This is a genomic window from Exiguobacterium sp. UBA3968, assembly GCF_002385115.1.
Taxonomy (GTDB): domain Bacteria; phylum Bacillota; class Bacilli; order Exiguobacteriales; family Exiguobacteriaceae; genus Exiguobacterium_A.
The window spans coordinates 2,000,498-2,058,168 of record NZ_DGCW01000005.1 but is presented as its reverse complement, the minus strand read 5'-3'; the positions used below and the strand labels follow the sequence as shown (position 1 = coordinate 2,058,168).

Here is a 57,671-nt window from a genome sequence, read left to right as displayed (position 1 = left end):
GGTCGATAAGATCGTTGAAAATCCGAAGAAACTGAAAATCGTTCCGATCGTCGCTGGACAAACGCCACGCGTCTTACCGGACGTCGCTGCATCGATCATCAATAACGGTATTGCTGTTGACGCAGGACTAAATCCGATCAAGGACTCGATCGTCCATGAGAACGAGACAGCAAAACCATACATCAACATCATCGCGACACGGACGGAAGACAAGAACAAAAAAGAACTGAAAAAGATCGCGTCGCTTTACCAACAAAAAGATGTCGCGGCTTTCATCAAAAAAGAATATAAAGGTAGCTCGATCCCGACGTTCGTTCCACTAAGCGACATCGGCGAATAAATTCTAAAGGAGAGTGGATAGCATGACGACACCAGTACGCACGACATGGGTAGAGACGATTGAGCAGGACATCGAACAAAAACGGGAATCGTATCTTGAGACGAGCCACCGGATTCATGCGACGCCGGAAATCGGTAACGAGGAATTCTTTGCTTCGCGACTACATGCAGAGCGTTTGACGGCAGAAGGCTTTACAGTAGAACTCGGCGTCGCAGGGCACGAGACCGCGTTCTTCGCGAAGAAGTCAAGCGACCGACCTGGCGCGACAATTGCCTTTCTCGCTGAGTACGATGCGTTGCCGGGCATCGGACACGCATGCGGTCATAATATCATCGGAACGACGAGTGTCGCAGCGGCGATTGCGCTCAGCAAAGTGCTTGATGAAGTCGGTGGGAGTGTCGTCGTGCTTGGAACGCCAGCCGAAGAAGGTGGGCCGAACGGAAGTGCGAAAGGCAGTTTCGTCAAACACCAGTTGCTTGAAGGAATCGATGCGGCCTTGATGGTCCACCCGTCCGGACAAACGCGGATCACGGGGTCCTCGCTTGCGGTCGATCCGCTCGATTTTGCCTTTACGGGTCGTCCCGCGCACGCAGCGGCGACACCGGAAGAAGGTATCAACGCTCTCGACGCTGTCATTCAGCTCTTCAATGGAATCAACGCCTTACGTCAGCAGTTACCGGACGATGTCCGGATCCACGGGATCATCACGCATGGTGGCGATGCGCCGAACATCATTCCGGAATACGCAAAAGCACGTTTCTTCATTCGGGCGACGACACGGGAACGGCTGAATGCCGTCACGGAGAAAGTCAAAGCGGTCGCGCAAGGTGCGGCACTTGCGACCGGGGCGACGCTTGACGTCATCGCTTTCCAAAATGAAGTCGACAATCTTGTCTTCAACCGGACGTTTGATCGTCTCTTCCAAGAAGAAGCAGAGGCGCTTGGGCAAATCGTGCACCTCGACGAACGACCGGGTCTTGGATCGACGGACGCGGGTAACATCAGTCAAGTCATCCCGACAATCCATCCGTATATCAAGATTGGTCCGGACGATCTCGTCGCCCATACAGAAGCATTCAAAGAAGCAGCCCGTTCGGAAGCGGGGGATGAAGCGTTGATCGCAGGCGCTAAAATCCTCGCACGGACAGCACTTCGCGTCCTCGCTGATGAACGGACACGCGGAGCGATTGCCCAAGAATTCCACGACCGGAAGAACGGGTATTTGTAACCGGAACACAATGACTGGACGCACTGATATAAGGTGCTCCAGTCATTTTTAGTATCCAATAGATCACGAATTGGGGAGGGGTAACAGAAGTGGAACGAAATCATAAAAGAGCCAATACCGAAACATTTGCGCTTTGTTTTCTTGAAAAAGATATGCTAGGCTAAAGTTGTATAACTCAATAATCCAGTTCTTCGGGGTAGGGTGAAAATCCCAACCGGCGGTGATGCGATCGATCGATCGACGAGCCCGCGACCCGTGATGTACGCATCATGGCTGACTTGGTGAGATTCCAGGGCCGACGGTAAAGTCCGGATGGGAGAAGAACGAAACGACGCGATTCAAGCTGTTTTCTGAAAAAATGTTTTCAGGAGATGGTCTCTTTCTGCATGCGAAAAAGCAGAAGGCGAACCGTGTATTTCGTGAACCCTTCTATACAGACGCCCCTTTTTCAAGGGGCGTCTTTTTTATTTGAAAGGAGTGAACGCGATGTCACAGATGATGAGTTATGCCATGCAATTAGCACATATGTTAAACGGACAAACAAGTCCGAATCCAAGTGTCGGCTGTGTCATCGTCAAACAAGGACGCATCATCGGTTTTGGTGCGCACCGGTTTGCCGGTGGTCCGCACGCGGAAGTCGAAGCCTTGCGAATGGCAGGAGAGGCCGCCCGTGGTGCTGATCTCTACGTGACGCTTGAGCCATGCAACCATCATGGTAAGACACCACCATGTACGGAAGCGATTCTACAAGCCGGGATCAAACGGGTTTTCGTCGCAACGGAAGACAAACATGCGATTGTCGCTGGTTCAGGGATCAAACGGCTTCAAGACGCGGGAATCGAAGTCGAAGTCGGCTTGTTACGGCATGAAGCGGAAGTCCTCTACGAGACATTTTGGAAAACGATCGAACGGAAACGTCCGACCGTGACCGTCAAAATCGCTCAGACGATGAACGGGATCGCGGCAACGGGGGAACAGCGCTGGATCACGTCAGAAGAAGCACGCGCGAATGGTCGCGCCCTGCGTGGTCGCCATGATGCGATCCTCGTCGGAAGTGAAACGGTGCTCGTCGATGATCCAGCACTGACTTTACGCGCAGTGTCAGGTATCGAGCCGATTCGAGTAATCGTCGATCGCCGTGGTCGGGTGCCAGAGACCGCGCAAGTCTTTTGCGATGGAAAAAATCCAACGTACTGGCTGACGAGTGTTCCTCGGATAAGTCATGATCAAGTGACGGTGCTCGTCGGTGAATATGAGACGCCGGAAGCGATTCTTAAACGCTTATACGAACAAGACATCCGCAGCGTTTTGATTGAAGGTGGACCGACGATTCAAGCCACATTCTTTGAAGCAGATCTCGTCGACCAGATTGAAGTCTACCAAGCCCCGTCGATTTTTGAAGGGACTGCCTGGAACGGACGACATGATATCGAAGAACGTTTTCAAATCGATCAGATTGAAACGGTCGGACCGGATCTCCATCTGACGTACATCCGAAAGGAGGAAACGATATGTTCACCGGATTGATTGAGGAAGTCGGGACCTTAAAACGAAAGATTCCGCGACCGAATGGATTAGCACTTGAAATTGAAGCGCACCGGGTGCTCGAAGGAACGAAGATTGGTGACAGCATCGCCGTCGACGGGATTTGTTTGACGGTCACGTCAATGAGCCCAACCGGTTTTACGGCGGATGCTGTCCATGACACGATTCGTTCGACAGCACTCGGCACGTACCGGGTCGGAAACCCGTTGCAACTCGAACGGGCGATGCCGGCAGACGGTCGGTTCGGTGGACATTTCGTCAGTGGGCACATCGACGGGACGGCACGACTAATCAGTCGGCGACCGGACGGAGAAGCGATGGTGTATACGTTTGATGTCGGATCGTGGCAAAAGTATTGCATTCCAAAAGGATCAATCGCGATCAACGGCACGAGCCTGACCTTGCAACGCGTCACCTCGGAAACGATCTCGATTTCATTGATTCCGCATTCCCGTCAAGTGACGACGTTTGATCGATTGGCAAGCGGCGCAGTCGTCAATATCGAGTGTGACATGATGGCGAAACATCTCTATCATTTCACGCAACATGAGAAACAGACGGACTGGGCAGCATTCTTAGGAGGCGACATGTAATGAACGGATTCGACTTGATTGAAGATGCGATAGAAGATTTGAAGAACGGACGACCGATCATCGTCTGTGATGACGAGGATCGTGAGAATGAGGGCGATCTCGTCATGCTCGCAGAACACGCGACACCAGAAAACATCAACTTCATGATTACGTATGGAAAAGGACTCGTCTGTGTTCCGGTTAGTCCATATGTGGCAGAGCGATTACATCTCTCGCCGATGACGGACAATAATACGGACCCGCACGGTACGGCATTCACGCTCAGCATTGATCATGAAGAAGCGAAGACCGGCATCAGTGCCGAAGAGCGTTCGCTGACGATCCAGCGGATGCTGACGGATGGACCGGAACGTTTCAAACGACCGGGTCACATCTTCCCGTTGATCGCAAAAGAGGGCGGTGTTCGGGAACGACGCGGACATACGGAAGCAGGTGTTGACCTTGCCCGTCTTGCCGGTAGCGATGAGATTGCCGTCATTTGTGAAATCATCAAGGAAGATGGCACGATGGCACGGGTGGATGATTTGCTTCTCTATAAGGAAGAACACGACTTAAAACTGATCACGATCGAGGCACTCGTCGCGTATCTCGAGCGTCCATTGACGCGGGAAGCGGAAGTGTTGCTTCCGACGACATTCGGAGCTTTCCGGATGGTCGGCTATACGACGCAAGATAAGAAAGAACATGTCGCCGTCTTATCCGGTGAAGCGCACGATGGGATGCTCGTCCGTCTGCACTCGGAATGTCTGACAGGGGATGTCTTCGGTTCGAAACGTTGCGATTGTGGTCCACAACTCGATGCGGCACTTGAGCGAATCGAACGAGAAGGTGGAGCCGTCTTGTATCTACGTCAGGAAGGACGCGGCATCGGTCTGATGGCGAAGTTGAAAGCGTACGAGTTGCAGGAACAAGGACTCGATACAGTTGAAGCGAACCATGCACTCGGTTATCCGACAGACATGCGTGATTATACGGTCGCGGCCAACATGTTGCGTGATCTTGGCGTGACGAAGATCCGCTTGATGACGAACAATCCAGACAAACAACGGGTGCTCGAGCAAGAGGGGATTGAAGTCATCGAACGTGTTCCCCATCAAGTACCCGTTGAACCGGAAAATCAGCGTTATCTGAAAACAAAACAAACGAAACTCGGGCACTGGCTCGATATCCAAGGAGGACACACATCATGATTTATGAAGGTTTCTTAACGGGAGAAGGACTACGCGTCGCAATCGTCGCAGCACGTTTTAATGAATTGATCACATCAAAACTCGTCGGAGGAGCGAACGACGCGTTCCGTCGTCACGGTGTTGCGGCGGATGCTGTGGATACAGCATGGGTTCCTGGAGCATTTGAAATTCCACTCGTTGCGGAAAAGTTAGCGAAAAGCGGTAAGTATGATGCGGTCATCACACTGGGTGCCGTCATCCGCGGAGCAACATCACATTATGACTATGTCTGTAACGAAGTCGCGAAAGGTGTCGCGAGTGCGTCGCGTGATACAGGCGTACCCATCATCTTCGGTGTCCTGACGACGGATTCGATCGAGCAAGCGGTCGAACGTGCCGGTACGAAAGCTGGAAATAAAGGCTACGAAGCTGCCGTTTCCGCGATTGAGATGGCGAATCTTTTACGCACGATCTAACGAAATAAGGATAGGGTGACGGAAGTTTCCGTCATCCTATTTTTTTGTGGACATTTTGCAGGTGATAAATCAAATTTCAAAAAAAGAATAGTAGATTTGAAATATGAGGATTTGTTTTGAAGAAGAACGGTAATGAGGTAATAAAGAAACTTTGAAACATTTTCCAATGTTTTTCGTAAATCAGGGTAACGCGTATAAAGGAGGAAATGAATATGAAGAAAACAAGGTGGGTAGCAGCTGGGATCGTCGCAGCATCGATTGGACTAGCTGGATGTCAAGATGGGCAGACAGATTCGGGGAGTGGCAGTGGGTCTGGTTCGACGAAGTCGGGGGAACTCTCGAATACGGAATTACTGAATAAAGCGACAGCCGCTCAAAAAGATATTAAATCGTTCCACATGGAGGGGACAGTCAATTCAAAAGCAGGTGAGATGGCAGTAGATCAGAAGGTATCAGCCGATATCATCCAGAAGCCGCTTACGATGCATCAGACGATGACGATGAAAAATCCACAGGACGGTAAGGACATGTCGATCGAGAGCTATATCGTCGACGATAAGATGTATCTATCGCAAAACGGACAATGGCTCGTTCAAGATGTCTCGGAGCTAGGTGATATGGTTGAGGCGATGGAGTCATCGGCATCGACGGATCAAAATCTCAAGCTACTGAAAAAGTACAAAGACAACTGGACCGCCAAAAAAGAGGGTGACGTTTATCAAATCGACGTCAAACTAAAAGGGGACGACCTCAAAGCATTCATGAAGGATTCGCTCGAGCAGACAGGACAGATGGCACAGATGAAAGATGCGATGGACAGCATCGATTACAAGAAAATGAATTACACGATGACGTATGATGCGAAAACATTCTATCCGAAATCACTCGATATGGACATGGTGTTTGCGATTGAAAAAGATACCGAGTTCAATATGAAGAACGAGTCGACGTTCTCAAAATTCAATGAGATCAGCGAAATCAAATTACCTGCGGAAGCAAAAGATGCACAACCGCTCACAGGTGCAGCACAATAAACATCGAAGTCCCCTCTCTTCCATGAAGATGAGGGGACTATTTTGAGACTTGGAACTGACGAAGAACTTCTTTTAGTGCTTCCGTCTGTTTTTGACTGACGGAAATCTGTTCGTGCATATCGCGGAATGCTTGAGCGTCATCCTAGTATTGAATCGAGATAGCTTCGAATAAATCATTGTCATTGACGACTTTCGTATCGATGAAGGACAGCACCCCACCGGACGCGGCATTCAAATGTTCGATCGTCTTGAGTGGCAAGTTCGTAGGTTTTGCCTGCAGTTGGCGAATAGGACCGAAGATCGATTATAAAATCAAGATAATAAAGATTCCACTGAACACTCCAATGACAACGATCGTAGTGAACAGGAGGATGTGTGCTGTGTTAACGGTATCCGTGATCGTTGCTCCGTTATTCTTAGCCTATTGATTATTAAATTTCACGATTTCGTCAGTTGTTCCGAGACGGTGAAGTATGAATCACGACTATCTCCTTCATATTATTGAAATGAATAAGTATCAAAATAGTTTCATAAAAAAATAGTTTGACAATTATCAGTAAATTCTGAAAAAATGGTAAAGAACTACATATTTCATAAAGGGAGGTAACACGAATGGGAAATTCATTTAGTGACTGGATCAGTACGGTGTCCAATCTTGTTTGGGGACCACCGTTACTTATTCTGTTGGTCGGTACGGGGATTTACTTGACGATTCGCTTAGGATTCATTCAAATTACCAAACTACCGTATGCGCTGAAGCTCGCGTTTTCAAAGCATCAGGACGATAAGTCGGAAGGCGACATCAGTCACTTTCAAGCATTGATGACGGCACTGGCTGCGACCGTCGGTACGGGGAATATCGTTGGTGTCGCAACCGCCGTCGTCCTCGGCGGACCGGGTGCGATCGTTTGGATGTGGTTGTCCGGTCTATTCGGGATGGCGACGAAGTATGCGGAAGCAATCCTTGCCGTCAAGTACCGTGTCGTTGATGAAAATGGACAGATGGCAGGGGGGCCAATGTATTATCTCGAGCGTGGGCTGAAGCAGAAATGGCTGGGTGTCTTGTTTGCCGCATTCGCTTCAATCGCTGCGTTCGGGATCGGGAACGGGGTCCAGACGAATTCGGTCGCCCTCGCGATGAAATCAACGTTCGATGTGCCACTTTACGTGACGGGGATCGTATTGATGGTACTGACAGGCGTCGTCATTCTTGGTGGGGTCAAATCAATCGGAAAAGTTGTCAGTTTGTTTGTTCCGTTTATGATTTTCTTCTATGTTGGAAGTGGATTACTGATTCTCGTCATGAACTATGACTTGATTCCAGGTGCGATTTCGACGATCTTCAGCAGCACGTTCTCAAGCGAAGCAATTACGGGTGGCGCGATCGGGGCGGCGATTCGTTATGGTGTCGCGCGTGGTGTCTTCTCAAATGAAGCGGGTCTTGGTTCAGCACCGATTGCAGCCGCTGCAGCGAAAACGGACTTCCCAGGACGTCAAGCGCTCGTTTCGATGACGCAGGTGTTTTTAGATACATTGGTCGTCTGTTCGATCACAGGTTTGACGCTCGTCATGGGAGGACAACTTGATACGAAGTTACAAGGCGTTGAATTGACGACAGCAAGCTTCGAGGTCTTCCTCGGTCCTGCCGGAAAATACATCGTCACGATTGGACTCGTCATGTTTGCTTATTCGACTGTTCTTGGCTGGTCGTATTATGGCGAAAAATCAATCTATTATCTATTCGGTCAAAAATCGATCCTCCCATACCGTATCCTGTTCGTCTTAGTCGCCGGAGCGGGTGCGATGACGACGAACTTGAACATGGTCTGGGCGATTTCCGATGTCTTTAATGGATTGATGGCGATTCCGAACTTAATCGGTTTGATTGGATTGTCCGGTGTCGTCATTGCTGAGACACGACTGTTCCGCGAACAGTTGAGACGAGAAGAAGCGAATCGGAAAGTTTCGTAGAACATGCGAAAATGAAAGACTCGGAAGGAACTAGTGCTTAAAAATCATTTTTGAAAACGAATGACTTTGCCATCCTCGCTTTCCCTGACAAAAGAATGTACCATGCTTTCTTTTCCTGTAGGAGTCGAGGAATAGGCATTCACATTCTATATCTATTCAACGAAAGAGAAGATTGGTTTCTAGGGTATCCCTTGGAAACCAACCTTCTCTTTTTTGCGTGTGCTCCGTCTCATTCAATCACTTTTTACGATAAAGCATCAGTGATTCATAAGGTCGTAACGTTAAAGTGTACCCCTCTGTCTGCATCTGCTGATAATTATGAAGCAACACCGTATAGTCCGATCCGTCATGAGGTAACGTGAACGTCGTGTCCGTTCCGTAGAAATTCGAGACGACGAGTAATTCTTCTTCACTCGTTGCGCGTTCGTACGCCCAGAGTGATGGATCGTCCGGTGTCAACAGCCGGTATGAACCGTCCGTGAGCACGTCATACTGTTTGCGGAGTTGAATCAACCGCTTGTAATGATGATAGACTGAATCAGGGTCTGCGATAGCAGCCTCGACATTGATTTGATCGTACGTCGGCGAGACCGGGATCCATGGCTCACTTGTACTAAAGCCACCGTTTACGGCGTCTGACCAAGGCATCGGTGTCCGCGCGTTATCGCGTGATTTTTGACGGATCGCAGCGAGAATTGCTTCTTCCGATACACCGTTGGTCCGTGCTTCTTGATAGGCATTCAATGTCTCGACATCACGGTAGTCGGACAGATTCGTGAAGTCCGGATTCGGCATTCCGATCTCTTCTCCTTGGTAAATATACGGTGTACCTTGCAAGCCATGAAGCGTCGTCGCAAGCATCTTTGCACTCTCGACACGATACGCGACGTCGTCACCAAACCGGCTGACGACGCGGGGTTGGTCATGGTTACACCAAAAAATCGCGTTCCATGCTTGTCCGTTCATGCCAGTTTGCCAGTCGGAGAAAATTTGTTTCAACTGCTTGAAGTCAAACGGTGCAGCCGTCCATTTTTCACCGTTCGGATAATCGACCTTCAAGTGATGGAAATTGAACGTCATCTTCAGTTCTTGATTTTCGAGCGAAGAATATTGAAGACAATGTTCAAGCGACGTCGACGACATCTCACCGACCGTCAAGAGATCGTGTCCGGCAAAAACGGCTGCGTTCATCTCTTGCAAGTAGTCATGAATGTTTGGTCCGTCCGTATAGTATGCACGTCCGTCTCCCTCGGGATCATTGGGAAGCCCTGGCGTCTTCGAGATCAAGTTAATGACGTCGAGTCGGAAGCCGCTGACCCCTTTATCGCGCCAAAAGCGCATCATCGCGTAAACGTCTTCCCGGAGTCGGGGATTTTCCCAGTTCAGGTCCGCTTGCGTCTTGTCGAACAGGTGCAAGTAATACTTACCAGCTACCTCATCGAATGACCAAGCAGGACCGCCGAACTTCGATACCCAGTCGTTCGGTGTCTCGCGCCAAATGAAGTAGTCATGATAGGGACTGTCCGGATGACGTCCTTCTTCGAACCAAGCGTGTGACGTCGAGCAGTGATTGACGACGATATCCATCATGACCGACAGACCACGTCGTTTTGTTTCTGCGAGTAACGTCTCGAAATCATCCATCGTTCCATACGAGGGATCAATCGCGTAATAGTCACTGACATCATATCCATTATCGTTTTGCGGTGAGGCGTAGACCGGCGTCAACCACAGGTAATCGACACCAAGATCCGCCAGATAATCGAGTTTGGCCGTGACCCCGCGCAACGTACCGGTCGCTTTGCCCTCCGGACTATAAAAACTCTTCGGATAGATTTGATAAACGGCGGATTTGCGCCAATCGGTTGTCGTGATCATCAGATACACACCTTTCTGAAATTACGCCGCTTTGTTCAGTGCGGCTTTTTTTGCGCGTTTCGTTGAGACATAGTGGAACAGGAACGTACAGGCAATAGGAACGATAATTGCGATTACCATGCCGACAATGAACGATAGAATCGACCCGGGTACGATCGAGATGAAAGCAGGTAAGCCACCGACACCGATTGCAGGAGCAAGGACACCGCTGACTGCGATGAAGGCAGACGCGATTGCTGATCCGACGAGTGCCGCATAAAACGGATATTTGAATCGAAGATTAACCCCGAACATCGCTGGTTCCGTGATCCCAAAGTAAGCGGATAGGGCCGACGTCGACGCCATGTTCTTATCGTTGACGTTTTTCGCGAGGAAGAGCATCGCAAGCGTTGCTGAACCTTGGGCGATGTTCGAGATCGCGATCATCGGCCAGATAAACGTCGTTCCATTTTGTCCGATCAACTGTAAGTCGACGGCGATGAACATGTGATGCATGCCGGTGATGACGAGCGGTGCGTAGAGTGCACCGAATAATAAGGCACCGAGTAACGGAACGGCTTCGAACGTATTGACGACACCAATCGTGATCCAGTCACCGACTTGACGTGTGACCGGTCCGATGACGGCAAGGGCAAGGAAGCCCGTTAATGTGATCGTCGTAATCGGTACGACGAGTAATTGGATGGCGTTCGGTACGCGTTTTTTGAGCCAGCGTTCAATCGTGCTAAGGACATAAGCGGCTGCGAGCACCGGGAGAATTTGTCCTTGATAGCCGACTTTTTCGATTTCAAACAGACCGAGGATGTTGAACGTCGGAATTTCACCTTTTAAAGCGCTCTGTCCGTAATTCCAAGCGTTTAAGAGATCAGGGTGAACAAGCATTAGACCCATGACGATTCCGAGGATCTCACTTCCACCGAAGCGTTTCGTTGCCGACCAGCCGACGAGTGCCGGGAGGAAGACGAAAGCGGTATTTGCCATCATATTGATCAGGTCCCATAATCCTTGTAGATTCGGATAACGATCAATCATCGTCTTGCCACCGAATTCGATACCGAACAGATTATTGATCCCCATTAAGAGACCAGCGACGATGATCGCCGGGATGATGGGCATGAAGACGTCGGAAAAGACTTTGATCAACTTTTGGAACGGGTTCATTTTCGCCGCTCCTGACGATTTAACGTCCGCAATCGTTGTCGCCTGCAAACCAGTCAGTTGAATGAATTCAGCATAGACCCGGTCGACATCACCGGCACCAATGACGATTTGATAAACGCCTGCGTTCAAGAACGCGCCTTTGACGAGCGGAACTTCAAGTAAGGCTTCTTGGTCGACAAGCTCTTGATTTTTAAGCGTTAAGCGAAGACGGGTGACACAGTGAGCTGCCTGCTCAACGTTCTCCTTGCCTCCGATTTTCTCAATGATTTGCTCTGCAATCTGACGATAGTTTGGTTTCATCTCGATGCTCCTTTTTGGAAGTGACGTACTCGACCACTTTTGAAATGAAAACGTTTTCTTATCTGCGCACACTTATCTTAACTTATCTATATAAGTTGGTCAAGAACTTATATAGATAAGTTAAGATGTTAAAAAAAGAGAGAACCCGTCATGTACGGATTCCCTCATGGATCACCATCTATTCAACGCCGTGCGATATCGGTGAATTGAAATTTATCGAGGCGGTGACGTGATTCCGTTCGCTCGAAATGTTGGCCTTCATAGAAGTACGTATCGTTCGTGACGACGATGACGTGTGTCATGTCGTGAAGATCAAGTCGTTCTTGGTCTTCCCGTGTCGCAGGGCGCGCTTCAATCTTTCGTTTCGCATAGCTGATCTGCCGTCCGAGTGTCTCTTCAATGTAATGATAGATGGACCCTTTAGCAATGTCAGCGGTTAGGCCGGGCACAAGTGCGGTCACGAAATGATTAATGTCACGGATGACGCGTTCGCCATCAATCTGACGAATCCGCTCAATACGGGTTACGTCTGTTCCTTGTGCCACATGCAATAACGAAGCGAGCTCAGGAGAGGCGGAGAGCACTTCGCACGATAGCACATCCGTCTCGACAGCATGTCGACCCATCCGGCGATGCGCCTCCGAAAAGCTGACGATTCCGTTGAACTGAAACTCGATCGCTTCTTGTGATAGAACGAAGACACCCTTTCCTTGGTGTTTGCGGACGAAGCCTTTCTCTTGCAGCGCATCGATCGCTTTTCGGACCGTTCCACGACTCGCCTCGAATTCATGCATCAATTCTGTCTCAGAAGGTAATTTCATGTCAGCTGGAAGCGTTCCTTCTTGAATCCGTTGTGCGAGTTGATGATAAATGGTTAAGTATTTCGGCATACAATCCGTCCTTTGCACTCAAATAGTACTTTTAGTGTAGCATGGAACGAATACAGGCATCAAAATAGCTCCACCTATGGTCCGGGTACAACCGGAAAACAGATGGAGCGCAAAAGTGTGAAGGGTAGTTAACGAAGGGATGTCGAATACGTCGTACCCTTTTGGAGGACCGCTTGTTTTTCATCGAGTACGTCACTCGTCAAGAGTTCGATTGATGTGACCGGGCGTTCCAAGATGAATCCAAAGTTACCACTATGAGTTTCAGACGGAGCATATGTCTTTGCCAGGGATTCGAGATAGACATCGTCTTCAAGTGTCTTTTCCGCTTCGTCATCCAGTTTGAAATGAGCAACGGGATTAAAGGTGACGGGTGCGTCACTCGTGTTTGTGATCATGACACGTATCTTAATCAGATCAAAGGACTCATCGTGCGTATAACCATGGAAGAAATCGATCATGCCGTAGCTTGGACGGGCGTGAAAGACTTTGATTTCTTCGATCGTCATCTTGATTGGACCAATCTTCCGCGTTTCATTCACTGGTTTGAACTGTTTTAACGTCAGGTCGCCTTTGTCGTCCGTCACGGTTTGATCGATTTTCGTCAGCTGACGATCATCTGGAAGTTGTGGGTTCGGGACATAGGCGCTTGTTTTTTCAAGCAGTACCGGCTGCTCTTGTTTCGCAGACGATGGTTCTTTCGGTGTGTCTTGTGATGCGGAAGTGCTACAACCAGCGAGCACTGTCCCAAGCATCAAAGTAGCAAGGATCTGTTTCATGAGACGTCTCCTTATTTCTTCGCCTTCAACAGATCGAAGATGATTTTGGCGTGATCCGTGTTATCGACTTGACCAGCGAATCGGTCTTTCGCAGGACCGAACGCATAGACGGGTACGTCTTCACCCGTATGACCACCTGTCGTCCAGCCCGTATGCGAGCGTTCGTTGAAGATCTCTTCGATGGCATTATCGATGTCGAGTAATGTTTTCGATTCAGCAGCGCGAGAGACGCTGTCGATTTCTTGATCCGTCAAGGCGAGTTTGTCTTGGTCGATGTACTTCATTAACGTTTTCCGTACGTCCGCGCCTTCGACGATTTGCTGCGCCATGAAGTCAGGTGTCTTCTTCGCTGCTTTGATTGGCTCAGCGAACCAGTTGTAAATGCCATCTGCACCAATCGAGTAACCGCCAGTCGAGTGGTCGGCTGTTGCGACGACGAGTGTATGCTTATCCTTCTTCGCGAAAGCGATCGCGGCTTTAAAAGCACGTTCGAAATCTTCCATCTCACTCATCGCACCGACGATATCATTGTCGTGTCCTGCCCAGTCAATTTGACTGCCTTCGACCATCAGGAAGAATCCTTTTTTATTCGAATCAAGTCGCTTGATTGCGGCGTTCGTCATTTGAGCAAGTGACGGGACTGAGTTTTCGCGATCGATTCGTTTAGGTAATCCACCGTCTGCGAACAATCCGAGCACTTGTTTATTTTTATCCGCTTGCAGCTGATTGAGGTCAGTGACATAGCTATAGCCATCTTTCTTGAACGCTTTCGTCAAATCGACGTCTGGACGGACGAAGTTCGATTTCCCACCCCCGAGCATGACATCAATCTTATGTTTGCCGTTCACACGTTCTTTGAAATAGTCATCTGCAATCGCATTCATGTTTTTACGACTTTCGTCATGCGCACCGAATGAGGCAGGTGTTGCATGCGTGATTTCCGATGTCGCGACGAGTCCCGTTGACTTGCCACGTTCTTTGGCTGCTTCAAGGACGGTCTTGACTTCCGATTTATCATTATCGACCGCAATCGCTGCATTGTACGTCTTCACACCAGAGGACATCGCTGTCGCGGCAGAGGCGGAATCGGTGATATTCTCCTTCGCATCTTCCGGATATGTCATCTGTTGACCGACGAGATAGGGATCAAAGGCTGTTTTTTCAGCCGTCGTCGTCGAAGGATCGTTCTTTAAGTAACGGTGTGCAGACGTGTATGAGACACCCATGCCGTCACCAATCAGGAAGATGACGTTCCGGATTTCGGGTGAGTGAGTATGTTTGGCTTTCGCTTCGGCTTCCGGCATCGAAATCATCGTACTCAGGGAAAGGGTCGATAAGGCAAAAATCGGGATCAGACGTTTTAGTTTCATAGGGATTCCTCCTCGAAAGGTAATGGGTTATGGTGCTACGACCTACAAACACAACCTTACGCAGAAAATATGAAATCCATATGGACCGTCTGTAAAGGTTTGTGAAGAAACGATGACAAACGAATAGCCCTTCTGAAAAATCATCTCAGAAGGGCTACTTGTGTATAGATTAGCGACTCCATCCGATCATCCGACGGTAGGAACTGAACGTCGGCCATGCGAGAATGACGATCGCGAGCCAGTACAGGAACTGGTTCTCGGACGAAATCAGACCAATGATTCCTGCGAGCAGGATCGTCGTGTAGATCGAGAACGTGATGATCAGTGCTGGATGTAGTTTTGGGAAAATGGTGAACCGACCGAGTCGTTCGTTCGCTCCGCGGATATATAGGCGGCTACCAAAGAAGAGTAAGGCAATCGTCAAAGCTAAACAGAACAAGACGGGATATGTTAGATTCAGATCGACATTACTTTCGAAAAAGAGTGCGAAGGGTGTCGTGATCGTCATCAGGAAACTTGTTGGCTTGTCTAACTCCTCGTAGGTCACACCAAAACCGAGCAGGGCGACGGCGTAGATGCTGAAATACGTGAAGTAGTTCAAGAACAAGAAGAACGTGCCGAGTAACAGTTGTCCGATGATATCACCAGCGATTGTTCCGGCGAATAAGAAGATCGTCAAAATCGTCACATCAAATAGAAGGAAGAGACCAAAATCTTGGAAGAGTGACGACCACGTGACGTAATCAAACGGATTGATACCGCCGAACGCTTGCAGCAACAACCAGCTGACGAAGAAGCCGATGATCGGAAACACGATCAGTGTTACGACGCCAATCGCCCATTTGATCCAGAACAACCAGACCTTCGGAAACGGTAACGCGTGCAAAATCAGGCTGCGACCACTCCCGCGCTCGGAACCGAGCATCAGGATCGCGAAGACAGCAATGAGAATCGCTGCGAATCCGGCGAAAAAGGGACTGACGAGTACGGTGTTGAGTAGAGCAGGTTGCTGAGACGCCTCGTATTTCTCGAACTCATTGATGACGGTATAACTGCCGAACCCATAGCTGAAGATCGCAAGCAGAATGAAACAAGCGAGCGGCCAGATGCCTTGTTTGATATGATAACGGATCAATTGCTTAACCATGTCGTTTCCCTCCAAATGTCCCTAAGAAGTAATCTTCCATCTGCACTGGCAAAGCATCTTTTAACAAGGGGTTCGTCGTTTCAAGATACTGCGCGCCTGCATCGGATAAGACGAGCAATGTCACGACCCGACCTGTTTGGGATAAGACGTGAAGATCAGCGTGTGACAATTCCGGAACGTCCTCATAGACGACTTGCCATTTCTGCATGCTAGCTTTGGCGTCGTCGAGTGCCTTTGGTTCACGGACGAGATGCTTTTCGATCGTCATGACACGGTCAGCGAGTGAATCAAGCTCTTCGAGTTGGTGTGAGGCGATCAAGACGGCAGTTTGGCGCTCCGCAAGTAACGAGACGAGCTGCTTTAAGTAATCTCGTTTGTTGATTCGATCGAGTCCGTCTGTTGGTTCATCCAGTAAGAGGACCGGAGCATTCGTCGCGAACGCAAGTTGAAGAAGGAACAACTGGGCTTGTCCTTTGGATAATGACGTCACGCGACGTCCGCGATCGAGGTTTGACGAACGACAATAGTTTTCGATGTACGTTTTCTCGAAGTTCGGATAGAACGCATTGTAGAAGTTGATCAGTTCGCCGAGTGTCATCTGGCGATAGACGGAAACAGAATCCGGAACGAGGAAAAGGTGCTCGCGTGTCTTCGGGACGTGGTGGATCGACTCGCCATTCCATTCAACTTTTCCGCGCGTTGGCTCAAGAGCACCGACAAGTGTTTTCAGTAATGTCGTTTTTCCGGCACCATTACGCCCGATCAACGCAGTAATCGTTCCTGCTGGTAGAGTAAAGGATGCATTTTCATAAATCATGGTACGGTCAATTTGTTTCGTTAGATGAGAAACGGTCAACATGAGGAATCCTCCCTAATGTGTAAGATGAGTTGATAGAGTTCTTCGTTTGAAATGGAGAGTTCGTCGGCGACGGAACAAAGACGAATGAGTGGATCTTGAATGGCGGCTTTCTTGACTTCATGAAGTGGAATATCTGAGATGAAGGAGCCTTTGCCGCGCATCGTGACGATGAAGTTGCGGCTCTCGAGTTCCTGATAGGCGCGGGAGACAGTGTTCGGATTGACAAGGAGTGTACCAGCAAGTTCACGGACGGATGGCATCTGTTCGCCAGAGCGGAGTAGACCACGGGCAATCGAGCGGATGATTTGAGCGACCAGTTGTTCATAGATCGGTAACGGACTTTTTGGATCGACGGTGAACATTTCTTCACCTCCTTAAGTGTACTAGTTCAATTAATACACCAATTATAGGAATTCAAAACCTGTCTGTCAATGCCTCTTTTCAAGAAGACGATGACGCCATCGATCGCAATATTTGCTATACTGACGTCAGAAGAATCGCAGGAAGGATGACCCGAGATGTTGGATCGATTGAGTGCCTTAGAGGACCGTTATGAAAAACTGAATGATATGTTGGCTGATCCAGCCATCATTAATGATACGAATCAATTGCGCGAGGTCTCAAAAGAGCAATCGCAACTTGCACCGACCGTCGAGACCTATCGCGTCTATCGCGAGAAGATGGAAGCCTATCAAGAGGCACGCCAAATGTTGACGGATCCGGAGATGCGCGACCTTGCGAAGGAAGAAGTCGCGATGCTTGAGCCGGAGATCAAAGAGCTCGAAGCGAAACTGAAAGCCTTACTGCTACCGAAGGACCCGAATGACGACAAGAACGTCATCGTCGAAATCCGCGGCGCAGCGGGAGGAGACGAGGCAGCCTTATTTGCTGGTGATCTCTTTAAGATGTACTCGAAGTTTGCTGAGAAACAGAACTGGAAGATCGAAATCATCGACGCGAGCTATACGGAGCTTGGCGGTTATAAGGAAATTATCTTCATCGTCAAAGGAACGGGTGCCTACTCGAAGTTAAAATACGAGAACGGAGCACATCGTGTCCAACGTGTTCCGTCAACGGAATCCGGCGGACGGATCCATACATCGACCGCAACGGTCGCCGTGTTACCGGAAGCAGAAGACGTTGAAGTCGAGATCCACGATAAGGATGTCCGGGTCGACACGTTCACATCGAGTGGACCGGGCGGGCAGTCCGTTAATACGACGCAATCCGCTGTCCGTGTCACACACGTGCCGACGGGAATCGTCGCCAGTTGTCAGGACGAGAAGTCGCAGATCAAGAACAAGGAAAAAGCGATGAAGGTCTTGCGCGCACGTGTCTACGATAAGATTCAACGCGAGCAGCAGGCGGAGTATGATGAAAAACGGAAGTCGGCTGTCGGTACAGGTGACCGTTCAGAACGGATCCGGACGTATAATTTCGCACAAAACCGAGTGACGGACCACCGAATCGGTTTGACGATCCAGAAGCTCGACCGGATCCTCCAAGGAGAGATGGATGAGGTCATTGATACGCTCGTCATGGAGTATCAAGCACGGGCATCGGAGGCGGCAAACTGATGCGGATCGCAAAACGTTTAAATGAAGCAAAAACGATGATGGAACAAGCAGGACGCGAGGGTTCGAGTGCCGAATGGTTACTCATGCACGTCTTAGAAGTCGACCGGACGGGACTCCTCGTCCGTCTGTCAGATGAATTGACGCCGGAGCAGGATTTACGATTCAGTGAATACTTGCTCGCCCATGTTCACGGTGTGCCCGTGCAACATTTAATCGGCTATCAGCCGTTTTATGGACGGAACTTCAGCGTCACACCAGATGTCTTGATTCCGCGACCAGAAACGGAAGAGTTGATCGTCTTCGTGACGGAGCGCCTCAAACGTGAGTCGTTCACCGCGGGACAGATCGTCGACATCGGAACTGGTAGTGGGGCGATCGGAATCACACTCGCGCTCGAACTCGAGCAACCGGTCACGACCGTCGATATTTCACCAGCCGCGATTGCGGTCGCGAAGCAGAATCAAGCGACGCTTGGTGGGGACGTGACGTTTCTCGAAGGGGATCTACTGGCACCACTTGCGGACGATTCCGTGCGGGTGCTCGTCTCGAACCCTCCTTATATTGAGGAAGAAGAATTGCTCAGTGAGGTCGTATTCGACCATGAACCGCATCTCGCTCTGTTTGGTGGAAAAGACGGTCTCGTCTTTTACCGACGTCTCGTCGAGGAGAGCGGACGGGTTCTACGCGACGATTTCCGACTGATTGCGTTTGAAATTGGACACAATCAAGGACCAGAAGTGCAAATGATGTTAAAAGAACGTTATCCAAGTGCGGAAACGGGTATTTTAAAAGATATAAACGGTAAAGACCGTATCGTGTATGCGGAACGAAAGGATTGTACAGCGTGAAGACGGAAATGATTGATTTACAGACAATGGATGAAGCAGTTCGGTTATTGCAGGAAGGAGAGGTCGTGGCGATGCCGACCGAGACCGTCTATGGTCTCGCAGGGGACGCAACGAACGAAGCGGCTGTTCGGCGAATCTTCGCCGCGAAGGGTCGACCTTCCGACAATCCACTGATTGTACATGTCGCATCCGTAGAACAGGCACATCAGTTCGTCACGCACATTCCCGATGTTGCAACACGTTTGATGGAGGCGTTTTGGCCAGGAGCCTTGACGATCATCCTCGAATCGAACGGCACCGCATCCACACTCGTCACAGCAGGACTAGATACGATCGGATTACGGATGCCAGATCATCCGCTCGCGCTTCAATTGATTGAAGCGACAGGGCTGGGTCTCGCAGCACCGAGTGCCAACCGTTCTGGAAAACCTTCACCGACGTCATCTGCGCATGTCGCACATGACCTCTCGGGACGCATCGCTGCGATCGTCGATGGAGGGGAGACGGGCATCGGGGTCGAATCGACTGTCATCGATTGTACGATGACGCCACCGGCGATTTTACGACCGGGTGGCGTGACACGCGAACAAGTCGAGGCAATCATCGGTCCTGTCACACTCGATCCTGCCTTATCGATGAAAGATGTTACACCGAAGGCACCCGGGATGAAATATACCCATTATGCGCCGGAAGCGACACTGTCCGTCGTCGAAGGGGATCTTTCATTCTTACAGCAACTCATCGATGATGCACGACAAACCGGACACAAGACGGGCGTTCTCCTGTTCGATGGAGAGGATGTCGACGCAGATGTTCGCTGCTCCCTTGGTAATTCGATGGAGACGGCGGCACAACGTCTTTACGATTGTTTACGGCGATTTGATCAGACGACGGTGGATCAGATTTTTGTACGAGACCTATCAGAAGAAGGGGTGGGGCTTGCGGTCCGCAACCGCCTCCATAAAGCAGCAGGTGGTCGGGTCATTCGCCCTTGAAGAAGGAGGATACGGAGATGAGCACACGTCGCGTTTTATTCATCTGTACAGGAAATACATGCCGTAGCCCGATGGCGATGGCGTTACTACGCTCGAAAGTCGCTGATCAGGAATTCGATGTCCGTTCAGCAGGACTACGTTCGATGCAAGGATTCGATGCGTCCGAGAACGCACTACAAGTGTTACGCGAACGCGGCATCGAACTCGAGCACTATACGCAAGTCTTTGATGATGTACTCGGACGCTGGTCTGACATCATCTTGACGATGACGCGTCAGCACAAGCAGGAAGTCGGTGAACGCTATCCGGAACTGAAGGAACGGACGTTCACCTTGTACGAATATGTGACTGGGCTTGAACGGGATATCAACGATCCGTACGGCGGATCGATGAACGTCTATCGCCAAGTACGTAATGAACTCGAACCCCTCGTCAATCGTCTTGTGTTAAAATTAACGCAGAACGGAAACGGAAGAAAAACTCCGGACACACGGAAGCTTCCGAAAAAACAACCTAAACAAACGGGGGAATAGTAAAGATGAAAGTAGCAATCGGCGCGGATCATGGCGGTTTTAAGTTAAAGGCAGAAATCAACGATCTCTTACAAGAGCTCGGCATCGACTATACGGACTTCGGTACGCATTCGTCCGACTCGATCGATTATCCGGATGTCGCGATTCCAGTCGCGGAGGCCGTCGCGAACGGAGAATTTGACCGTGGCATCTTGATTTGTGGCACAGGCATTGGGATTGGTATCGCAGCGAACAAGGTCAAGGGCATCCGAGCAGCGCTCGTCCATGATACGTTCAGCGCGAAAGCGACGCGGCAGCACAACAACTCGAACATCTTGACGATGGGCGAACGCGTCATCGGTCCAGGATTAGCTCGTGAGATCGCACAGCTTTGGCTTGAGACGGAATTCGAAGGTGGACGTCATGAGAACCGCGTTTGCAAAATCTCGGATTATGAGGTGAAGTAATGGACGTGACACGCATCCAGCACGATTTAGAAGAAACACTGAACGCTCTGGATGAACGATTTTCCTTAAAAGGAAAATTGCTCGTGATCGGCTGTTCGACGAGTGAAGTGATTGGCAAACAAATCGGCAAGGCAGGTTCGCCAGAAGTGGCGGACGCCTTGTTCGATGTCTTCGATGCCTTTCGTCGATCGCATCAAGTCGATCTCGCCTTCCAAGGCTGTGAGCATATCAACCGAGCGCTGACACTTGAGCGGCAAACGGCCGAACGTCTCGGGCTTGATCCGGTGACGGTCGTTCCCGTTCCAGAAGCGGGTGGATCGATGGCGAGTGCTGCGTACCAGCGCTTCTCGGCACCTGTCGTCGTCGAAGCGATTCAGGCTGATGCCGGAATCGATATCGGTGATACATTCATCGGGATGCACTTGAAAGCTGTTGCGATTCCAGTGCGCTTGCCGCATAAGGAAATCGGTGAGGCACACGTGACGGCAGCCGTGACACGACCAAAATTAATCGGTGGGGCACGTGCTAAATACGAATAATTCATGCAAGGGGTTGCGCACCCCTTGCTTTTTTGATGTTGTTTTGGGGGATGCCGGGAAGGAAACATTCGTGTTAAGATAGGTTTATCGAAATGAAATGGGGGAATTCAGATGGAACAAACACCGCTTACGTATCTGAAACAACAAGATGAGGCACTCTTTTCGGCAATGCGCCAGGAACTAGGTCGTCAACGGGATAACATCGAATTGATCGCATCCGAGAACTTCGTCTCGCAAGCTGTCATGGAAGCACAAGGCAGCGTCTTAACGAACAAGTACGCAGAAGGTTACCCGGGTCGTCGTTATTATGGTGGCTGTGAGTATGTCGATCTCGCTGAGAATCTCGCACGCGACCGCGCGAAGGAAATCTTCGGGGCAGAGCACGCGAACGTGCAGCCGCACTCCGGTGCACAAGCGAACATGGCGGTCTACTTCACGATTCTCGAACAGGGCGATACGGTCCTCGGGATGAACCTATCGCACGGTGGCCATCTGACGCACGGTAGTCCCGTCAATTTCTCCGGTGTCCAGTACAACTTCGTGGAATACGGTGTCGATCAAGAGACAGAGATGATTGATTACGACGTCGTCGCGAAATTAGCAGAAGAGCACAAACCAAAATTAATCGTAGCGGGCGCATCGGCGTATCCGCGCGTCATCGACTTCAAGCGGTTCCGTGAAATCGCAGACAGCGTCGGTGCTTACTTGATGGTCGACATGGCACACATCGCTGGACTCGTCGCAGCAGGTCAACATCCGAATCCAGTCGAGCATGCACACTTCGTCACGACGACGACGCATAAGACGTTGCGTGGTCCACGTGGTGGGATGATTCTCTGTAAAGAAGAGCATGCGAAAGCGATTGATAAAGCAATCTTCCCAGGGATCCAAGGTGGTCCACTCATGCATGTCATCGCCGCGAAAGCTGTTGCATTTGGTGAAGCCCTTGCACCAGAGTTCAAGGACTACATCGGTCAAGTCGTCACGAACGCCAAAGTACTCGGTGAGGAATTGACGAATCGTGGACTCCGGATCGTTTCAGGCGGAACAGACAATCACTTGCTCCTCGTTGACTTGCAACCACTCGGTATCACAGGTAAACTCGCCGAGCATGCGCTTGACGAAGCTGGCATTACGGTCAACAAGAACACGATTCCGTTCGACCCAGCGAGCCCGTTCGTCACGAGCGGTATCCGGATCGGAACGGCAGCGATGACATCTCGCGGATTCAAGGAAGCTGAGATGAAAGAAATCGCAGAGTTGATCGAACTCGTCTTGAACCACCCAGAAGAAGCAGACGTTCTCGCACAAGCACGTGAGCGTGTCGTTGCTTTGACAGGTCGTTTCCCACTCTACCCAGAGCGCGGATGATCGTCATCCCCTTCATCCTTTTCATTTTGAGAAGGGGGAAGGGGATTTTTTTGTTTGTCTAAAAAAGGAGGAGTACGATGTATATTCTAGTCGCAGAAGATGATCCCCATATCCAAGCCCTTGTCGTGTCAACGTTACAAGCCGACGGGCATTCCATCCGAGCGACAGCAGACGGAAACGAAGCGCTCGCTTGGATCGAGAAGGTGACGTTCGAAGCAGCCGTACTTGATGTCCTGCTCCCCGGACAGACCGGTCTCGTCTTATGCGAGCGATTACGGCAACACGGGGACATCCCGATCTTGATGCTGACGGCACTCGGGGAGCTGACAGATAAACGGGACGGTTTCGCAGCAGGTGCCGATGATTACATCACAAAACCGTTTGATCCGGAAGAATTAGTATTTCGCCTCCACGCTGTGGCTCGGCGCTATCAAAAAGCGGCGCAACCTGTTTTGCATCTTGGAGATGTCACGATCGATAAACGTAGTCAGCTCGTGACGATTCAGTCGACCGAGTGGACACTCCCGCGACGTGAATTTGAATTGTTGCATCAGTTGGCGAGTTTCCCGGGACGGGTCTTCAGCCGCGAGGAATTGATCGAACACGTCTGGGGACTCGATTTCATGGGGGATGACCGGACGATTGATGTTCACATCAAACGCCTCCGTGGACGCTTAAAGGAAACGAATCAGGTGAAGATTGAGACGGTCCGCGGACTCGGATACCGGTTGGAGGTCGACGCATGAGATCCCTCTATACGAAAATCGTCGGACTCGTCTGCGTTGTCTTACTCGTGTCGGCACTACTGGCGCTCCTGATTAGTAATATTGCCTATTATTCCTTTTGGCAGGACAGCTACAGCCAAAAAGTCGAGGAAGCGGTCGAGACGGCGATCGATTATTATGAAACGCACGGGGACGGCAAGACGGAGTCGTTTTACCGGATGTTACAAGCGACCGGCTTTCAACTTTATGTGCGCACGGACGACGCAATCGAGCGTTACGGAAACCCGTTTCGTGATGAAGCGCTCTCGAATCGGGTCGTCGAGCAAGTGAAGAGTGGTCAACCGTATTACGGAATGCGTGAATATCCGTTCCATCTCTTCTTGCTCGGTCTGTTCGATAACGAAGTCATCAATACGTACGGCACGTCGGTCAAGACGGTGCAAGGCACGGACGCGATTTTCGTCCGACCGGACTTGAGTCGTCAGATCCGTGAGTTGCATCTGTTCGTCGGTCTGTTCCTTGGACTGCTTGTCGTGATCAGTTTCCTTTTGCTTGTCTTTTCAATCCGCTATCTCGTTCGTCCGATCCGGCGCCTGACAAAAGCGACGGAACAGATGGCAGACGGTGACTACGGAATCCGCGTCGGAACGAAGGCACGCGATGAAATTGGTGAGCTGTCCCGGCGGTTTGACGAAATGGCAACGGCAGTCGAAGCGTCTGATACGGAACGGCGCCGATTCGTTGCGAACGTCTCGCATGAATTCCAGTCGCCGCTGACGACGATTGCTGGTTACGCGGGACAACTCGATGTGACGGGAGAAGACGTCAGGAAACGGACGGTCATCCGTCAAGAGGCGGAGCGAATGTCGGAGCTGACGCGTCAACTGTTGATCTTAGCGAAGCTCGATGAAGGACGACGCTTCAAACGACAAGCACTTAATCTGCGGACGAATCTTGAGGCGACACTCACGACACTTGCCTTCCAGCTGGATGAGCAAGGAATCGCTGTCGCACTCGATGTTCCGATGGTGATACAAATACAAGCGGATGTCAGTGCGTTGGAACATGTCTTCCAAAATGTCATCCGAAACGCTGTCTCGGTCTCGAAAGACGGAGCGACGATCCAGATTCAAGCAGAGGAACAAGCGGATCAGATCATCATCCGAATCAAGGATGAAGGACCAGGCATGACTGATGAACAGATGAAACATGCCTTCGAACGCTTTTATCAAGGCGATGCATCCCGGACGACGCGCGGAACGGGTCTTGGTTTAGCGATTGTCAAAGAGACGATGCGTCAACTCGGCGGGGATGCGAGCTTGTCGTCCGCTTCATCGGGTCTAACCGTAACGTTAACTTTTTTACGCGCGTGACACCTGCGTTCATGTTCCGTTCATATTGCGGCTGTATCATCAATCCTGTAGCGAACATACAGGAGGGATCACATAATGAAACTAGGATGGAAAGAACTCGTCCGGATGAAAGGGCGATTCAGTTGGATGACGATTGTGACGATGTTGATCGTCTTATTGATCTTGATGATCACCGGTCTTGCAGATGGACTAGCTTATGACAATGGGGCAGCCGTCCGTAATCTGCCGGTCGAACAGTTTGCGCTAAGTAAAGATGCAGAAGGGCAGCTGACCCGTTCATTCTTACAGGCGGATGAGACACCAAAGGGCGCGGAAGCACTCGGTGTCCAGAACATGGTGCTTGAGAAGAAGAATAAAACGAAGGACGACGTAACGGTCTTTGCGTTACCACAGACTACGAAATATGGTCCCAAACAGCTGCAATCGTTGCAAAAAGGGGAGGTACTTGTTGATGCTGCGTATGCGGAGCAACGCGGAACGCGCGTCGGCGATACGATCACGGATTTTCGAACGAAGGAGACGTTCCAGATTGCCGGTACAGTGACGGACGGTCGTTATAGTCATGCACCCGTTCTCTGGATGACGGATGAATCGTGGCAAGCGTGGCAATCGAAAATGGGCACGTCATACGTATCGGCGTACATCGGTCAGTCGTTGCAAACGGATCAAGCGCTCTTTTCGAAACAAACGGTTGTCGAGAACGTTCCGGGTTATGCGGCAGAACAAAACTCCTTTCAGATGATGCGGGTCGCGCTCGTCGTCATCGGAGCATTGATTCTGACAGCCTTCTTCTATATTTTGACGATGCAGAAGATGAAACAGCTTGGTGTCTTAAAGGCCATCGGTATCCGGACACGAACGATGGGTGCGAGTCTGCTCGTTCAAGTCGTCATACTGACGAGTCTTGCCTTTGGTGTCAGCGTCGCCATCACCTATCTGACGAGTCGTTTCCTGCCGCCGGATCTTCCCTTCCGATTTGAATGGTCGACGAGTCTGATGTACGGCGGTATTCTACTCGTAACGGCGATCCTCGGTGCGCTCGTTCCGTTACGGATGGTCAAGAAACTCGAGGCGGCAGATGCGATGGGAGGAATGAACGGATGATTCGATTAGAACAGATTGAGCAAAGTTATGGTGAGATGACGGTGCTGCATGACATTAACTTACAAGCAGAAGCGGGTGAGTTGATTGCTCTCGTCGGACCGAGCGGTAGTGGGAAAAGTACACTGCTCCAGTTGCTTGGATTGTTACAGACACCAACGAATGGTGCCGTCTACTTTGATCATACGTGTGTTAGTGAAGCAGTGGACGAAGAACGCCGTCGCTTACGTCTCGAAGAAGTCGGATTCATCTTTCAAGAATCGCATCTCGTGCCGTTTTTGACGGCAGGTGAGCAACTGGAGCTAGTCGCGAAGGAAGCCGGTCGATCGGTTGATGCGACGGCGGCACTCGCTGTGTTCGGACTCGAGCACCGGAAAGACCATTTGCCGCACGCCTTATCGGGTGGGGAACGTCAACGTGTCGCAATTGCCCGGGCTTTCGTCAATGACCCACGACTTGTACTCGCGGATGAACCGACGGCGAGTCTCGATTACCCAAATGGACGCCGGGTGATGGAGTTATTGCAACAGCAAGCGCATGATGCGAACAAGACCGTCATCGTCATCACCCATGACGAACGGATGCTAGATGTCTGTGACCGGATTTGGCGAATTGAAGACGGACGGATTACGGAAGCGACAGCATCCCGGTCCTATTCTCATAGTTGAACGAGTTACCCTTTTGTTTTCGTGCCTCAGTGCATGTGAAAACAAAAGGGTTTTTTGCTGATTCGTCACGAAGATAGGGGAAACGGACCATTTGCGGAAGCGTTATCTTTGATATACTTAACCGTAGTAAAAAAAGATAAGGGTGGAAATAAATGTGAATTTAACAACCTTGATTCAAAGCGAATTACAAGCCATTCAGACTGAACGACTAACGGAATGGTTTACACATAAAAGCCACGAGCGCCGGGAATATCAACGGATGCTCGAAGATTTCAAAGCAATCGTCATCATGCAACAGGCCGGATTTTATGAACAAGCGGATGCTCGGTTTGAACAGTGGAAGACGTTACCGATGCCGGCAGAGGTTTATCGTTACCGCCTAGCGATCGCAGGAAAAGCAGGCGGGAAACGTCTTGTTCAGAAACGGCTAGCATCGTTTCCTATGACCGTTCAGAATCATCCACAGCTGAAAAACTGGAAGCGACTCGGAAAACTAAATCCGTGGTGGCTCGGTGGAGCTGTAGCTGTCGTTTGTCTCGGTCTAATCTGGACACAGTTGGACGATGAACCGGCAACACCGGTCGCGACGAAACAGACAGAGGTCGAGCAACAACTCGCAGCGCTGCAAACAGAAGTCGAACAGTTAAAAGAAAAAAACGAACAGTTGGCAAGTGAGCAAGAGAGAGAGAAAGCGATCAAGCCAGAGAAGAAGGAAACAAAAACGGAAACGCAGAAGCCGAAAGTGTCTGCGAAAGAAGCACTCGAGCAAGGGGTCGCTGCCGTTCAGGCGAAGGACTACAAGCGAGCAGACAGTGCCTTGACCGGATCCGTCTTGACGAACAAAGAGACGGCAGGCATGGCCCGCTTTTATAAGTTGATTGCGGCCGGAAAGTTGAAGAACACGACACAAGCGGATTACATCGCCTATCGGGAAGATTTTCCGAAGTCCGGTTACATAAGTGATGTCCTCTGGATGCAAGCCGTTTATGAACAAAAATATAAAAAAGGCGACTACCGAGCGACCTTACAAGAACTCGCGAAACAACCGGAAAATGAATGGTCTTATGCGGCAAAAGCGATTCTATCGGGTAAGAGTACGCTCGGGAACTGACGAAAAAACAGTTCCCAAGCAGTACGCTTATAGAGTACAATGCGAAAAGAGAATGGAGAGGAGATGCAAACAATGAGTAAAGTACATGTATTTGATCACCCATTGATTCAGCACAAGATGACGATCATGCGTAAAGTCGAAACAGGAACGAAACAATTCCGGGAACTTGTCGACGAGGTGGCTTCATTGATGGCATATGAAATCACACGTGACCTTCCACTCACAGATGTCGCGATCGAGACACCGGTCACGAAGACGACGCAGAAGATGATCGAAGGCAAGAAACTCGGGATCGTCCCGATTCTCCGCGCCGGTCTCGGTATGGTCGACGGCATGCTCCGCATGATGCCGAACGTCAAAGTCGGTCACATCGGTTTGTACCGTGATCCGGAGACACTCGAGCCAACGGAATACTACCTCAAGCTCCCAACAGACGTCGCAGAACGTGATTTCGTCGTCGTTGACCCGATGCTTGCGACAGGTGGTTCGGCGGCAGACGCCATCTCCTCCTTAAAGAAACAAGGGGCGAAGAGCATCAAGCTCGCATGTCTCTGTGCAGCACCTGAAGGCGTTAAACGCGTTCAAGAAGAACACCCAGACGTCGACATCTATCTCGCGGCACTCGACGAGAAGTTGAACGACCACGGATACATCGTCCCAGGACTCGGTGATGCAGGAGACCGTCTCTTCGGAACGAAGTAAAAAGACAGCAAGATATACGAAAAGACCGCAGACGATGATGATCTGCGGTCTTTTCGTTGCTATTTCGTAAACTGCGCAAGATTGCTGAAATATGCTTTAATGAAAAAAGGAAAAAAGGAGGAAGTCACCATGCCGATTACAGTCATGCCGATTTTTGGGACACGACCGGAAGCCATCAAGATGGCACCGCTCGTCAACGCCCTAAAGCAACACCCTGCTTTTGATGTTCATGTTACGATCACTGCCCAACACCGCGAGATGCTCGATCAAGTGCTCGATCTGTTTGAGATCGAACCGGATCATGATTTGAATATCATGAAGCAACGTCAAACACTCGTCGACATTACGACGCGTGGTCTTGAAGGACTTGATGCCATCATGAAGGACATCAAACCGGATCTCGTCCTCGTCCATGGGGACACGACGACGACGTTCGTTGGAAGCCTGGCTGCCTATTACAATCAGATCGCGGTCGGTCACGTCGAGGCGGGACTGCGGACCTATAATAAGTATTCACCCTTCCCGGAAGAGGTCAATCGTCAGTTGACGTCGACGCTCGCGGACTTACATTTCGCTCCGACAGCGCAAGCGGCAGCGAATCTCGCATCCGAAAATCGTCACGCCGGTGTCTACGTCACAGGGAACACGGCGATCGATGCCCTGCAAACGACCGTCCAATCGGATTACGTCCACCCGATGCTCGAGACGGTCGGGGACCGGAAGTTGATCTTGATGACAGCGCACCGTCGTGAGAACCAAGGCGAGAAAATGCACCAAATGTTCCGGGCGATTCGTCGCCTCGTCGATGCGTTCCCGGAGACGCACGTCGTCTATCCGGTCCACCTCAATCCAGTCGTTCAAGAAGCAGCGAAGAAGGTTTTTGAAGGGCATGATCGGATTTCGTTGATTGCTCCACTCGACGTCTTCGATTTTCATAACTTCGCGAGCCGTGCCCATTTGATCTTAACTGACTCGGGTGGCGTACAAGAAGAAGCACCATCACTCGGTGTTCCTGTTCTTGTCTTACGCGATACGACGGAACGTCCGGAAGGGATTACTGCCGGAACGTTGAAGCTTGCCGGAACGGAAGAAGAGACGATCTATCAGATGGCAACAGAACTCTTGACGAACAAAACACTTTATCAGGAGATGGCGCATGCTTCAAACCCGTATGGAGACGGTCACGCGTCCGAACGCATCGTCCAAGCGATCCTGCATCACTTCGGTCAAGGAGAAGCACCGGCACCGTTACTCACGCAATAAAAAACGATCATCCTCGAATCGCTTGCATTCACTTGCTTTCCTCAGGCGAGACGTGAGCCGCGCCTCCTTCGTCTTTAGACGAGGAGTCGGATCTCACTTGTCTCTGACAGCACGAAAACTCGTGCTTTTTCCTGTAGGAGTCGCGTGATGTGAGCGATTCTTTGTTATGTCTTGAATTTCGTGTAATCGCAATAGTTGATTTAGGAGGATAATATCTTTAAATCTTACCATTTTCACTAAAATCAGCCCATTTGTTTAGAAAATGTAAAACCAGATGACCTTGAAACTGGAAGGGAAGCGATGACGATTCAAGCTGTGACGTAGCGCACGATTAAAAAAATGGAAATCGCTGAAATGTATTGTTACAAACAGATGTCAGAGCTGTTTTTATGTCCTGATTCGGAAGCGTTTTCAATTGTGAACGAAAAATGTTTTTTCACAAAATCGACACAAATCAATTTTAGAGGTCTTGTTTCGGTTTAACGGGCACGATATAACGTTACTGTTCAACGGTTTTGTTCACCATATGAACAATCTCTTTAACCGTTGATAGCACTACATATTTTCTTCACATCTTCGTGAAATGACTTGCATGTAAGACATCTGTGAAAACCTTATCAATCGTTGATATGTATAGGTTTTTCGGCTCTGTTTTTATTGTGAATTCATTTGACTATGAAAGCTGCTTCATTGTATTCTTGACTAGTATGAAAATCCGCAAATTGTGGGAAAGAAAAAGAACTCACAATTGGGAAAAAAGGGGGTCGTCTCTAGTGCGCCAAAGTGGGCTCGCAAAGAGTATGGTCATGGCCTCGCAAATTTCGACGGCACTGGCTGCACCGATCGTCATTGGCTTTTTGGTTGGGAACTATGGGGAACAACAACAATGGTGGGAAAAAATGGGTGCGACGTTCGCCGTGTTCATCGGGATTTTCATCGGCATTCTTTGCATGATCGCCATGATCAGGCACTTGTTAGGGGAGAAGACATGAACATCATCCTTCAAGATGCGTTGTATCGTGCGTACTTACGATGGTTTGGACTCTTTTACGGGATCCTGGCTGTCCTGCTGCTCATCGGACGCCCGAGTGAACCGGTCATTTATGGACTGGCGCTTGGTGGGACTGGCAGCTTTCTGATCTTGACGCTTCAACGACTCAGCGTCGATCGGATGTATCGTGTAATCGAGACGGGGCGTAAGCCGATGTCTCGTGGGACCGTTTCACGCATGGCGGTCGCGGTACTTTGTGTGATGATCGGTTTGAAATATCAAACTGAATTGTCATTAACTGCGGTGGTAATAGGCCTTCTCGCCGGCCACGTCATACAATTTTGTGAGTTCTTGACTCACGAACTCAAGCGGGAAAAGAGGTGAATAGTCAAATGAACCACGAAATGCCACTTTACGAAATCCCACTCTGGGGTGACTTCGTTCTGTACGGTAGCTGGACGAACTTGATCACAGTATTGATTGCTGCTGCTCTCGTCTTCTTGATTGCCGTGGCCGGTACGCGACGTCTTGTGATGAAGCCAACCGGTGCTCAAAACGTGATGGAGATGTTCCTCGAATTCGTTCGCGGTATCATCAGCAGCACGATGGACTGGAAAACAGGGGGTCGCTTCCTTACGTTCGGAATGACATTATTCCTGTTCATCCTTGTATCCAACATCATGGGTCTCCCATTCAACGTCGTGACGGGACACTACATTTGGTTCAACTCACCAACTGCAGATCCTTACGTGACACTGGCACTTTCATCTATGGTAGTGGTCATGAGCCATTACTACGGTGTGAAGATGCGAGGCTTCGGTGCTTATGCGAAAACATTCATGACGCCGATGTTTATCATTACCATCATCGAGGAGTTTGCAAACACGTTGACGCTCGGTCTTCGTCTTTACGGAAACATCTTCGCTGGTGAAATCATGATCGGAATCATTCTTTCGATCGGTATCGTCTCTGGTACGAACGATTTCCAATTCCTCGGACCAATCGGCGCGATCATCTCGGGTATCCCGATGTTGATCTGGCAAGGATTCTCACTCTTCATCGGTGGTATCCAAGCGTACATCTTCCTTATCCTGACGATGGTTTACATCGGACATAAGGCAGCGCACGACCATTAATTCGAAGGTAAAGCATCCGCTTTTCCGATAACAGCACGACAAATCAATGAACATACTCTAGGGAGGCAATTTATCATGAATCTTATTGCAACAGCGATCATCATCGGACTCGGCGCACTCGGCGCAGGTATCGGTAACGGTCTTATCGTAAACGGTACAGTATTAGGTCAAGCACGTCAGCCAGAACTCAAAAACGAACTTCGTCAAACAATGTTCATCGGTATCGGTCTTGTTGAGGCACTTCCAATCATCGGTGTAGCGGTCGGTTTCCTTCTTCTCAACTCTTAATCCACGATTAACGAGAACGGACTACATAGGGCGCTATTCGTTCAACGTTTGAGTGAACCGTCACGGGAGCTTAGGCTCCCTTATGTAGATATTGAAGTTGAACCAACCACGAGGGGAGTGTAATCGAATGAATCTAACGTATCTTGCGGCTGAAGGAGTAGCGGAATCAAATCAACCTCTTATCGCCAACATGATCGTCACGATCGTCGTTTTCCTCTTGCTCCTCATCCTCTTGAAGAAATTCGCATGGGGCCCGCTCGTCAACATGATGAAAGCGCGGGAAGAGCATGTGGCTAGCGAGATCAACTCGGCTGAAAAGAGTCGTAAAGACGCTGAAGTCTACGTAGAACAACAACGCGAAGAATTAAACAAGGCGCGTACGGAAGCACGCGACCTTTTAGAAGCATCACGCCGTCAGGCAGAAGCAGAGCAAGCACGTGCGATGGAGCAGGCACGTCTTGAATCCGAAATGAGTAAGGAAGAAGCTCGCCGTGCGATCGAACGTGAACGCGCTGAAGCACAAGCTGCTTTGAAGAACGATGTCGCTCTTCAAGCAATCGCTGCAGCACGCCACGTCATGAAAACACAGCTTGCGACGGACGAAGCCGCTCAAAAGGCACTCGTCGATCAATTCCTTGCTGATACTAAGGGCGCGAACTAATGCGTGATCACGTAGCGGGACGCTACGCAAAAGCGCTCTTCGATCTTGCGCTTGAGCACCAGGTGCTCGAGCAAGCAGAAGCTGATGTGCGGACGCTCGGCGAAGTGCTCCACGCAACACCAGAGCTCGCTTCGGTTTTAGATAACCCATCGATTTCTGCTGAAGAGCTCAAGCAAGTTCTTCAAACAAGCTTCACTGGCTTCAACTCGATCGTCTTGAACACGTTGCTCGTCATGGTCGAAAACGACCGGGCGGCAGAAATCGTCACGTTACCGGAACACTTCATTGCATTGTTGAATGAACACCGCAATGTCGCGACGGCAATCGTCACGAGTGCATACAAATTGTCAGACGAGGAACTCACGAAAGTGAAAGAGACGTTTGGCCAAAAATCAGGTAAAACGCTTGAAGTCGAGAACGTCGTCGACACGAGTGTCATCGGAGGACTTCGCGTTCAAATCGGTTACACGACATATGACGGTACGATCGAAACTAAACTAACGCGCCTTGAGCGTGAGCTGTTAAAAGCGTAAGAAAATAGGGGTGAAACGCATGAGCATTAGAGCTGAAGAAATCAGCGCCCTGCTTAAAGCGCGTATCGCGCAGTACGGTTCTACGATGGAAGTGAACGAGACAGGTACGGTCATCCAAATCGGTGATGGTATCGCTCGTGCACACGGACTCGACAACGTCATGTCGGGAGAGCTCGTAGAATTCGCTAACGGCACAATGGGCTTGGCGCAAAACTTAGAAGAAGGCAACGTCGGTATCATCATCCTCGGTGACTACCTTGAAATCAAAGAAGGCGACTCTGTTCGCCGTACGGGCCGCATCATGGAAGTACCAACTGGAGACGCACTTCTCGGACGTGTCGTCAACCCACTCGGTATGCCAATCGATGGTCTTGGTCCAATCGAAACAGAACACTACAACCCGATCGAGCGTAAGGCGTCTGGCGTCATGGCGCGTAAATCGGTACACGAACCACTTCAGACAGGAATCAAGGCAATCGATGCCCTCGTTCCAATCGGTCGTGGACAGCGTGAGTTGATCATCGGTGACCGTCAGACGGGTAAGACGTCGATCGCAATCGATACGATCATCAACCAAAAAGAAGAAAACATGATCTGTATCTACGTCGCAATCGGACAAAAAGAATCAACAGTCCGTGGCGTCGTCGAGACGCTCCGTAAAAACGGTGCCCTCGATTACACGATCGTCGTTTCGGCAGCGGCTTCACAGCCGGCTCCACTTCTTTACCTCGCACCATTCGCAGGTGTCGCGATGGGTGAACACTTCATGGACCAAGGCAAACACGTTCTTGTCATCTATGATGATCTTTCAAAACAAGCAGCTGCTTACCGTGAGCTTTCGCTTCTCTTGAAACGCCCACCAGGCCGCGAAGCTTACCCAGGGGATGTCTTCTACCTCCACTCACGCCTTCTTGAGCGTGCGGCGAAGTTGAACGACGAGCTTGGCGCAGGTAGCTTGACTGCCCTTCCGTTCATCGAAACACAAGCGTCGGATATCTCAGCTTATATCCCGACGAACGTTATTTCGATCACGGATGGTCAAATCTTCCTTCAATCGGATCTCTTCTTCTCAGGTGTCCGTCCCGCGATCAACCCGGGTCTCTCGGTATCGCGTGTAGGTGGTTCGGCTCAAGTAAAAGCGATGAAGAAGGTAGCGGGTACGCTCCGTCTTGACCTCGCATCTTACCGTGAGCTTGAAGCATTCGCTCAGTTCGGATCTGACCTTGATAAAGCGACTCAGTCGAAGCTTAACCGTGGTGAGCGGACAGTTGAAGTCTTGAAACAAGACTTGAACCAACCACTTACTGTCGATAAGCAAGTCATCATCATCTATGCCTTGACTCGTGGTCACCTTGATGATGTTGCTGTAACGGATATTCGTCGTTTTGAAAAGGAACTCAACCTCTGGCTCGATCAAAACCGCAAACAACTTTGCGATGAGATCCGTAAGACAGGTAACCTTCCAGCAGACGAAGAGATCGTAGCAGCAATCTCAGAATTTAAGAAAACGTTCCAAGCGACGGTTTAATCCGGCGGAACGCTCTTGATACTAACAAGGTGGTGAATCGAAATGGCATCGTTGCGCGAGATACAAACGCGGATCAACTCGACGAAAAGTACGAAACAGATCACGAAAGCGATGAACATGGTTTCGGCGTCGAAACTGAACCGCGCTCAAGCACATAGCGCGAAGTTCCAACCTTACATGCTGAAAATGCAAGAGGTACTCGGAACCATTGCGAATGGCACGACAGGTGCGAGCCATCCGATGCTCGAGAAACGTCCCGTCAAAAAGACAGGATATATCGTCATCACATCGGATCGCGGCTTAGCTGGTGCATATAACGCCAACGTGCTGCGTGAAGTCTACCGGGAAATCAAAGAAAAGCATACTACGGACAGTTACGTTCTCTTCGTGGTCGGTAAAGTCGGTGTCCAGTTCTTCCGTTCACGCGGAATCACGGTCACGGATGCGATCACAGGCTTGAACGATTCTCCTTCGTATGTCGACGTCGCTGAAATCGTGAAGCGCACAGTGAGTGCGTTCACGGTCGGCGAAATCGACGAGCTCAAGCTGTGCTACAACCACTTCTTATCTGTCATCAGCCAGGAAGTGAAAGTCGAAACCCTTCTCCCACTCGGAGAAATCGAAGCTTCGTCTTCGACGACTTATGAGTACGAGCCAAGCGAGGAACAAATCCTTGCTGAACTCCTCCCGCGTTACGCGGAGAGCTTGATCTTCGGTGCGCTTCTTGACGCGAAAGTAGCAGAACATGCGTCACGTATGACAGCAATGCAAAGTGCGACAGATAACGCAGATGACTTGATCGGTCGATTGACTCTCGTCTACAACCGAGCTCGACAAGCTGCGATCACGCAAGAAATCACAGAGATCGTCAGTGGGGCTGCTGCGCAGCAGTAATCCCGACTGGCGTAACGATAGGTAGGAGGAAACACGATGAACGAACTCGGTTTAAAAGGCCGCGTCGTCGCGGTCATGGGACCTGTCATCGACGTTAAGTTCGAAGGACACTTACCGAACATCTACAACGCGCTTCGTATTCAATATACGCCGCAAACTGTAGAAGAAGTGGCTATCGACTTGACGCTTGAGGTCGCCCTGCACCTTGGTGACGACGTCGTCCGTACCATTGCGATGGACTCTACGGATGGAGTACGCCGTGGAATGGAAGTACTCGATACGAATGCTCCAATCTCGGTACCCGTCGGAGAAGCGACACTTGGTCGCGTCTTCAACGTACTCGGTAACCCAATTGATGAAAAAGAAATCGCTGCTGACGTGGAACGTCTTCCAATCCACAAAAAAGCACCGACTTTCGATAACCTTTCAACGAAAGTTGAAATCCTCGAGACTGGAATCAAAGTCGTCGACTTGCTCGCTCCTTACATCAAGGGTGGTAAGATCGGTCTCTTCGGTGGTGCCGGTGTAGGTAAGACCGTCCTCATCCAGGAATTGATCAACAACATCGCGCAAGAGCACAGCGGTATCTCGGTATTCGCAGGTGTTGGTGAGCGGACGCGTGAAGGAAATGACTTGTTCCACGAGATGACGGATTCAGGCGTTATCAAACAAACAGCGATGGTCTTCGGTCAGATGAACGAACCACCGGGTGCACGTCTCCGTGTTGCCTTGACTGGTTTGACGATGGCAGAATACTTCCGTGATGAGCAAGGACAAGACGTTCTTCTCTTCGTTGATAACATCTTCCGTTACACACAAGCGGGTTCTGAGGTATCGGCCCTTCTCGGTCGTATGCCATCTGCCGTTGGTTACCAGCCGACACTCGCAACAGAGATGGGTATGCTCCAAGAGCGAATCACATCAACAAACAAAGGTTCGGTTACATCGATCCAAGCGGTTTATGTACCAGCCGATGACTATACTGACCCGGCTCCTGCAACGACGTTTGCTCACTTAGATGCAACGACGAACCTTGAGCGCCGTCTCTCTGAGATGGGGATCTATCCTGCCGTGGATCCACTTGCATCGACATCGCGCGCCCTTTCACCGGAAATCGTCGGCGAAGAGCACTACGGTGTTGCACGTCAAGTTCAGGAAACACTTCAGCGTTATAAAGAACTTCAAGATATCATCGCGATCCTCGGTATGGACGAGTTGTCAGAAGACGACAAATTGACTGTACACCGTGCGCGTCGTATCCAGTTCTTCTTGTCGCAGAACTTCCACGTAGCTGAGCAGTTCACAGGACAAAAAGGATCGTACGTCCCAGTTAAGGACACGATCCGCGGCTTCAAAGAAATCCTCGAAGGTAAACACGATGATCTAACGGAAGAAGCATTCCGTCTCGTCGGTCCGATCGAAGATGCGATTGAAAAAGCGAAGGCGCTTGTCTAAGTGACAAAGCATAAGGGGGACTTGAGATGAACACACTTCATGTCAATATCGTCACCCCGGATGGCGAAGTGTATGATGGCGATATCCGTATGGTCGTTGCGAAGACGATTTCTGGTGAGATCGGGGTTCTCCCGCACCACGTCCCACTCGTGACACCACTCGATATCAGCATCTTGAAGTTGCGCCACGAAGATGGCGGACGCACGTTGATCGCTATCAGCGGTGGCTTTATGGAAGTGCGCCAGGATACTGTAACGGTTCTTGCGGAAACTGCGGAGCAAGCAGACAAGGTCGACTATGACCGTGCTGCAGCTGCGAAGGTTCGTGCAGAACGTCGTCTCCAGGACACGAAATTATCAGAACTCGAATTCAAGCGTGCTGAACTTTCACTGAAACGAGCAGTTAACCGTCTCAGCTTGAAAGACTACGGTCGCGATTGATTCGACCAAAGACCCGAATTCCTTTGCGGAATCGGGTCTTTTTTTGTACGATACGTCAATGATTTTTCTAAAGACAAACGTTTTCGCAAGAGGGAGAACGATACAGGTTTAAAACGCCGTAAAAATGTAAAAGTACATTATATGCCTCGTCTTCACAATTTCTTCAACATTTTTTCTTTGGAAGACTAAATTTATCTTCAATAAATATATTTTATACGCTAAAATTAATTCAGCGTGTTCTTTTTTGTTTGCGCAATCATTCATTTTATGAAATCATAGTAAAGTTGGAGAAACTATGAAGAAGAGGTGCAACGAAAGTGACATCTATTGGTGTGAGTGCGTTAGTTAGTATGCTGGTCTACATCGTAGCGATTCTACTCGCTTGGTGGTCCTTATTACCAGTCAAATGGGAGAAAATCCTGCAACATCCTAAAGGACCGCATGCGGTAGCCTTGCGAACGATTCTAGCCATTGCGCTCGGATCGATCGTCGCTCGCTTTTTATTGGATTATGCCGGTTTTGCACAGCGTCTTCAGTTTTTAATTGGGTGAACTTGTAACTGCATTGTAAACCCTGAAATGGTAATTTGTTTTAACATGGAACAGGACACTGCTCTTTCAATGAAGGAACACAGTCATTTAGCAATCATCTAACATTACAATCGAAACGTCGTATTGGCTTTGGAGTAAGAGATCAACTATAGGGAAGTTTCTTTTCTAACATTCGTTGAATTCCAACTATGATCCTCACCAATCACGAATTGAACATACTAGAACAGAAACGAAGCAGAGGAGTAGGGAGAATGGAAAAAATCGTTGTCCGTGGCGGACGTAAATTAGCTGGAACAGTCAAAGTAGAAGGTGCAAAGAACGCGGTCTTAAAAACACTCGTCGCGACATTGCTTGCATCAGAGGGCCAATCGGTTCTTCAAAACGTACCACGTCTAGCAGACGTCTATACAATCAATAACGTCTTACGCAACTTGAATGCGGAAGTCGAGTTCGACGCTGAAGCAAATACGGTGACGGTCAATGCCGAACCGAATCTTAAAGATGAAGCGCCACTCGAATACGTCCGTAAGATGCGGGCTTCGATCCTCGTCATGGGTCCATTACTTGCACGTCTCGGTCGCGCACGTGTTGCGATGCCAGGTGGCTGTGCGATTGGTTCACGTCCAATCGATCTTCACCTAAAAGGTTTCGAAGCGATGGGCGCGAAGACGATCATCGGAAACGGATTCGTTGAAGCACATGTCGACGGTCGTCTCAAAGGTGCGAAAATCTACCTCGACTTCCCATCAGTCGGTGCGACAGAAAACATCATGATGGCTGCGACACTCGCAGAAGGAACGACAGTCATCGAGAACGTCGCAAAAGAACCAGAAATCGTTGATCTTGCGAACTTCTTGAACGCAATGGGCGCAAAAGTCCGCGGTGCAGGTACAGAAACGATCCGCATCGAAGGCGTCGAGAAGTTACATGGTGCAACACACTACGTCATTCCGGACCGGATTGAAGCAGGTACGTTCATGATCGCAGCAGCAATCACAGAAGGTGACGTCGAAGTCATCGGTGCAGAGCGCGAACACCTTCGTCCACTCATCTCGAAGATGGAAGAAATGGGCGTTAAGATCACGGATACAGAAGAAGGTCTCCGTGTCGTTGGTCCAGCGAAACTCGAAGCAGTCGACGTCAAGACGATGCCACACCCAGGGTTCCCGACAGACGTTCAAGCACAAATGATGGCGCTTGTTCTCAAAGCAGGTGGCACATCGGTCATCACGGAAACTGTTTTCGAGAACCGCTTCATGCACGTCGAAGAATTCCGTCGCATGAACGCTGACATTAAAATCGAAGGTCGTTCATCGATCATCAATGGTGGCGTTCAATTACAAGGTGCAGAAGTGCTCTCAACAGACCTTCGCTCAGGTGCGGCACTCGTCACAGCAGGATTGATCGCTGAAGGCGAAACGCGCGTTGGCGCACTTCACCACATCGACCGTGGATACGTCGACTTCCACTTGAAGTTACAAGCACTTGGTGCAGACGTAGAACGTGTGACAGAAGAAGCAGCAGTTGTTGAAGAAACAGCTGCAACAAAACTTTAAGCACTCATTCAAGAGCATTCTCTCGATTTCGGGGGAATGCTCTTTTTGTCTTCTTTTTAAAAAGATGACAATGAAATCAGAAAAGCCGAAAAAGAAAGTCGTTTCACGATGGGGCATATGCTAGAATTGAAAGGTATGTATACATAAATGGGTTAGACGTCCAAACGACGTTCTATATTTTGGAAGAATAGCCAGTGGGTAAAGGAGAGCACACGAGATGTTTTCAAGAGATATCGGAATCGACTTAGGGACGGCGAATGTCGTCATTCATGTAAAAGGTAGAGGCATTGTCCTCGATGAGCCATCGGTCGTCGCGATCGATAAGGCGACAGGCAAGATTCATGCGGTAGGGACAGAAGCACACTTGATGGTGGGCCGAACACCGGGAAACATTGTGGCCATTCGACCGCTTCAAGACGGCGTCATTGCTGATTTCGAAATGACAGAAGCGATGCTACGCCATTTCATCGATAAGATTGAGGTCCGTAAGATGTTCGGTGGAGTCCGCATGTTGATTTGTACACCAGCAAGCATCACGACGGTCGAAGCAAAAGCGATTCGCCAAGCTGGTGAAAAATCAGGCGCGAAGACGGTCTTCCTCGAAGTCGAGCCGAAGGTCGCAGCAGTCGGTGCCGGTATGGACATTTGGATGCCAGCAGGGCACATGGTCATTGATATCGGTGGCGGAACGACGGATGTTGCCGTCCTTTCAATGGGTGATATCGTTTGTGGTGAAACGATCAAAGTCGCAGGTGACCGGTTTGATCACGACATCATCCGCTCGATCAAGGATACGCATAAGTTGATCATCGGGGAACGAACAGCGCAAGCCGTCAAGACGACGGTCGCGACGGTCTCAGAAGACGGACGTCGTGAACAGATGGATATTCGCGGACGTAATCTCGTGACAGGCTTACCGCACAACATTACGGTGACATCAGAAGAGATGCATGATGCACTTGCAGAAGCAGCGATGGAGATCGTCGAAGCAACGAAGCGTGTGCTCGAGAAGACACCACCAGAGCTTGCAGCAGACATCATCGACCGTGGCATCATCCTGACGGGTGGGGGCGCACTTCTTGACGGAATCGACCAGTTACTTGCAAAAGAACTCGGCCTACCGGTTCTGATTGCAGAAGATCCGATGTTATGTGTCGCACGCGGTACAGGGATCATGCTCGACAATCTTGGGAAGTAAGAGCGTGTCAGCGTAAAGGATACGATTTTTCGTAAAAATTCATTCCTATAACGACCGTCTTGTCCTTCTCGCTTTCCACAGGCGGGAGGTAAGCCGCGACAGCGCGCATTTCATGCGAGTTGTCGGGTCTTACCTATCCCTGACGAAAGTGCTGCTTGCACTTTCTTTTCCTGCAGGAGTCGAGAATGGACAAGTTCGTTCGATATGAATCAAACCAATAGGGAGTCCGGTTTCCGAAGTACGTATCGGAAACTGGACTCCCCTTGTTTTAAACATAATGCTTAGTCCATAATGTCATGGTACTAAATGATTATGTGCCTCCTTGTGCTTCATCCGACTCCTACAGGAAAAAGCGCAAATTTTTGCGCTGTCAGAGACAAACAAGACCCAGGTTCACTGTTATACGAACAGTGAAGACTGGCTTGTGTCTCGCCTGAGGAAAGCGGATGAAAAGCAAAGGGGCATAAAGATGACTTACTGCGTACTACGCATGAAAGCCTGGTACGCTTCAAAATCGTGATAGACAATGGCACTTGGTGGCAACGAACTTGCCATCGTCTGATTAACGAGCTGATTTAGCTGCGTCCGTGTTTTGCCGTAGAACGTAATGTCTGGTGTTTCCGGAAGCTCCGTGAATTCGATCGCATACGATAAACGATATCCGTTACTCGCCGCATACAATGCATCCGTCATCGTGATGGCGCCAAGTCCGTTGCCGCCACCGTAAACGGTCCGGTAACTCATCAATGTGACTTCGTCAGCGAGATCCATCGCCCATTCGCTGATGGAACGCCCACCTGCATCCTGTACGGTATGGAACCAGAACGGGAGGAACAGTTGCAGCGGTAATCCTTCAGCGGATGCTTTTTCGCGGAAGGCGAGTAAGATGCGTTCGTAGGAGGCGATGACTCCTGGCTGGTCCGTCTCCCATTCCGGTAAGGCGTACGGTTCGAGATCGACACTGATGCCGTCCGGATGACTGATCGTCTCCTGTTGATAGGTCGAGATCCAGGCTAACGGATCCTCGACGTTCGGTCGAGCCGTCGTTCCTTCGTTTGTAATCCAGCGCGGCTGTCCGAATAGGAAGTAGACTTCGATGCCGACAGCATGCGCTTTTTCAACGAACGTTCGGTAGAGAGTACGGTCACCCTCGACAGCGACATGCAGATAGACACGTTTCATCTGTCTGTTTGCCAGCTGATTGATCTTCGTTGAAATGGAGTTGGCCTCTGGGATGGACCAGATGACCGTGTGACGAGTGACGGAAACGGCAGCTGAACTCTTGAGTGGTAGTCCGAATTGAAGCAACGATAGGCAGACTACGCTAATCAAAAAGCGTTTCATTTCAATTTCACTCCTTCGTGTGGATTACCTTACTATCGGTCGTTGCGCATTCACTTATATGCATCAAAGGTCCTGTTCTACACTTTGACAGTTCAAATCCTAGACATTTCACATTGTGAAGTGTATATTGAAAGTTGTTATATTGAAACGAATTGCCAAATAAAAGGAAGTGATGCCACAATGCCATTGTGGAAAAGAAATTTAGTAGTCGTCTGGTTCGGTAGTTTTTTGACTGCCGCCGCTCTTAGTCTCGTTTTACCGTTTTTGCCCTTATTCATTGAAGAGCTCGGTGTCGACGGCCGACAAGATATTACGACGTGGTCCGGGATCGCCTTTGGTGCTACCTTCCTCGTCGCTGCGATCGTCTCACCGATTTGGGGACGTCTTGCCGATCGAAAAGGGCGTAAGCTCATGCTACTCCGAGCAAGTCTTGGTATGTCGATCGTCATGTTCTTAATCAGTTTCGTTCAAGACGTGTATCAACTCGTATTCCTGCGTCTTGTCATGGGAGCCGTATCCGGATTCATCTCAGCCGGGATTACAATGGTTGCTTCCCAAACCCCAAAAGAGAAAAGTGGCTGGGCGCTCGGCACCCTGTCGACCGGTGGGATTGCCGGTGGATTGCTAGGACCTCTCATTGGAGGATTCCTCGCCGACGTTGTTGGGCTTCGACCCGTTTTTCTCTTTACGAGCGTTCCGCTCTTCATTACCTTCCTCGTGACCTACTTCTTCGTCAAAGAAGAATTCGTCCCACTGGAAGTCAAAAAGATGGCGTCTGCGAAAGAAATCATCCAGTCACTTCGCCATCCGGAACTCATTTTAAGCCTCTTCTTGACGACGTTCCTGATTCAGTTCGCGGCACAATCAATTAGTCCAATTCTGTCGCTGTACGTGCGGGAACTCAGTCCCGGTACCGAACGACTCGCCTTGTTATCTGGAATTGTTGCTTCGGCACCAGGGATTGCGGCACTGATCGCTGCACAACGACTGGGTCGTCTATCCGATAAGATTGGCGCTGAGCGTGTCTTATTCTTTGCGTTACTCGTCTTTGCAGCTTTCTTGATTCCGCAAGCATTCGTCACGGATACAAGTCAATTGATCGTCTTACGGATGGGGATCGGTTTTGCGACAGCAGCACTGCTGCCATCTGTCCAAACCTTGTTACGGAAGAATACGCCAGCGAATGCATCGGGACGGATCTTTGGATATAACCAGTCCGCGCAGTTCATGGGGAACTTCCTCGGACCACTCGCAGGTGGACAGATTGCCGGTCACTTTGGTTTTGAAGCGCTGTTCCTCTTTACTGGCTTGATCGTCATCACGAATGCGGTGCTAGAGCGAACACAAACGGCTGTTTTAAAGAAAAATCCGAATAACTAATGAGAAGCTTCCATTTCCTAGACTGTGTTTGGGGAACGGAAGCTTTTTTTCATAGGATTCACCTTAAGTATCTTTAAATTATTATCTAAAGTATAACAAAATTTGTCAATTTTCAATATGTAAACTATGGAAAAGCGAATTATGTAATTGAGGTAGGTCTTTCGATGCATCTCTGTTGGATATTACCGTTTTGTTCAAAAAAGCTCATAATTCCTCTTCGGTCGACCGATATACTGAAAGGAAAGAATTGAACATGAAGTCAATGAGGAGATGGAACGCATGCTACGAGGAATGTACACGGCGTCGAATGCGATGCAGGCATTACAACGTCAACAGGAAATGCTCAGTAACAACTTGGCGAATGCGCGGACGCCGGGCTTCCGCGCTGATCAAGCGTCACTCCGGACGTTTCCAGAGATGCTGATCCAGCAAACAGCAAACAATGAACGGACGGGTGTGCGAGGAGTCGCGACGGTCGGGAAACTCGCGACCGGTGTCTTCATGCAGGCAGCGACCCCGAACTTCACGCAAGGTTCGATCACTGAGACAGGCAATGCGACCGATCTACAAATCAGTTCACTTGAAGGAGCACCGCTCTTCACGATTCGTCACCGGGATCCGTTGACAGAAGAGGAAGAGACGCTTTATACGACGAACGGACAGTTTGCCGTCGGACAAGACGGTCTACTCCGGACGACAGAGAATGATCTCGTTCTTGATACGAACGGGCAACCACTCGACGTCGTCAATGAGGACTTCAAAGTTGACGCGGACGGAGCCGTCACGGATGGAAATGGTCAAGCGATCGGCAATCTCGGTCTCGTCGTAACGGATCAACCGGAGACGCTCGAACGGACAGGGAATGGTCTATTCCGGTCAACCAATCCATTGAATGCCGGAAACGTCCGAGTCGATCAAGGTGTACTCGAACTCGGAAATGTCGAGATTGAACAGACGATGGCGGAGATGAATGCTGGTCTGCGTCAGTTCGAAGCCAATCAAAAAGTCATTCAAGCGTACGACCGGACAGCGGAAAAAGCTGTTTCCGAAATCGGACGCGTTCGCTAATAGGAGGATATGATGCAATCAATCTATACATCCGCAAGTACGATGGGACAATTACAAAAACAGCTTGATACGACCGGGCAAAACCTTGCCAATGTGGATACGAACGGCTATAAACGGCGGGATGCTCAGTTCAATGAACTGCTCGTCCGTAACATCAATAACCAAGCGACAGGCTTCACACCAGGTCCCTTGACGACGCCAGAGGGTCTTCGACTCGGCGTTGGTGGTTATGTCGCGAACGAAGCGACACGTTTTGGCGTCGGAACATTCCGGACGACGGATCGAAAACTCGATGCGGCACTCGGAAACCCGCACCATTTCTTCGGTGTCATCGATACGGATGGCGTGACGAAGTTTACGCGGGACGGAAACTTCCAGTTGTCGCCGCAAGAGAACGGACAAGTTCTGTTGACGGACGATGCCGGGCGCTCCGTCATCAACCAGGCGAATGATCCAATCGTCTTACCGGCGAACGCGACCGAGATTGAACTGAACAAGGACGGCAACATCACCGGCATCTTAAACGGGGATCGTCGTGTCCTCGCTCGAGTGGGTGTCGCGGACATCCCGAACTACGGAGAGCTGACGGAAGTCGGGGGTGGCTTGTTCACAGCAACCGGACAATACCAGAACGCGACAGGGAATCCGTTGACGGTCGGTCGGCTTGAGACATCGAACGTCGATATGGCGCTTGAGATGACGAACTTGACGCAACTCCAGCGGGCGTATCAGTTTAACTCGAAAGCGTTGATGACGAGTGATCAGATGATGGGGATCGTCACGTCACTGAAATAAAACATCACAAAAGGGTGATGCTTCTCGCAAGAGAGGTATCACCCTTTTCATTATTTTTCCTGTAACGCAAGATAGATCGCAGCCATGTCCGCGTCGCCGTAAGCGGGTTTCGCATTAGTGTAGCTAGCGTCCGTTGCTTGCGCAAGGGGTAGCTCAAGCTTTTGTCGTCTCGCTTCTGCCGTGATGAGTCCAAGATCCTTTGCCATCAAGCGGAGCGGGAAAGCAGACGGGAAGTCGTTCTTCCGGTACATGTCACGTTTACCGCTGAAGAGGGGAGTGTTCATCCCGGAAGCACTGATCATCTGGATCAGCTTCTCTTTTTCGAGCCCGGCACCTTCTCCAAGCAGTAATGTCTCCGCGACCCCTTGACCGACGACTGCGAGCAATAAATTGATGGCGAGCTTCGCCGCACTGCCTGAGCCATGTGGTCCAAAATGAATCGTTTCCTTGCCAAGTAGCTCAAGATACGGCTGACAAGTCGCGACGACGTTCGCGTCACCACCGGCAAGCAGGACGAGCTGACCGTTTTCTGCGACCGGAACGGAGCCCGAGACAGGCGATTCCAGATACGTGCCGTCATTCTTTTCGACGAGACGAGCCATCTCCTTCGTTTCTTCTGGGGAGATTGTACTTAAGTTAACGATTGTCTTACCTGTGAGGTTCTCTTGGATACTTTCGAGAACGGACGCGACGGCAGGTCCGTCCGCTAACATGACGAAGAGAATGTCGCTCTGACGTACCACGTCCTGTATTTCTTTGACAGCTGTTGCTCCTAATTCTGTCAACGGAGCAGTCTTTTCATACGTCCGATTATAGACGAGCAAATCATGACCGCCATCAATTAAACGTTTTGCCATCGGTACACCCATATGTCCTAAGCCAATCCATCCGAGTTGCATGTCGATTCCTCCTTATCATGATGCGCTTTTGACTATACCCCGCGCTTCGCCAAATCTAACGAAAAAAAGACCGTCCACATGATGTGAACGGTCGCGTGATTAATCTTCATACGTGAGGATGGTCGAGATGACGGCGATCGGGAAACGAATCGTAAAGGTCGATCCGACACCGACGACGGATTCGACGTCAATCGTTCCGTTGTGGTGCTTGACGATCTCCTTACAGATCGATAGACCAAGACCGGTTCCGCCAATTTTGCGTGTCTCGGAGTTATCGACACGGTAGAATTTATCGAACAATTTTGGAAGGGCGTCTTGCGGAATCCCGATGCCTTCATCTTGGATACGGATTTGAGCGAAACCAAGTTCATTTGTAATCCGTATCAAGACTGTACCACCGCTCGGCGAGTACTTGACGGCGTTGCTGAGCAGGTTGTTCAGCAACTGTTTCATCTTTTCCGCATCCCCGTCAATCATGATCGGTCCACGAGCCTCAAAATCAATCGTATGCGTCTCATGCGAGACATCATAGAACTCGATCAAGTCCTGGGCGAGTTCGACGACATCAAACGTCGTCATCTCATATCGGTGTTCACTCGACTCCATGCGCTGGACGTCGAGGAAGTCGTTGACGAGTGTCGTCAGGCGACCAGTCTCGGAGTGGATCGTCTGGAGGTACTTCCGTTGCCGTTCCTCCTCGAACCGTTTGTTGAGCATCAGCTCCGTGAAGCCATAGATCGAAGAGAGCGGTGTCCGTAACTCATGCGAGACGGTCGAGACGAACTCTTCCTTCATCCGCTCGGCTTCCGTTTCTTTCGTCACGTCGCGGAGAACGAGCATCGTACCGACCCACATACCGTCTACCTCGATCTTCTCCGCGTAGATCTGGATGTAAGTACTATGCTTGCGGATCGAGACAATCAAGCTGTCTTTCGGTAAATCGAGTTCGACGATCTGTTCAATGTAACGTTCGAACGCTGCCGGTTCGTCAATGATGTCAGCGAGTGCCTGCATCGCTTGTTCGAAGGCAGAGCGTTCTTCGTCTTCGAACGTTGTCGGGACTTCCGGAAACAACGTCATGAGGGGTTCGTTGACGAGCAACTCATCCGTCTCATGTTCGATGTAGACGACAGCTTCCCGAATCGAGTTCAACAGTTGCGTCGTCTTGTTCTTCTCGCGGATCATTTCCTCATAGATCCCCATCCGTAGGAGGGAGAGCGACAATTGATGCGAGAACGACAAGATGTCGCTCATCTGCTCGGTCGTGAAGGCATCACGATAACGAACGAGATAGATGCAGGCGATCATATGCTCTTTTGACGGATCAAGGACCGGAACCGCGACTTCATACATATAGTACGGGTACGGAAGCGGGCTTTCGTGCGCTACCTGTTTCGATGAGTGCACAGGACGCTTCAGAAGACGTGCCCGGTGCAGGAGTGACTGATCATCAGAGACGAGACGACCGACCATCTCTTCTGTCATCCCGTAATCGATCGTCGAGCGGACTTCCTGTTGATCGAGGAACAAGAGGGCACCGATTTCAGAATGCGTGATGGAGACGAGTTTCTCGATGATTTCCGGATAAGCCGTCAACGTCTCACGAGAAGCAAGCGTCTCAGTCAGTTCGTTACGATACTTAAGGTGTTGTTCACTCCGAAGCGTGATATCAAGTGCTTCCTCGAGTTCTTCCTGCTGCGCTTGCAATTCTTCTTGCTGCGCGACGAGTTCTTCCTGTTGCGCTTGGAGTTCTTCGTTCTTCGCGAGCATATGGACTTTATTGTCCGCGATCGAAGCCGCCATCTGATTGAACGATGCCGTTAGCGTATGCAGTTCATCCTTGCGTTTTGGTAACGGAATTGCTTGGATGTCTTCCCCTGATGCAAGTAGAGCACTGTCGTGGGATAGCGTATTGACCTGTTTCGTGACGCGACTGATGAACGGACGCACGAGAGATAAGAGGACGAGAATCAAGACGACGAGATTCGACAGCCAGATGAACTGCGCGACACGCATCTCGCTTAAGAGATCGTTTTTCGCGTCCACTTCTTTCTTTTCGATCAACGTCAGATAATCTGAAAGCAACGTATCAATCCGTGTCATGTCGACGTCTGCTTCTGATAAGCTGACCGATCCGCGTAACGTCCCATTTTTGGTGAACAAGTCTTTCCCGTTGGAAAGAGCAGCGAGCGTGTCAGGAGTCACAAAGTCTTCATTGATCTTCCCGTCCTTTTTTCCTTCGACGTATTCGTTGAGAAGTGGAAGCGATGTGCCGAAATAATCGTCATAAATGCGACGAGTCGCTGTCGCATATTCTTTCCCTTGCTCATAAATTGCATACTTTTCGAACCACGTCGTCAGACGATTGATTTCCTGCTGATTCGTCTTCACCTGATCAAGTGTTTCCTGTGAACCAGTCAATAAGTAAGATTTGACGTTACTTTGCGCGACGGTCCATTCGTTCGCGAGTGCATTCGCATTCGTCCGCCGTTCACGTAAATCATCAAATGTTGCATTGGCTTGATCGATCTTCTGTTCCGTATAGAAATAGACGATCGCAGACGTGATGCTAAGAGCGACGAACACCATATAGAAGGCGAACATCAATTGACGACCGATGGTACGATTAATCCATTTCACTGGGGTATCCTCCGTATTCTGTTTTACATGTATGAAAAAGATTGCTTAAATGCCGAATATATTCATCTTACGTAGTTTTAAAGGTCTCGGCAAATTTGAATCTGCAAAAACCACTAAAACAAATATATCATATATTTGTTAATTGATATTAAATGATACATTTTTTAAGAATAAGGATTAAGAAGCAATGTTTTAAGGAAAAACCATAGAAGATATTGAACTTCATCATTTTAAGTAGGGAAGTGGTCAGATGCAAAAAATGTTTGAAAACAAATGGTATCGATTCGCATGGTGGGTCATGACATTGCTCATCATCGTCTGGATTGGCGATCATGTTACGTTCCTGTTCCGACCGATCGCAATTCTGCTTCAAATGGTCGTACCACCCCTTGCAATCGCCGGGATTCTCTATTACGTCCTGTTGCCAATCGTCGAGTTGCTCGAGAAAAAGATGAAGCGGCGACCTGCTGTCTTAATCGTGCTCGTCGGTTTAATCGGTATTTTAACGACACTCGGCTTCATCTTTGGTCCGATGTTGTCGGAGCAGGTCACGCAGTTCGTCAATTCGATACCGACGCTTGCGACACAGTTCCAGCGTCAATTGATTGACGTCCGGGACCAACTCGAAAACAGTGCAGCCTTTTCACGCTTCCTATCAGGACCAGATAACTTGTTCAATAAGTTCTCAGGGAACATCTCGGAATATGCATCGACGTTCCTGAAGAACATCGGTACAGGTGTCGGTGGGTTCGTCAGTGTCCTGACGACAGCGGTCGTGACGATCATCATCATTCCGATCATGTTGATCTATATGCTGCTTGACGGTGATAAGCTTAAAGGCAATCTCGTTAAGCTAATGCCGTATGAGTACCATAAGGAAACGCAAAAAATCCTCGGGGACGTCCACGTGACGATCATGAGCTACATCCGCGGGCAAGTCATCGTCAGTATCGGTGTCGGGGTCATCGCCTATATCGGATATCTCATCATCGGAATTGATTATGCGTTGTTACTCGCCTTGTTTGCGACACTGACGAACATCATTCCGTTTCTCGGTCCGGTCCTCGGTGTCATTCCAGCACTGATCGTCGGGTTCATCCAGGATCCAATCCTTGCGATTTATGCGATCATCGTCATGACGGTCGCGCAACAGATCGATTCGCACATCATGTCACCACTCGTGCAAGGGAAGACACTCGATGTCCATCCGTTGACGATCATCATCGTCTTGCTCGTCGCGGGGAACATCGCTGGTTTCTTCGGAGTCTTGCTCGGTGTACCGTTCTACGCTGTCATGAAGGTCGTCATTCTAAACATCCGTCGTCTCTATCACCTCCGATCGCAGAAGAAGATGGTCATTACGGAGGAAGAAAAGACGTTCGATACGATCATTACGGAGCGCGATTGAGTTTTGAAATTCATGTAAAAGTGCGTCATACTGAAAAGGTAGCTAAGAGAAGGGGGCAAGAATCAGATGGATTCACGTCATACCGAAGAACAAGCCGATCTACTGGCGTTGCAAAAATTTCAACACAACTTCGAGAACAGTTTGAAGTCGAGCATCATTTATCTCTTGCGTGATGGCGCATTGACAATCGGGGAACTCGAGCAACGGATTGATCAGTCGCACGGGCAAATCCTCGAGCAACTGCAGGAGCTGATTGAAGACGGACTCGTCATCCAGCAGATGTCTGAGAAAGTGCACGGACTGGCCTATTATTTGACGGCACCGGCAGAAGACCTTGTCCGACAATTCACGGAATCGATCCGGTGGAGTAAACAGCACATCCGATATTAAACAGCAGGATTCTAGACCTCCGAGCAGCTGCTCAGAGGTCTTTTTTACGTTTTTTGAAGCGATCCTCCTATAAAAATGACATACGAGTAAAGAACCAGATCAAAACAAGGCGATGCATGTCTTCTTCAATGCTTCTGAACGAGTGAACGAACTTGAAGTGTAGTAGATAAAAGTAAAGCAGGAACCAAATCATCCGTTGGTTCCTGCTCTGCTATCATTTTTGGACGGCGCTGAACGCATCCTCTGATTCGATTCCGGCTTTACTGACTGCCGTGATGACGAAACGACCTGTTGCATCTTTAGGGAGCGGGAATGCTTTACGCTCGATTGATTCCGTTGTACCGAGTTTTTTGCGTTTTCCGTCCTTCTCTTGATAGATGTTGTATTTGACGACATCCTCATCTGTTGAGGCATACCAGTTGATGAATCCACCACTGACACGGATGTTCGTCGCTGGTTTTGGTGGTGTCTTGACGGGATCTGATGCCTTTTCGTCTAATTCCGTGAAAACGACGAGGCGGTTATCATACGTTCCTTGATTCTCATCGTATGTTCCGATACACGTGATTAAGTTCAAATTCCGCGTATCAGCTGGACCAAAGATTTTCTTCAGTGGTGCTTTTAAGTGATCGTACTGGATGAGCTCTTTGACACGAAAGACGAGCTTACGCCCGGAAGCGTCCGTCACTTCGACCGGATCGCCCTTTTTTAGTTCATGCAGTTTATAGAAGATGGCAGGACCGGTCTTCGTATCGGTATGTCCGTCAATGACGGCGTTCCCGACATCACCTGGACGCGGACCGAACTTATACCAACCGGCTTGTTGTTCGTTTTTAGGTGTCGCCATCGCGCCATCTTGATCGAGTCCGACTTGTTCGACCTTCGTCTTGATGTCATGTTTCGGAATGAAGAGTTGTTTTGGGAGCTCGACCTCCGTAGTCGAGAGATCCTTGAACTCCTTCTTAAAGATTTCTGACGGCTTGAGCGGATCTTCCTTCGTCTCGGAAGAGGCCGCGGATTCTGTTTTAGGATCACCTTGCGTGATGTTCGATGTGTCCGGCTTTGATTGACCGAACAAGAGGAACAGCAATGTTCCGACTGATGCGACCATCAAAAGAATGCTCGCCGGTAATAACCAACGTTTCATGTGCGCGTAGCTCCTTTCCGAGAGAAGGGGTTCCCTCTATGTAAAAAACAGGATAGCGGATCGCTATCCTGTTATTGAGTATACCCAATTTCTTAGGCGTTTTGACGTTTACGTGCGAGGACAAGACCAACTGCTCCAAGTGCAAGACCGAATACTGCGATCGCACCAGTTGTTGTAGCTGTGTTGTTGCTATCGCTCATACCACCGTTACCTGTGTTCGGCATTGATCCTGGAGTACCATCCATGAACTTCTCTGGTGATTGTTTGACGATGGCATCACCGAGGTTAGCTCCTACGCCGTACATGTAAGCGTAAGACTCACGGAATGTGTCGACAGAACCTTTGTAGTCGCCTTCCACATACTGCATGAATGTATCTTGGACGTACGTCTCGTGACCGGATACGGCTTCTTGTGCTGCTTTTGTTGGAAGGTTTTCTTCTGTAGCTGCACCAAGGAATGCACCGAAGTCGTTCGAGAACATTTTGAGCATGTCTTGCGCGTCACCCATCAATTTCTTATCATCATTGACGGCTGCTGTGACAAGGTTCGCTTGGGCTTCGATGTGATTTTTCGTCCAAACTTGTTCGAATTGATCGGCACCGGCTTGACCGTAGATCGATTTGATGGCTGCTTTGAAGTCAGCTGTGTGCATATCTTCAGCCCAGTTTGCCGCATCGTAATCTTTCGCTTGGTCAACGCCAGCTGTCATGCTGAGGTTTGCAAGAGCAACGTGTTCAGCTGCGAGGCTGTTGAGTGTTGAACGAAGATCAGCTGCTTTTGAGTCAGCTTTCGTGTTGTCGAATTTCTCAGGCATCTGTGTTGTGATTGCGACAGAGAGTGCTTTAGAGATATCATACATGCGGCTGTATCCTTCGCGGAACGTGTTGTACGATCCTTCGTAGTCACCCGCTGCGTATTGTTGGAAAGTCTTGTAGACGTCTGCTTCGTGCGCACGGAGAACTTCTTCAGCTGCTGCTTTCGGGAGTTTACCTTCCGTTGCTGTATCGAGGAAGCTTGAGAGATCTTGCACGAACTCTTCTGTTTCTTTCTTCGAAGCGTTGATACCGTCTTGGTCGTCCGCTTTTACGGCTTTGACGAGGTCTGTCGTATATTTGTTGTGAGCAACGAAGATTTTCTCGAATTGTTTCGCGCCTTCGTCACCGTAGACAGAAGCGATTGCTGGTGTCATGTCGAGTGCGTTTTGTTTAAGTGCTGCTTCGTAGTACTGTGCGTCTTTTGAACCGTCATATTGTTTCTTCATGTCCATAACAGCAAGAACGAAGTGCTCAGAGAGTAATTGATCGAGTGTGGCACGAAGGTCAGCGGCTTTCGTTTTGACCGTGACGTTTTTCGGTGCATCTTGTTTCATGTCTTCTCCGCCACCGGAAGCGAATGCTGCCGTTCCTGGTAGTACGAGTGCTGCTGCCATTGCTGATGCTGCGAATTTTTTCGTGTGTTTCATCTGAAATCATTCCTCTCATTTTTTGGTTTATTTGGTAGGTGTTTCTTGCCTGTTCTGAATAGCTTACGCATCACTGGTCGATTTGGATTGCATGAAGTTTTATTTTTTTCAAAAGACTGTTGAAGTGATGTTTCATGCCATCCGGTGGACCGTTGCTGCGTCGTTCTGGAAAGCTTACGCCGAGCAGTTCATTTTGGATTTAAAAAAATCATAAAAACCCGCAGATCGTGGGAAACTGTTTTTCTGCTTCCTTATATACACAAACTAAAATTTTTTAGAGAAATTGCCTGTCTGGTCGTGTTACACTAATTGCGGAACACGTTTTGTAGCGAATTTGGAACTATTTAATACCAGGTACTAATATGCTATACTGTTCTCAGACTGAATCAATGAAAGGTGATCAAGATGGTACAAAACCAAACAGGCACGGATCAGCCAACGCGTGAACGCCTGAAGAAGCAACAGCCTTCGAACCAGGAAACCGGCAATCCGGAGCACAAATCAGAGCGACGTTTTCGTGCGTACTCGACACGCCGAGTTCCGATCATCGTACGCGTACTGATCGTTCTCATTCTCATCGTCGTAGCACTGATCGTCGGTGCAATGGTGGGTTATGCGACGTTTGGTGGTGGCGAGGCAATGGATGTGTTAAAGCTCGACACATGGACCCGCATCACCGATTTTTGGATGAAATCTTAATTTTAATCAGTGATGGGAGCTGTCGAATATGTATACAATCGAACAAATCAAGGAAGTCATTCCGCACCGGTATCCGTTTTTACTCGTTGACCGCATTTTAGAAGTCGAAGAGGGAAAACGTGCCGTTGGAATCAAGAACGTGACGGCGAACGAAGAATTCTTCAATGGCCATTTCCCAGAATACAATGTCATGCCTGGCGTCTTGATCGTCGAAGCACTCGCACAAGTCGGTGCCTTCGCTGTGCTGAAGATGGAAGAAAACCAAGGGAAGCTTGCCTTCTTCGCAGGAATTGAAGGATGTCGCTTCAAACGTCAAGTCGTTCCCGGGGATCAGCTCCGCCTCGAAGTCGAATTGACGAAGGTCCGTGGACCAATCGGTAAAGGTCGTGCCACAGCCACAGTCGATGGGGAAGTCGCCTGTGTCGCTGAACTGACGTTTGCTATGAAGTGAAGCCAACATGAAACGCTGGCTGATCCCTCTTGCGATTTCCTTACTTGTCATTCCGGGTTGTCAGCGCGCGGAACAAGCGAAGACCGCTTCCCCGACGGTCATCGTAGATCCCGTTAAGCGTGCGGGGCAGACCGAGAACATTTCCGCACAGGTCACGCTGACGGAAAATGACCGGATGCGTCTCGTCATCCGGACAGCAAATGACATTCGGCTCGATGACCAACAGGTCGATATCCGCCTCGATGTCGCCAATCAATCGATTCCGTTTCCGTTCGTCTCCTTCCAAGCAAAGAAGATGGGGGAAATCCGGACCTATACGTCCGATACGACGATTGAAAAAGAAGTCTTCGATGACCAGCGTCTTCCGGTCCTCATCATTGATGCAGGAGCAGGGCGTGGGATCGAGATTCCGCTTGAGATCGTTAAATAAGACAGCAGGGTGAGCATTTTGCTCCAAATGCTGTCTTATTTTTGTTTTGTTTCAAGTCATCAGGGTAATCAAAACCTATACAAAGGAGGAATCAATATGGATCACGCAGTACAGCAACGACTGACGGATTGTATTCTCGCCTGTAATCATTGTTTTGATGCCTGCCTGAACGAGGAACATGTCGGACATATGTCAGATTGTATTCGACTCGACCGCGATTGTGCCGATATCTGTAGCTTATTGCTGCAAGCGATCGCTCGAAACAGCGCAAATGTCGCGGTCCTTGCGAAGGCTTGCCAAGAAATCTGTGAAGCATGTGCGACTGAATGTAGCAAACACGATCATGACCACTGCCAAGCTTGTGCGAAAGCTTGTACGAAATGTGCAGAAGCGTGTCGCCAGCTTATCTAAAACCTTGTCCTTGGACGAGGTTTTTTTATTATTAAAAAATAGCAGGAATTCAAGAATTATTCTGGTTATTTTTGGCGGATTTGTTTACTATTTAGGGAGGTAATATTAAATCACGATAGGAGCATACATACACTTATGAAAAAACTTAGCTTACTTTTGATGGCACTCGTCGTTGCATTTGGTCTGAAGTTACCGGTCTATGCGGAAACAGTCGAGTGGGACGTCACAGGAACGGGCACAGGTCCGTATACGTTGACGTTTGAAGGCACAGGCATCGTCGATATCACGTCTGAGACGGCACTTGTCTTTGAAGACGGCGTAACAGGGGAAGATGTCAACATCGAAGAGACACCGGTCGTGACGTTTACGGCAGAGACGGCACCTGTCGTCAAGGTCGTCTCAGCAGATGGACAGCGGACGGTTCTCGTCCAGTTCGGTAAAGTCGTTACACCAGATGAGCCGACGACAGACGAACCAACGACAGACGAACCGACGACAGAGACACCAAAGACGGATGAGCCAGTCACAGAAGATCCAGCGACAGACGAACCCGTCAAGGAAGAACCAACACCGGAAGAGCCTGTGAAAGAAGACCCGGTCAAGGAAGAGCCGACATCGGAAGAACCAACGACCGAAAAACCAGAGACAGGTGATGACGCGACACCGACACCAGTCGAAACACCGACGACGGCAACGATCGAAGGAACGATCTGGTTCGATGAGAACGAGGACGGGATCCGTCAAGAGAAGGAAACACGTCTCGATGATATCCTCGTCTCTTTGATGAATCGGAACGAAGATGTCATCGATGAAGCCTACACGAAGAACGGCACATACAGCTTCAAGAATTTGAACCCAGGAACGTATGAAGTGGAAGTCGACGGATATGATATGGGTTACTACTTCTATTCCGAGCAAAACGTCGGTGACGACCGGACGATCGATTCCGATGTCGACGAAGACATGGGAACGAAGAAAGTCCGTCTCGTCGCAGGACAAACGGAAGTGATCGATGCTGGTCTCTACGGCGACGAAGAGCTTGACGGTATGTTCGAGCATTGGTTAGCTGTCGTCAACTTCTTTGATGCGAACGGCAACCAAAAGCCAGATTATGACGAAGGAACAGTTCCTGCGACATATACGGTGACGGATGCAATCACAGGAAAAGACGTCTATCAAGAGAAGATTTCGAAAGATGATCTAATGATGATCCAGCTCGATCCAGGAACATACACAGTCAAGACGGAAGTCGCAGAAGGCTACACGGTCAAAGCGATGCACCATCTTGACATGGATGACTTAATGATGGATATGGACGAAGAAATGTATGAAGATTATGAGTCATTCGCTCAGCAAGCAAAAGCGATGAAATTGATGGCGAACGATGAAGAAGCCTTGACGCCAGAAGAACAAGAAATGGTGGATGAGTTGTTGAAGTACTTTGAGCGGAAATCACCGGAAGCGGGTGTGACGATCGAAGAAGGTAGCTTCGGTACGATCTTGCTCGCAGAAATTGCGAAAGTAGAACCGGTCGCGAAGCCGACGCCAAAACCAAAACCAATACCAACGTCAACAAAAACGCCAGTCAAAGCAGTCGATGCTGCGGCAAAACAGTCGACGACTACAGCAACGGGAACATTACCACAAGCTGGGGAAGACAAGCCATTCCCATATGCAGCAACAGGAGCAGGTCTTGCTGTCGTGGGTCTTTGGTTACTCGTACGTCGTGGAGCATAATCATTACAGAGGGACCTTCTATAGGAAGGTCTCTTTTTTTGATGTGTGTATCCTTTGACACACACGCACACATGTGTGTATAGTGAAGATACTACTAGAAGAAAAGAGGGATGACGATGTTAACGACAAAACAGATTAGTGAATTGTTGCGCGTCTCAGAAGAAACGGTCCGTCGCTGGATCCGGACAG

Annotated in this window: 59 protein-coding genes and 1 riboswitch (2 of these 60 running past the window's edge); of the genes, 46 read left to right on the top strand and 13 right to left on the bottom strand. The window is 49.6% G+C overall.

Translation table 11 applies throughout. The annotated features are described in order from the left end of the window. The 8 genes from B3S86_RS12280 to B3S86_RS12245 all read left to right on the top strand — a co-directional run. Window positions 1-340 carry the 3' portion of a MetQ/NlpA family ABC transporter substrate-binding protein gene (locus tag B3S86_RS12280; RefSeq protein ID WP_035410708.1) on the top strand. It extends 479 nt beyond the left edge of the window, so the window shows 340 of its 819 coding nt (coding positions 480-819); the start codon falls outside the window, past its left edge; the stop codon is at window positions 338-340. Window positions 341-362: 22 nt separating this feature from the next. Further along, on the top strand, window positions 363-1,568 hold the full coding sequence (locus B3S86_RS12275) for a M20 family metallopeptidase (RefSeq protein ID WP_035410705.1): 1,206 nt from the start codon (window positions 363-365) through the stop codon (window positions 1,566-1,568). 183 nt (window positions 1,569-1,751) lie between these two features. Then, window positions 1,752-1,896: riboswitch (FMN riboswitch) on the top strand. A gap of 158 nt (window positions 1,897-2,054) precedes the next feature. After that, window positions 2,055-3,095 (top strand): bifunctional diaminohydroxyphosphoribosylaminopyrimidine deaminase/5-amino-6-(5-phosphoribosylamino)uracil reductase RibD, encoded by a 1,041-nt coding sequence (gene ribD, locus B3S86_RS12270; protein WP_035410701.1) that lies wholly within the window; start codon window positions 2,055-2,057, stop codon window positions 3,093-3,095. Continuing rightward, window positions 3,080-3,706 carry a riboflavin synthase gene (ribE, locus tag B3S86_RS12265; protein ID WP_056064153.1) on the top strand — a complete coding sequence of 209 codons (627 nt, stop codon included), beginning with the start codon at window positions 3,080-3,082 and terminating at the stop codon, window positions 3,704-3,706. The genes ribD and ribE (B3S86_RS12265) overlap by 16 nt, the downstream gene beginning before the upstream one ends. Then, window positions 3,706-4,896 carry a GTP cyclohydrolase II gene (ribA, locus tag B3S86_RS12260; protein WP_290753019.1) on the top strand — a complete coding sequence of 397 codons (1,191 nt, stop codon included), beginning with the start codon at window positions 3,706-3,708 and terminating at the stop codon, window positions 4,894-4,896. Before ribE (B3S86_RS12265) ends, ribA begins: the two co-directional genes overlap by 1 nt. After that, on the top strand, window positions 4,893-5,351 hold the full coding sequence (ribE, locus tag B3S86_RS12255) for a 6,7-dimethyl-8-ribityllumazine synthase (RefSeq protein ID WP_035395821.1): 459 nt from the start codon (window positions 4,893-4,895) through the stop codon (window positions 5,349-5,351). The genes ribA and ribE (B3S86_RS12255) overlap by 4 nt, the downstream gene beginning before the upstream one ends. A 212-nt stretch (window positions 5,352-5,563) precedes the next feature. Further along, complete coding sequence (locus B3S86_RS12250; protein ID WP_035410693.1) at window positions 5,564-6,385, top strand: DUF6612 family protein; 822 nt, start codon at window positions 5,564-5,566, stop codon at window positions 6,383-6,385. Between the two features lie 612 nt (window positions 6,386-6,997). Beyond that, entirely contained in the window at window positions 6,998-8,356 is a 1,359-nt protein-coding gene (locus tag B3S86_RS12245; protein WP_056064159.1) for an alanine/glycine:cation symporter family protein, read from the top strand. Window positions 8,357-8,593: 237 nt separating this feature from the next. Here the strand turns inward: B3S86_RS12245 and treC are convergent, their stop codons facing one another. The 8 genes from treC to B3S86_RS12205 all read right to left on the bottom strand — a co-directional run bounded on the left by treC (window position 8,594) and on the right by B3S86_RS12205 (window position 17,099). Further along, the gene (gene treC / locus B3S86_RS12240) at window positions 8,594-10,234 is read right to left on the bottom strand and encodes an alpha,alpha-phosphotrehalase (RefSeq protein WP_290753014.1); all 1,641 of its coding nucleotides are present in this window, start codon (window positions 10,232-10,234) and stop codon (window positions 8,594-8,596) included. Between the two features lie 21 nt (window positions 10,235-10,255). After that, a complete protein-coding gene (gene treP / locus B3S86_RS12235) occupies window positions 10,256-11,695 on the bottom strand; it encodes a PTS system trehalose-specific EIIBC component (protein WP_290753012.1) in 1,440 nt (479 codons plus the stop codon). 182 nt (window positions 11,696-11,877) lie between these two features. Beyond that, window positions 11,878-12,585, bottom strand: coding sequence for a trehalose operon repressor (gene treR / locus B3S86_RS12230; protein WP_290753009.1), 708 nt, complete (start codon window positions 12,583-12,585; stop codon window positions 11,878-11,880). Between the two features lie 128 nt (window positions 12,586-12,713). After that, window positions 12,714-13,361 carry a DUF4352 domain-containing protein gene (locus tag B3S86_RS12225; protein ID WP_290753006.1) on the bottom strand — a complete coding sequence of 216 codons (648 nt, stop codon included), beginning with the start codon at window positions 13,359-13,361 and terminating at the stop codon, window positions 12,714-12,716. A gap of 11 nt (window positions 13,362-13,372) precedes the next feature. Next, a complete protein-coding gene (locus B3S86_RS12220; RefSeq protein ID WP_056064171.1) occupies window positions 13,373-14,731 on the bottom strand; it encodes an alkaline phosphatase in 1,359 nt (452 codons plus the stop codon). 169 nt (window positions 14,732-14,900) lie between these two features. Next, on the bottom strand, window positions 14,901-15,878 hold the full coding sequence (locus B3S86_RS12215; protein ID WP_056064176.1) for a hypothetical protein: 978 nt from the start codon (window positions 15,876-15,878) through the stop codon (window positions 14,901-14,903). Continuing rightward, on the bottom strand, window positions 15,871-16,737 hold the full coding sequence (locus tag B3S86_RS12210; protein WP_035410673.1) for an ATP-binding cassette domain-containing protein: 867 nt from the start codon (window positions 16,735-16,737) through the stop codon (window positions 15,871-15,873). Before B3S86_RS12210 ends, B3S86_RS12215 begins: the two co-directional genes overlap by 8 nt. Next, complete coding sequence (locus tag B3S86_RS12205) at window positions 16,731-17,099, bottom strand: GntR family transcriptional regulator (protein ID WP_035410669.1); 369 nt, start codon at window positions 17,097-17,099, stop codon at window positions 16,731-16,733. Before B3S86_RS12205 ends, B3S86_RS12210 begins: the two co-directional genes overlap by 7 nt. Before the next feature lie 156 nt (window positions 17,100-17,255). Between B3S86_RS12205 and prfA the strand changes: the two genes are divergently transcribed. The 27 genes from prfA to mreB all read left to right on the top strand — a co-directional run bounded on the left by prfA (window position 17,256) and on the right by mreB (window position 41,220). Continuing rightward, on the top strand, window positions 17,256-18,314 hold the full coding sequence (gene prfA / locus B3S86_RS12200) for a peptide chain release factor 1 (protein ID WP_056064179.1): 1,059 nt from the start codon (window positions 17,256-17,258) through the stop codon (window positions 18,312-18,314). After that, on the top strand, window positions 18,314-19,162 hold the full coding sequence (gene prmC / locus B3S86_RS12195) for a peptide chain release factor N(5)-glutamine methyltransferase (protein WP_290752997.1): 849 nt from the start codon (window positions 18,314-18,316) through the stop codon (window positions 19,160-19,162). Before prfA ends, prmC begins: the two co-directional genes overlap by 1 nt. Then, a complete protein-coding gene (locus B3S86_RS12190) occupies window positions 19,159-20,157 on the top strand; it encodes an L-threonylcarbamoyladenylate synthase (RefSeq protein ID WP_035410658.1) in 999 nt (332 codons plus the stop codon). Before prmC ends, B3S86_RS12190 begins: the two co-directional genes overlap by 4 nt. A 17-nt stretch (window positions 20,158-20,174) precedes the next feature. Further along, entirely contained in the window at window positions 20,175-20,690 is a 516-nt protein-coding gene (locus B3S86_RS12185; protein ID WP_035410655.1) for a low molecular weight protein arginine phosphatase, read from the top strand. A 5-nt stretch (window positions 20,691-20,695) separates the two neighbouring features. Continuing rightward, entirely contained in the window at window positions 20,696-21,136 is a 441-nt protein-coding gene (rpiB, locus tag B3S86_RS12180; protein ID WP_035410653.1) for a ribose 5-phosphate isomerase B, read from the top strand. Then, entirely contained in the window at window positions 21,136-21,675 is a 540-nt protein-coding gene (locus B3S86_RS12175; RefSeq protein WP_035410650.1) for a TIGR01440 family protein, read from the top strand. Before rpiB ends, B3S86_RS12175 begins: the two co-directional genes overlap by 1 nt. A gap of 111 nt (window positions 21,676-21,786) precedes the next feature. Continuing rightward, a complete protein-coding gene (glyA, locus tag B3S86_RS12170; RefSeq protein WP_035410645.1) occupies window positions 21,787-23,046 on the top strand; it encodes a serine hydroxymethyltransferase in 1,260 nt (419 codons plus the stop codon). Between the two features lie 77 nt (window positions 23,047-23,123). Further along, the gene (locus B3S86_RS12165) at window positions 23,124-23,792 is read left to right on the top strand and encodes a response regulator transcription factor (protein WP_290752984.1); all 669 of its coding nucleotides are present in this window, start codon (window positions 23,124-23,126) and stop codon (window positions 23,790-23,792) included. After that, entirely contained in the window at window positions 23,789-25,144 is a 1,356-nt protein-coding gene (locus tag B3S86_RS12160; protein WP_290752980.1) for a HAMP domain-containing sensor histidine kinase, read from the top strand. Before B3S86_RS12165 ends, B3S86_RS12160 begins: the two co-directional genes overlap by 4 nt. A 75-nt stretch (window positions 25,145-25,219) precedes the next feature. Further along, on the top strand, window positions 25,220-26,248 hold the full coding sequence (locus tag B3S86_RS12155) for an ABC transporter permease (protein ID WP_290752977.1): 1,029 nt from the start codon (window positions 25,220-25,222) through the stop codon (window positions 26,246-26,248). Next, a complete protein-coding gene (locus B3S86_RS12150; protein WP_035410636.1) occupies window positions 26,245-26,913 on the top strand; it encodes an ABC transporter ATP-binding protein in 669 nt (222 codons plus the stop codon). Before B3S86_RS12155 ends, B3S86_RS12150 begins: the two co-directional genes overlap by 4 nt. Before the next feature lie 154 nt (window positions 26,914-27,067). Continuing rightward, complete coding sequence (locus B3S86_RS12145) at window positions 27,068-28,024, top strand: hypothetical protein (RefSeq protein ID WP_290752972.1); 957 nt, start codon at window positions 27,068-27,070, stop codon at window positions 28,022-28,024. Between the two features lie 72 nt (window positions 28,025-28,096). Then, on the top strand, window positions 28,097-28,726 hold the full coding sequence (upp, locus tag B3S86_RS12140) for a uracil phosphoribosyltransferase (RefSeq protein WP_023469504.1): 630 nt from the start codon (window positions 28,097-28,099) through the stop codon (window positions 28,724-28,726). Window positions 28,727-28,855: 129 nt separating this feature from the next. Beyond that, window positions 28,856-29,989, top strand: a complete 1,134-nt coding sequence (gene wecB / locus B3S86_RS12135; RefSeq protein WP_290752969.1) for a non-hydrolyzing UDP-N-acetylglucosamine 2-epimerase — start codon at window positions 28,856-28,858, stop codon at window positions 29,987-29,989. A 773-nt stretch (window positions 29,990-30,762) separates the two neighbouring features. Beyond that, the gene (locus B3S86_RS12130) at window positions 30,763-30,981 is read left to right on the top strand and encodes an AtpZ/AtpI family protein (RefSeq protein ID WP_023469502.1); all 219 of its coding nucleotides are present in this window, start codon (window positions 30,763-30,765) and stop codon (window positions 30,979-30,981) included. Next, the gene (locus tag B3S86_RS12125; RefSeq protein WP_290752966.1) at window positions 30,978-31,364 is read left to right on the top strand and encodes an ATP synthase subunit I; all 387 of its coding nucleotides are present in this window, start codon (window positions 30,978-30,980) and stop codon (window positions 31,362-31,364) included. Before B3S86_RS12130 ends, B3S86_RS12125 begins: the two co-directional genes overlap by 4 nt. 8 nt (window positions 31,365-31,372) lie before the next feature. Further along, window positions 31,373-32,116, top strand: a complete 744-nt coding sequence (gene atpB / locus B3S86_RS12120) for a F0F1 ATP synthase subunit A (RefSeq protein ID WP_035410629.1) — start codon at window positions 31,373-31,375, stop codon at window positions 32,114-32,116. Between the two features lie 75 nt (window positions 32,117-32,191). Then, window positions 32,192-32,404, top strand: a complete 213-nt coding sequence (gene atpE, locus B3S86_RS12115; protein ID WP_023469499.1) for a F0F1 ATP synthase subunit C — start codon at window positions 32,192-32,194, stop codon at window positions 32,402-32,404. 127 nt (window positions 32,405-32,531) lie between these two features. Further along, window positions 32,532-33,065: a F0F1 ATP synthase subunit B gene (atpF, locus tag B3S86_RS12110; protein ID WP_290752961.1), complete on the top strand. Its 534-nt coding sequence runs from the start codon at window positions 32,532-32,534 to the stop codon at window positions 33,063-33,065. Then, on the top strand, window positions 33,065-33,598 hold the full coding sequence (locus B3S86_RS12105; RefSeq protein WP_290752958.1) for a F0F1 ATP synthase subunit delta: 534 nt from the start codon (window positions 33,065-33,067) through the stop codon (window positions 33,596-33,598). The genes atpF and B3S86_RS12105 overlap by 1 nt, the downstream gene beginning before the upstream one ends. Before the next feature lie 19 nt (window positions 33,599-33,617). Further along, window positions 33,618-35,126 carry a F0F1 ATP synthase subunit alpha gene (gene atpA, locus B3S86_RS12100; protein ID WP_023469496.1) on the top strand — a complete coding sequence of 503 codons (1,509 nt, stop codon included), beginning with the start codon at window positions 33,618-33,620 and terminating at the stop codon, window positions 35,124-35,126. A 42-nt stretch (window positions 35,127-35,168) separates the two neighbouring features. Beyond that, window positions 35,169-36,020 (top strand): ATP synthase F1 subunit gamma, encoded by an 852-nt coding sequence (atpG, locus tag B3S86_RS12095; RefSeq protein ID WP_035410620.1) that lies wholly within the window; start codon window positions 35,169-35,171, stop codon window positions 36,018-36,020. Between the two features lie 36 nt (window positions 36,021-36,056). Continuing rightward, window positions 36,057-37,475, top strand: a complete 1,419-nt coding sequence (gene atpD / locus B3S86_RS12090; RefSeq protein ID WP_023469494.1) for a F0F1 ATP synthase subunit beta — start codon at window positions 36,057-36,059, stop codon at window positions 37,473-37,475. 26 nt (window positions 37,476-37,501) lie between these two features. Further along, entirely contained in the window at window positions 37,502-37,915 is a 414-nt protein-coding gene (locus B3S86_RS12085; RefSeq protein WP_023469493.1) for a F0F1 ATP synthase subunit epsilon, read from the top strand. Between the two features lie 317 nt (window positions 37,916-38,232). Beyond that, the gene (locus B3S86_RS12080) at window positions 38,233-38,466 is read left to right on the top strand and encodes a DUF1146 family protein (RefSeq protein WP_029342736.1); all 234 of its coding nucleotides are present in this window, start codon (window positions 38,233-38,235) and stop codon (window positions 38,464-38,466) included. A 251-nt stretch (window positions 38,467-38,717) separates the two neighbouring features. Beyond that, entirely contained in the window at window positions 38,718-40,022 is a 1,305-nt protein-coding gene (murA, locus tag B3S86_RS12075; RefSeq protein WP_290752951.1) for a UDP-N-acetylglucosamine 1-carboxyvinyltransferase, read from the top strand. Window positions 40,023-40,239: 217 nt separating this feature from the next. Beyond that, window positions 40,240-41,220, top strand: coding sequence for a rod shape-determining protein MreB (mreB, locus tag B3S86_RS12070; RefSeq protein WP_050676945.1), 981 nt, complete (start codon window positions 40,240-40,242; stop codon window positions 41,218-41,220). A 474-nt stretch (window positions 41,221-41,694) separates the two neighbouring features. On the opposite strand, the gene B3S86_RS12065 is transcribed toward mreB, so the two are convergent. Beyond that, window positions 41,695-42,564 carry a hypothetical protein gene (locus B3S86_RS12065; RefSeq protein WP_290752947.1) on the bottom strand — a complete coding sequence of 290 codons (870 nt, stop codon included), beginning with the start codon at window positions 42,562-42,564 and terminating at the stop codon, window positions 41,695-41,697. Window positions 42,565-42,744: 180 nt separating this feature from the next. Here B3S86_RS12065 and B3S86_RS12060 point away from each other — a divergent pair, with 180 nt between their 5' ends. The 3 genes from B3S86_RS12060 (at window position 42,745) to B3S86_RS12050 (ending at window position 45,807) form a co-directional block, all read left to right on the top strand. Next, a complete protein-coding gene (locus B3S86_RS12060; protein ID WP_290752944.1) occupies window positions 42,745-43,944 on the top strand; it encodes a multidrug efflux MFS transporter in 1,200 nt (399 codons plus the stop codon). A 279-nt stretch (window positions 43,945-44,223) separates the two neighbouring features. Continuing rightward, window positions 44,224-45,012 carry a flagellar hook-basal body protein gene (locus B3S86_RS12055; protein ID WP_035410606.1) on the top strand — a complete coding sequence of 263 codons (789 nt, stop codon included), beginning with the start codon at window positions 44,224-44,226 and terminating at the stop codon, window positions 45,010-45,012. A 9-nt stretch (window positions 45,013-45,021) separates the two neighbouring features. Beyond that, entirely contained in the window at window positions 45,022-45,807 is a 786-nt protein-coding gene (locus tag B3S86_RS12050) for a flagellar hook-basal body protein (RefSeq protein ID WP_290752939.1), read from the top strand. A 50-nt stretch (window positions 45,808-45,857) separates the two neighbouring features. On the opposite strand, the gene B3S86_RS12045 is transcribed toward B3S86_RS12050, so the two are convergent. Beyond that, a complete protein-coding gene (locus B3S86_RS12045) occupies window positions 45,858-46,706 on the bottom strand; it encodes an NAD(P)-dependent oxidoreductase (protein ID WP_290752936.1) in 849 nt (282 codons plus the stop codon). Between the two features lie 99 nt (window positions 46,707-46,805). Continuing rightward, window positions 46,806-49,346, bottom strand: coding sequence for an ATP-binding protein (locus B3S86_RS12040; protein ID WP_290752934.1), 2,541 nt, complete (start codon window positions 49,344-49,346; stop codon window positions 46,806-46,808). A gap of 250 nt (window positions 49,347-49,596) precedes the next feature. Here B3S86_RS12040 and B3S86_RS12035 point away from each other — a divergent pair, with 250 nt between their 5' ends. Both B3S86_RS12035 and B3S86_RS12030 read left to right on the top strand, forming a co-directional pair. Further along, on the top strand, window positions 49,597-50,754 hold the full coding sequence (locus B3S86_RS12035) for an AI-2E family transporter (RefSeq protein WP_290752931.1): 1,158 nt from the start codon (window positions 49,597-49,599) through the stop codon (window positions 50,752-50,754). A gap of 66 nt (window positions 50,755-50,820) precedes the next feature. Beyond that, window positions 50,821-51,144 (top strand): winged helix-turn-helix transcriptional regulator, encoded by a 324-nt coding sequence (locus B3S86_RS12030; protein WP_035410591.1) that lies wholly within the window; start codon window positions 50,821-50,823, stop codon window positions 51,142-51,144. Between the two features lie 214 nt (window positions 51,145-51,358). On the opposite strand, the gene B3S86_RS12025 is transcribed toward B3S86_RS12030, so the two are convergent. Both B3S86_RS12025 and B3S86_RS12020 read right to left on the bottom strand, forming a co-directional pair. Beyond that, a complete protein-coding gene (locus B3S86_RS12025) occupies window positions 51,359-52,291 on the bottom strand; it encodes a class F sortase (protein WP_290752927.1) in 933 nt (310 codons plus the stop codon). Window positions 52,292-52,383: 92 nt separating this feature from the next. Further along, window positions 52,384-53,754 carry a copper amine oxidase gene (locus tag B3S86_RS12020; RefSeq protein ID WP_290752924.1) on the bottom strand — a complete coding sequence of 457 codons (1,371 nt, stop codon included), beginning with the start codon at window positions 53,752-53,754 and terminating at the stop codon, window positions 52,384-52,386. Window positions 53,755-54,159: 405 nt separating this feature from the next. Here B3S86_RS12020 and B3S86_RS12015 point away from each other — a divergent pair, with 405 nt between their 5' ends. From B3S86_RS12015 to B3S86_RS11990, 6 genes are all read left to right on the top strand, one after another. After that, window positions 54,160-54,453, top strand: a complete 294-nt coding sequence (locus B3S86_RS12015) for a DNA-directed RNA polymerase subunit beta (protein WP_035410582.1) — start codon at window positions 54,160-54,162, stop codon at window positions 54,451-54,453. A gap of 28 nt (window positions 54,454-54,481) precedes the next feature. Then, window positions 54,482-54,904, top strand: coding sequence for a 3-hydroxyacyl-ACP dehydratase FabZ (gene fabZ / locus B3S86_RS12010; RefSeq protein ID WP_029342716.1), 423 nt, complete (start codon window positions 54,482-54,484; stop codon window positions 54,902-54,904). Window positions 54,905-54,911: 7 nt separating this feature from the next. Beyond that, window positions 54,912-55,334 (top strand): hypothetical protein, encoded by a 423-nt coding sequence (locus B3S86_RS12005; protein WP_035410579.1) that lies wholly within the window; start codon window positions 54,912-54,914, stop codon window positions 55,332-55,334. A 96-nt stretch (window positions 55,335-55,430) separates the two neighbouring features. Further along, window positions 55,431-55,745: a four-helix bundle copper-binding protein gene (locus B3S86_RS12000; RefSeq protein WP_290752918.1), complete on the top strand. Its 315-nt coding sequence runs from the start codon at window positions 55,431-55,433 to the stop codon at window positions 55,743-55,745. Window positions 55,746-55,880: 135 nt separating this feature from the next. After that, the gene (locus tag B3S86_RS11995) at window positions 55,881-57,482 is read left to right on the top strand and encodes an SdrD B-like domain-containing protein (RefSeq protein WP_290752915.1); all 1,602 of its coding nucleotides are present in this window, start codon (window positions 55,881-55,883) and stop codon (window positions 57,480-57,482) included. Between the two features lie 116 nt (window positions 57,483-57,598). Further along, window positions 57,599-57,671, top strand: partial view of a helix-turn-helix domain-containing protein gene (locus B3S86_RS11990; protein WP_035410570.1) — the 5' end (the start) only. It continues 353 nt past the right edge of the window; the window shows 73 of its 426 coding nt (coding positions 1-73); the start codon lies at window positions 57,599-57,601; its stop codon lies beyond the right edge, outside the window.

Excerpts from the sequence above, each read along its gene's own strand:
- B3S86_RS12275 (WP_035410705.1), top strand. The coding sequence starts at position 363 with ATGACGACACCAGTACGCACGACATGGGTAGAGACGATTGAGCAGGAC.
- ribD (WP_035410701.1), top strand. The coding sequence starts at position 2,055 with ATGTCACAGATGATGAGTTATGCCATGCAATTAGCACATATGTTAAAC.
- ribE (WP_056064153.1), top strand. The coding sequence starts at position 3,080 with ATGTTCACCGGATTGATTGAGGAAGTCGGGACCTTAAAACGAAAGATT.
- ribA (WP_290753019.1), top strand. The coding sequence starts at position 3,706 with ATGAACGGATTCGACTTGATTGAAGATGCGATAGAAGATTTGAAGAAC.
- ribE (WP_035395821.1), top strand. The coding sequence starts at position 4,893 with ATGATTTATGAAGGTTTCTTAACGGGAGAAGGACTACGCGTCGCAATC.
- B3S86_RS12250 (WP_035410693.1), top strand. The coding sequence starts at position 5,564 with ATGAAGAAAACAAGGTGGGTAGCAGCTGGGATCGTCGCAGCATCGATT.
- B3S86_RS12245 (WP_056064159.1), top strand. The coding sequence starts at position 6,998 with ATGGGAAATTCATTTAGTGACTGGATCAGTACGGTGTCCAATCTTGTT.
- treC (WP_290753014.1), bottom strand. The coding sequence starts at position 10,234 with ATGATCACGACAACCGATTGGCGCAAATCCGCCGTTTATCAAATCTAT.
- treP (WP_290753012.1), bottom strand. The coding sequence starts at position 11,695 with ATGAAACCAAACTATCGTCAGATTGCAGAGCAAATCATTGAGAAAATC.
- treR (WP_290753009.1), bottom strand. The coding sequence starts at position 12,585 with ATGCCGAAATACTTAACCATTTATCATCAACTCGCACAACGGATTCAA.
- B3S86_RS12225 (WP_290753006.1), bottom strand. The coding sequence starts at position 13,361 with ATGAAACAGATCCTTGCTACTTTGATGCTTGGGACAGTGCTCGCTGGT.
- B3S86_RS12220 (WP_056064171.1), bottom strand. The coding sequence starts at position 14,731 with ATGAAACTAAAACGTCTGATCCCGATTTTTGCCTTATCGACCCTTTCC.
- B3S86_RS12215 (WP_056064176.1), bottom strand. The coding sequence starts at position 15,878 with ATGGTTAAGCAATTGATCCGTTATCATATCAAACAAGGCATCTGGCCG.
- B3S86_RS12210 (WP_035410673.1), bottom strand. The coding sequence starts at position 16,737 with ATGTTGACCGTTTCTCATCTAACGAAACAAATTGACCGTACCATGATT.
- B3S86_RS12205 (WP_035410669.1), bottom strand. The coding sequence starts at position 17,099 with ATGTTCACCGTCGATCCAAAAAGTCCGTTACCGATCTATGAACAACTG.
- prfA (WP_056064179.1), top strand. The coding sequence starts at position 17,256 with ATGTTGGATCGATTGAGTGCCTTAGAGGACCGTTATGAAAAACTGAAT.
- prmC (WP_290752997.1), top strand. The coding sequence starts at position 18,314 with ATGCGGATCGCAAAACGTTTAAATGAAGCAAAAACGATGATGGAACAA.
- B3S86_RS12185 (WP_035410655.1), top strand. The coding sequence starts at position 20,175 with ATGAGCACACGTCGCGTTTTATTCATCTGTACAGGAAATACATGCCGT.
- rpiB (WP_035410653.1), top strand. The coding sequence starts at position 20,696 with ATGAAAGTAGCAATCGGCGCGGATCATGGCGGTTTTAAGTTAAAGGCA.
- B3S86_RS12175 (WP_035410650.1), top strand. The coding sequence starts at position 21,136 with ATGGACGTGACACGCATCCAGCACGATTTAGAAGAAACACTGAACGCT.
- glyA (WP_035410645.1), top strand. The coding sequence starts at position 21,787 with ATGGAACAAACACCGCTTACGTATCTGAAACAACAAGATGAGGCACTC.
- B3S86_RS12165 (WP_290752984.1), top strand. The coding sequence starts at position 23,124 with ATGTATATTCTAGTCGCAGAAGATGATCCCCATATCCAAGCCCTTGTC.
- B3S86_RS12160 (WP_290752980.1), top strand. The coding sequence starts at position 23,789 with ATGAGATCCCTCTATACGAAAATCGTCGGACTCGTCTGCGTTGTCTTA.
- B3S86_RS12155 (WP_290752977.1), top strand. The coding sequence starts at position 25,220 with ATGAAACTAGGATGGAAAGAACTCGTCCGGATGAAAGGGCGATTCAGT.
- B3S86_RS12150 (WP_035410636.1), top strand. The coding sequence starts at position 26,245 with ATGATTCGATTAGAACAGATTGAGCAAAGTTATGGTGAGATGACGGTG.
- upp (WP_023469504.1), top strand. The coding sequence starts at position 28,097 with ATGAGTAAAGTACATGTATTTGATCACCCATTGATTCAGCACAAGATG.
- wecB (WP_290752969.1), top strand. The coding sequence starts at position 28,856 with ATGCCGATTACAGTCATGCCGATTTTTGGGACACGACCGGAAGCCATC.
- B3S86_RS12125 (WP_290752966.1), top strand. The coding sequence starts at position 30,978 with ATGAACATCATCCTTCAAGATGCGTTGTATCGTGCGTACTTACGATGG.
- atpB (WP_035410629.1), top strand. The coding sequence starts at position 31,373 with ATGAACCACGAAATGCCACTTTACGAAATCCCACTCTGGGGTGACTTC.
- atpE (WP_023469499.1), top strand. The coding sequence starts at position 32,192 with ATGAATCTTATTGCAACAGCGATCATCATCGGACTCGGCGCACTCGGC.
- atpF (WP_290752961.1), top strand. The coding sequence starts at position 32,532 with ATGAATCTAACGTATCTTGCGGCTGAAGGAGTAGCGGAATCAAATCAA.
- B3S86_RS12105 (WP_290752958.1), top strand. The coding sequence starts at position 33,065 with ATGCGTGATCACGTAGCGGGACGCTACGCAAAAGCGCTCTTCGATCTT.
- atpA (WP_023469496.1), top strand. The coding sequence starts at position 33,618 with ATGAGCATTAGAGCTGAAGAAATCAGCGCCCTGCTTAAAGCGCGTATC.
- atpG (WP_035410620.1), top strand. The coding sequence starts at position 35,169 with ATGGCATCGTTGCGCGAGATACAAACGCGGATCAACTCGACGAAAAGT.
- atpD (WP_023469494.1), top strand. The coding sequence starts at position 36,057 with ATGAACGAACTCGGTTTAAAAGGCCGCGTCGTCGCGGTCATGGGACCT.
- B3S86_RS12085 (WP_023469493.1), top strand. The coding sequence starts at position 37,502 with ATGAACACACTTCATGTCAATATCGTCACCCCGGATGGCGAAGTGTAT.
- murA (WP_290752951.1), top strand. The coding sequence starts at position 38,718 with ATGGAAAAAATCGTTGTCCGTGGCGGACGTAAATTAGCTGGAACAGTC.
- mreB (WP_050676945.1), top strand. The coding sequence starts at position 40,240 with ATGTTTTCAAGAGATATCGGAATCGACTTAGGGACGGCGAATGTCGTC.
- B3S86_RS12065 (WP_290752947.1), bottom strand. The coding sequence starts at position 42,564 with ATGAAACGCTTTTTGATTAGCGTAGTCTGCCTATCGTTGCTTCAATTC.
- B3S86_RS12060 (WP_290752944.1), top strand. The coding sequence starts at position 42,745 with ATGCCATTGTGGAAAAGAAATTTAGTAGTCGTCTGGTTCGGTAGTTTT.
- B3S86_RS12055 (WP_035410606.1), top strand. The coding sequence starts at position 44,224 with ATGCTACGAGGAATGTACACGGCGTCGAATGCGATGCAGGCATTACAA.
- B3S86_RS12050 (WP_290752939.1), top strand. The coding sequence starts at position 45,022 with ATGATGCAATCAATCTATACATCCGCAAGTACGATGGGACAATTACAA.
- B3S86_RS12045 (WP_290752936.1), bottom strand. The coding sequence starts at position 46,706 with ATGCAACTCGGATGGATTGGCTTAGGACATATGGGTGTACCGATGGCA.
- B3S86_RS12035 (WP_290752931.1), top strand. The coding sequence starts at position 49,597 with ATGCAAAAAATGTTTGAAAACAAATGGTATCGATTCGCATGGTGGGTC.
- B3S86_RS12030 (WP_035410591.1), top strand. The coding sequence starts at position 50,821 with ATGGATTCACGTCATACCGAAGAACAAGCCGATCTACTGGCGTTGCAA.
- B3S86_RS12025 (WP_290752927.1), bottom strand. The coding sequence starts at position 52,291 with ATGAAACGTTGGTTATTACCGGCGAGCATTCTTTTGATGGTCGCATCA.
- B3S86_RS12020 (WP_290752924.1), bottom strand. The coding sequence starts at position 53,754 with ATGAAACACACGAAAAAATTCGCAGCATCAGCAATGGCAGCAGCACTC.
- B3S86_RS12015 (WP_035410582.1), top strand. The coding sequence starts at position 54,160 with ATGGTACAAAACCAAACAGGCACGGATCAGCCAACGCGTGAACGCCTG.
- fabZ (WP_029342716.1), top strand. The coding sequence starts at position 54,482 with ATGTATACAATCGAACAAATCAAGGAAGTCATTCCGCACCGGTATCCG.
- B3S86_RS12005 (WP_035410579.1), top strand. The coding sequence starts at position 54,912 with ATGAAACGCTGGCTGATCCCTCTTGCGATTTCCTTACTTGTCATTCCG.
- B3S86_RS12000 (WP_290752918.1), top strand. The coding sequence starts at position 55,431 with ATGGATCACGCAGTACAGCAACGACTGACGGATTGTATTCTCGCCTGT.
- B3S86_RS11995 (WP_290752915.1), top strand. The coding sequence starts at position 55,881 with ATGAAAAAACTTAGCTTACTTTTGATGGCACTCGTCGTTGCATTTGGT.